The organism is Lacrimispora brassicae (assembly GCF_054772055.1).
The window spans coordinates 57,672-115,342 of the sequence record NZ_BRYH01000003.1 but is presented as its reverse complement, the minus strand read 5'-3'; the positions used below and the strand labels follow the sequence as shown (position 1 = coordinate 115,342).

Genomic DNA, 57,671 nt, shown 5'->3' with positions numbered 1-57,671 from the left:
ACATGATCCGTTCCAGCTCATGCTCATGCATCTGGCCGTGAGCAAAGGTCACCGCTGCTTCCTGAACCAGGCCGGCGATGTGGTTTGCCACCTCGTCAATGTTGCTTACCCGGTTGTATACATAGTAAACCTGTCCTCCCCTGGAAAGTTCCCGGTGAATGGCCTCCCGGACCATTTCATCGTTATGCTCCATGACATAGGTCTGGATGGGCATACGGTCCACGGGAGGCTCCTCCAGCACGCTCATGTCCCGGATCCCCACCAGGCTCATATGGAGAGTCCTGGGAATGGGGGTTGCCGTTAAGGTCAGCACATCCACATTATCCTTTAGCTGCTTGATCTTTTCCTTATGAGCCACGCCGAAACGCTGTTCCTCATCAATGATAAGAAGCCCCAGATCTTTAAACTGCACATCCTTTGACAGGACCCGGTGGGTTCCGATCACAATGTCCACCGTGCCTCTCTTTAAATCCTCCAGGGTCTTTTTCATCTGGCCGGGAGTCCGGAAACGGGACATCAAGTCTACCCGGACAGGAAAATCCTTCATCCGCTGGGCAAAGGTGTTGTAATGCTGCTGGGCAAGAATGGTGGTCGGAACCAGGTAGACCACCTGCTTTCCATCCTGGACCGCCTTAAAAGCGGCTCTTAATGCGATCTCCGTCTTTCCGTATCCTACGTCTCCACAGATCAGACGATCCATGATCCTCCTGCTCTCCATGTCCGACTTGGCAGCCTCTATGGCATCCCACTGGTCCTCGGTTTCCTCATAAGGGAACATCTCTTCAAATTCCTTCTGCCAGACCGTGTCCTCTCCATACTGAAACCCGTGGGTCTGCTGTCTGGCAGCATAAAGCTGCACCAGCTCCTTGGCGATCTCTTTGACTGCGCCTTTTACCCTGGTCTTGGTCCTGTTCCACTGCTCCCCTCCCAGCCGGTTCAGCTTTGGCTTTTTCGCGTCGGCGCCGGCATATTTCTGGATTCCGTCAAGCCTTGTGGCAGGAAGATATAAGTTTCCGTTATCAGCATACTCCACCTTTAAGTAATCCTTGATAACTCCATCCTGCTGGATTTTTTCAATGCCCCTGTAAATCCCAAGGCCATGGTCCTCATGGACCACGTAATCGCCGATGGAAAGGTCGGAAAAGTTCTGGATCTTGGTCCCTTCATAGGAGGTCTTTTTTCTCTTCCTCTTCTTTTTCTCCACCCCGAACATATCGCCTTCCGTGATGACGATAAATTTTATCATGGAGTATTCAAATCCCCTGTGGAGATTTCCGAAGGTGACCAGAATTTCCCCTGGCTTTACCTCATGGTTCCCTCCTCCATCATCGGGACAGTAGGCCCGCAGATCATACTCCCTTAAATCCCCTGCCAGACGGCTGGCCCTGGTCCTGGAAGCGGATAACAGGATCACCCGGTACCCTTCCTTTTTCCATCTGGTCAGATCCTTTATTAATAACTCAAACCCATTTTGATAGGTATTTACATTTTTCACCTGAAAGCTGTAACGGTTCTTTACCGTAAACCCGGAAAGCTTCTGCTCCAGGCCGGTCAAATACACCGTAGTTTTTGTCTGGACCCTGGCCAGCATTTCTTTTGCTGAGAAAAGAAGTCCGGTCTGTCCCGGAAGAAGGTAACCGTTTTCCAGCCGGTGGATCATGCTTTCCCGAAACTCCATTTCCACTGTCTCCCCTTTTTCCCTAAGCCGCTCTGGCTCATCCAGGAATACCACGGAATTTTCTCCATGAAAATACTCCAGAAAAGACACGCTCTCCTGGCAGAAATAATGAATATAACCGTCCAGCCCATGCTGTCTCAGTCCATCCTTAAGCCCCTCTAAAAATTCGGAGATAATGGAACGGATCCTGGAAGACTCCTGGATCTTTGACTGGGCCCTTAAATCCTTTTCATATTTTTTGACTTCCTTTTCAAGAGCATTGATCCCTTCCTCGATCTGCGCCCCTGTCAGGGCCATTTCCGTGGCTGGATAGATCCGTATGCTGTCTAACTGCTCAATGGATCTCTGGCTCTCAATATCAAAGGTCCTGATGGAATCCACCTCGTCATCCCACAGCTCAATGCGCACAGGCAGCTCCTGGGTCAAAGGGAACACGTCAATGATCCCGCCTCTGATGGAGAACTGGCCCATGCCATCCACCTGTCCCATGCGCTCGTATCCCAGCTCAATAAGGCGCTTTTTCCATTTTTCCACATCAATGGTCTGGCCGCCTTCCACAGACATCACCTGCTCCTTTAAATACCGGAGAGGAAGAAGGTGGTCCATAAGCCCGTCAAAGGTGGTAACCACCCAGCCGGAGGATTTTTCCATTAAATGACGGAACACAGTCATGCGCTGTTTGGTCAGTAAATTTCCGTGAATATCCGCGCTGAAAAACAGAAGATCTCTTGCCGGATACAGCCAAACGTCAGGATCAAAGAACCGCAGATCCTCATAGATTTCCCTTGCCCTTGTATCATCATATGTGACTACCAGCCTTAAGCCTTCCTGCTTTGCCGCTTCATACATTAAGTGGACCTTCTGGGAATCCATGCAGCCGCTTGCCATAACAGGGCCGGCCTTTTTTAACAGGTCGCCGGAAAGATCCTCAAAATCCTTTAATTCCCTTAATGGTTTTTCAAATAGATCACTCATGAAATCTCCTTATTTTTTTCTGTTAAAATAATTCATTGCCGCTTCCGCTCCTTCTGTGACCATCATGATGGCAGCCTCTGCCGCATCCTTATAGGCCTGGGCCATGACCGCTTCCTGCTCCCTGGGGAAACGGCCCAGGACATAGTCCGCCAGATCCATTTCCTTTGGTTTTTCTCCCACGCCCACCCGGATCCTTAAAAATTCCTGGGTTCCCAGATGGCTTATGATGTTCTTTAAGCCGTTATGGCCTCCGGCGCTTCCCTTTGTCCGGATCCTTAGCTGGCCTTCCGCTAAATTGATATCATCGCATATGATGATGATGTGGTCAGACTCTACCTTATAAAAGTCTGCCATAGCCCGGATGCTTTCGCCGCTTAAATTCATAAAGGTCTGGGGTTTTGATAAAATGACCTTTTCCCATCCGATCCTTCCGGTTCCGCAAAATGCCCTGTGCTTTTTTTCCGTCACCCTGGTTCCCAGTTTGTCCGCCAGAATGTCCACAGCTTCAAATCCTACATTATGCCTGGTTTTATCATACTCCCTTGTGGGATTTCCTAATCCTGCGATAATATACATGATGCTTCTCCTTACTATTGTCTATATTAATTACAGTTCCGATTCATGACTTTTTAGATATTGCAAACGCCCGAAAAGCGTTAGATTTCCCCATATAGGGGGTCTAACGCTGCTTTTTATTTTAACAGTTCCCTATTAAGATGTAAAGGCATACACGCCCTTTTGTGCTTTTAAACAGTTGAAAAACAAAATTCTTTCAGTTATTGCTAAGAATAATTTTGTTTCGGAAGAGGATTTATCCCAGCCCATCACCTTCCGCTCCTATCCCAAATCAACCGCCTGCTTCATAGGGGGAGAAATAAGATCAACCGGAGGATTTAAAAATACATATAAAAAAGTTCATCCGAACCATGGATATCCCTTGTCATTTCCGTATCCATTATGATAGAATAAAATTGTTGCGCTTATATAAGTTCATAATCGGTTGAGCGTTTCTACCAACTACCATAATAGTTGACTATAAGGGTTAGAAGGAAAAAGGAGTGATGTTCATGAAGGATGTTTCAAAAAATTACGATGTAATCATCATCGGTGCAGGCCCCTCCAGTATTTTCTGTGCCTATGAGCTGATCGAGAAAAAACCGGACCTTAAGATCCTTATGATCGAAAAGGGCCGCCGGATTGAAAACCGGACCTGTCCCAAGAGGACGACAAAAACATGTGTAGGCTGCAAACCATGCTCCATCACCACAGGCTTTGCAGGAGCCGGAGCATTTTCCGACGGAAAATTATCCTTATCTCCCGATGTTGGCGGAAACCTTCCTGAAATACTTGGATATGATAAAACAGTGGAGCTGCTGAAGGAATCAGACAACATTTACTTGAAATTCGGCGCAGACACCAATGTTTACGGCATTGACAAGCAGAAGGAGATCCAGGAGATCCGACGTAAGGCCATCGGAGCCAACTTAAAGCTGATCGAATGTCCCATCCGCCATTTGGGAACAGAAGAAGGCTATAAAATCTACACCCGCCTTCAGGAGCACTTATTGGAGCAGGGGGTTGAAATGGCGTTTAATACGATGGTAAAGGATATCATCATCGAAGATAATAAAGCAAAAGGCGTTATCACCGACAAAGAAGAAGTCTGTTATGCGCCGGAAATCGTGTCTGCCATCGGCCGGGAAGGCTCCGACTGGTTCAGCCACATCTGTGAAAACCACGGGATCGAGACAAAAGTGGGGACCGTGGACATCGGTGTCCGGGTAGAGGTCCGGGATGAGGTTATGGAATTTTTAAATAAGAACCTTTATGAGGCCAAGCTTGTTTACCATACCCCCACCTTTGACGACAAGGTCCGTACCTTCTGTACCAACCCTTCCGGTGAGGTAGCCACAGAATACTATGAAAACGGATTGGCGGTTGTCAACGGCCATGCCTATAAATCCCAGGAATACAAGACAAACAACACCAACTTTGCCATCCTGGTATCCAAAAACTTTACAAAACCTTTTAAGACCCCTATTGAATACGGCAAGCAGATCGCCCAGCTTAGCAACATGCTCTGCGACGGCAAGATCCTGGTGCAGACCTTCGGAGACTTCCAGAGAGGCAGACGCACCACGGAAGAGCGCTTATGCCGCAACAATTTGATCCCCACCTTAAAGGATGCGGTCCCAGGAGATTTATCCCTTGTATTCCCTCACCGCATTATGGTTGACATAAAAGAAATGCTTCTTGCCCTGGACAAGGTGACTCCTGGTATTGCCAGCGATGAGACCCTGTTATACGGCGTAGAGGTGAAATTCTACTCCAACAAGGTGGTGGTCAACGCTGACTTTGAAACCAGCGTGGAAGGCCTTCGTGCCATCGGCGACGGCGCCTCCGTAACAAGAGGGCTTCAGCAGGCATCTGCCAATGGCTTAAGCGTGGCCAGAAGCATTCTGGCTACTATGAATTAAGACGTAAGATAAGAAAATTTCCACATAAGTATACATTAACCATATCGCAGATACACAAACACGGAAAGCTGCTGCCGGAATCCGGCCGCTCTAACCAGGAATCTGGAAGCCCCTGGATCTGATGCCAGGGATCCGGCTGCGTTAAAGCTAACAAAATCCCAGGAATGTTTATCCCAGGGATTTTGTTAGCTTTGCTCTTTCTGATGAATTATCTTCTATCATTTGTTTAGGGATCTCATACTCTCCAAGGCAGTCTAGCCTGATGTGATTTCTGTCCGTCAGATCGGAGATTTGTCCACTGGTTAGTAATTCCCCAGTTTCCTTCAGATTCCACCTCACGGTGGACGCCCTCGCCTTAGTAAATATTCATCATATATTTATCATATGGCATTTTAAAACCCATTATAAAATAAATCAAAGCACAGAGTGGCCAGAGGATTGTTATGAGAATTTTTAAAAGTCCGTGCAATATTGAATATTTTAACTTGCCTTTTGGGGGTATAATAATGTCTATTTTCATACACCTCTTTCCAACAGAATTTCCTTTAAAAAAATAATCAAAAATAAAGGTATATCCAAAATTTATGACAATAAAAATATTTATAAAATATGATAAAGGACCTCCTGTTATTATACTCAATACCATTATTACGAACATTATAATAAATCCACATACATAAAAATCTATAATTGCTGCAGCCAATCTTCTCACAATCTTAAAACTCCTTTTCATAAAATTTTTTTACTATTAAAGTTTTTTCTTTTAAATCACATTAACACTCAATTTTTTTCTTTTGTTCTTCATAAAAACTATTTTCCAGAACAAGCATTTCTCCGTTCGGATAACATATCCATTAGCCTTAGAAGCTCACTAACATTTAAATCAAGACTTATTCCACCTCCTATAGACATATAAGAATCAAGACCTATTAATTTGAATTTAATATCCTCATCAACATCCACACTTGCTTCATACTTATCTAATCCTAATTTCAACTCTAAATCTCTTAAATTAAAAGGTGCGTAAGAAGGATTGTTTGAGGATGCCTCAATTCCCATTTTATAAGTATTAGCATACATTAATCCTACATAGAATACTTCTTTATCAACTGGCGTTAATGATTCATAATACTCTTTAATTATTTTATATTCTGCCTTAGCTGAAATATTGCCTACAGTTACACTTCCTCCAAAACCCATTCCAGATTCCATTTTAGCATCAAAAACCCTGTCTAAAGTAGTTAATGCTTCTTTACCCAATTGTTTCACATCAGCCAAAGCCTCATTCCATGCCTGCTTTGTGGCTTCTTTACTACTATTATACACATTTACAAAATGATCTGTAATTACTTTATTAACATCTTTCTGACTAAAGTGCCCCGTAGGATCAGTGTAATTTAAAGGACTGCTCTTCACATAATTATACCGATTCAAGCTTAATGGGTCAAGCACATTTCCCAAATAACGGTCTTCACTATAGAAGCTTCCCAGTGTCGTATCATAGTATCTTGCCCTTAAATATTGACTTTCCAGATTCGGATTATAACTTACTGTTATCATTAGTGAGGAAGATTATAATAGCCTTATGGAGGCCTTATACCTTAATTCAACGCCAGGCATGAGGGGGAAAATTATTGAGGGTATGAACACACCACTTGAAGAGTGTATATCAGATAATGAGGTGGAATGGTAATGTATTCAATTGTTTACACCAAAAAGGTGACAAATGATATCCCAATGATAAAAGCAGCCAAATTAGAAAAAAAGCAAAGGATTTAATTGATATTATCAGAAATAATCCATACCAAAAGCCGCCATCTTATGAAAAACTGCAGGGAGATCTACAGGGAGCGTATTCCCTGAGAGTTAATATAAAGCACAGCTTTTATATGAAGTGTATGAGGATGCAAGAACAGTAAAGATCATCAGTCTTTAATCACACTATGAATTTTGATAAAAAAATAAATCATTGGGCTAGATACCTCAATGATTTTTTGTGCATTTTTATTTACTTATAAAATGCCACTAAACTCTTGAAAAATAAAGATAAAAACAATTTTAAAAATATAAATACATGTAAAATTATATTTTTTATATTACATGTATTCTACTATTATATGGAAATAATCTCAATCCAATTCTTAAAACAAAAATTGCCAAAGCCCCCTAAAATATGGGCTTTTAGACGGTTTTAGGGGGCTTTTTATTTATAGATGGAAATTTAATTCTTGGTATGCTTTATCCTTTCTATCTTGTTCTATTCCTATATAGCGGAAAGTATCGGTCGCAGTGGTATGACCATATATCTGCATTATCAACGTTATATCCTTTTATATATGTATAAGAAAACAGACAGACAGGGAGCACCTGCCAGTGCTCCCTGTCTGTCTGTTTTCTTATTTCCGGGTTTATGACAAAGGCCTGTCAGCTCGTGGTAATCATACCAGCCCCAGCTTCTTCATGGCATAAACCACTCCGTCATCTTCCACGTTTTTTGTATAAAAGGTTGCATAAGGCTCCAGCTCCACGCTGTGATGTCCCATAAGGATGCAGTTTTTGGCATATTCAAACATGGACAGGTCATTGGTACTGTCACCGAACACATAGACATCCTCCAGGGCAATGCCGTAATGTTCTGACAGCAGCTCAATAGCCGTTGCCTTGGAATATTCTGAGGGAACGCATTCATAAAATCCGCTGCCCCGGTCAATGATCGCAAAATCCAGTCCCAGGGCCCGGGAAAAGCCTTTTAAATCACTTTTTTCATCTGAAAAGACACAGAATTTATCAAAGTCATAGCAATCTTCCTCCCAGCCATAGGGAGACAGATTCCCTTCCTGTTCTACGATTTCTTTCAGTTTCTCCAACTGAGGAAAGCGGGAGGTTCCCTTTCTGAAATAGCAGCTTTCCGTTCCCTCTAAAACCCCATCCAGACCATATTCCTGAATGATGCCCTTGATCTCCATCCCCCGCTCATGAGGGATGGCCGCAGAGAAAAGGACCTGGTCCCCCACAACGATACGGGTGCCGCATCCACAGCAGTAGCCATCCACCTCAATGAGCTTTTCAATGGGTCCGATAAGACAATGAGTCCGTCCGGAGTTAATGAATACCAGATGGCCCTTTTCCCGCGCCCGTTCAACTGCCAGCTTGGCACTCTCCGGCACGTTCCGGTTCACCTCGGAAAAAAGCGTACCGTCAATGTCGAAAAAAAGGGCCTTTCTTCCTTCACTCATCGGTCACCCCGAAAGCATATGGTTCCTGTGGTTTCATCCATGCTTTCCACAATCGCCAGGGACTCCACCTGGATTCCTTCCGCCCTTAAACGGTCCCCTCCGGGCTGGAAGCCCTTTTCGATCACGATCCCTGCACCCACCAGCTTTGCGCCGGAATCCTTTACAATTGCAGCCAGACCCTCCAGAGCTTTTCCGTTGGCCAGAAAATCATCGATGAGCAATACCTTGTCTCCGGCTCCCAGAAATTCCTTGGAAACCATGATGTCATAGGTCCTTCCGTGGGTAAAGGATTCCACCGAGGTAGTGTATACGTCGCCTGCTATGTTCTTTGTCTTGGATTTCTTTGCAAATACTACCGGTACATTGAAGTACTGGGCCACGATACAGGCAATGCCGATGCCGGAAGCCTCAATTGTCAGGATCTTGTTGACTTCATAATCAGTAAAGCGTCTCTTAAACTCTTTCCCGATCTCCACGAACAGCTTGATATCCATCTGGTGATTTAAAAAACTGTCCACTTTCAGCACGTCACCGGACTTGATCTTTCCATCTTTCCGTATTCTGTCCTTTAAAAGCTGCATAAAGGTTCCTCCTCTTTATAGAATCCGCAGTGTGGCCGGTGAATCTGTAAGGCTTCACCGGCTCACGGGCATTTGCCCTATGAAACAGGGCAGAAGAAAATTTTCTTATGCCCCATTTCGCACTGCTCGTTGCTTTCGTGAATTTTATTTAACAACCGCATTTTCTGTAAGGAAATCGATTACCTTGTTGTTCATAATATAATCATCTACATCAAACTGGCCTGCAGTCTCGATCATCTTTTCAACGCTTTCATAGCCCATCTGGTCTGCAACTTCCTTGCGGTCCTCATCGGTGATCACAATTCCCTCTTTTTCTGCAATGGCGTTGACTACCAGTCTCTGCTCTACGGTGGCCTCTGCCTGGGTCTTTACGATTCCCTTAAAGTCTTCTTCTCCCATTCCGGAAAATGCTCCTACAAAGGTTTTAAAATCCATGCCGTAAGATGCTGCCTGGTTTGTATATCTGGCAATCAGGTTGTTGAAATTGGCATCAATGGCTTCCTGTTTTGGTTCCACTTTAGAGGCATTTAAAATGGCCGTGTAAATGTCGCTCTTCACCTTCTGGTCTGCTTCATCGCTCTTATTCTTTAAAAGCGTCTGCATCTTGTCTTCCTTGTATTCATCCACTGTCTTAAAGGATGTATTCTCCTGAACAAAGGCATCGTTTAATTCCGGAACCTGCTCTTCCTTAACTGAATTGACAGTCACATCAAATACCACAGCTTTTCCTGCCAGGTCTGCACTCTGGTAATTTTCCGGGAAGGTAAGGTTTATGGACTTCTTGTCCCCCTTTTTGGCTCCTATAAGTCCCTCCTCAAAGCCTTCGATAAACTGGCCGGAGCCGATGGTTAAGTCAAAGCCCTGGGCAGTGCCGCCGTCAAACGCAACGCCATCCTTTGTGCCTACATAGTCAATATTGACCACGTCACCATTCTGGACAGCCCGGTCCACCTCTGCATCCTTTGCATTGGCGGATAAATCACTCTGAACCGCCTGGTTCACTTCGTCATCGGTCACCTCCACAGGATCCTTGGTCACTTCAATCCCCTTGTAATTTCCCAGGGTGACAGTTCCGTTATCCATTCCCGTCAGATCCTCCACAGCCACAGTTTCCTGTGCCGCTGATTCTGTTGCTTCTGTCACTTCCGTCTCTGCCGGCTTTGCCGCAGGCTTTTTGCCACATCCGGAAATAAGGGCGGCTGCAACCATACCGCACATACAAATTTTAAAAATTTTCTTCATAATACAATCCTTTTTCTTTCTATTTTTAATAGTTAATCATAAAACTGCTTCCAGTCAGTTATACCATATCGGACAAGGTAAAAAAAGCTTTTTCCCGAAATTAACAAAAATTTCAAAATTCCTTAATGGTTTGGCTCATACCCATGAAATCCATAAATGGCATGGCCAACGGTACCATTATTTATAAAACCCACGGAATGCCTTGTATGTATTGTATACATCAAGCTTGGCAGAAAGCTCAAAGGGAGAATGCATGGAAAGAATGGGAACTCCCAAATCCACTACATCCACATCCATATGAGCCACATATTTGGCAATGGTGCCGCCGCCGCCCTGATCCACGGCCCCAAGCTCTCCGATCTGCCAGTAAACGCCTTCCTGCTCCATCATGGCAATGATCTTTGCCATCAGCTCTGCACTGGCATCGTTGGAACCTGATTTTCCACGGACTCCGGTGTACTTGGTGAGAACGCAGCCCTTGTTTAAAAAGCAGGAATTACGCTCCTCGTATACCTGGGCAAAGGTGGGATCATAAGCCGCATTGACATCAGAGGACAGACAGATGGAATTTCTAAGCACTTTTCTTACATCAACACGGGCCATGGCAGCCAGATCCTCTATGTAATGAAGTACAAAGTCGGAATCTAAGCCGGTATTTCCCCCGGAACCTACTTCCTCTTTATCCGCAAGAACGGTGACCGTAGTATACTCCGGCATGCTGGCATCAATCTCCGCCATCAGGGCCGTATAGGCGCATACCCTGTCATCCTGTCCGTAAGCACCGATCATGCTCCGGTCCAGCCCTACGTCACAGGCCTTCTGGGCAGGTACCATCTCAATCTCCGCCCGGAAGAAGTCTGCCTCCGTGATCCCGTAGCGCTCGTTAAGCAGCTTTAAGGCCAGCAGTTTCACAGGGTCTTTAAGCTCCGCCTCGTCAATAAATGGAATGGATCCGATGAGCACATTAAGCTCTTCTCCTTTTAACCCATCTCTTAATTTTCTTTCATTGTGTTCTCCTGACAGATGGGGAAGCAGATCGGTCACGCAGAATACGGGATCGCCTTCCTTTTCCCCGATGTTTACTTCCACAATCTCACCGTTTTTCTTTACCACCACTCCGTGAATGGCTAAGGGAACGGTTCCCCACTGGTATTTGTGGATTCCGCCGTAATAATGGGTCTTAAAATAGGCCAGGTCGTTCTTTTCATAAACAGGGTTGGGCTTTAAATCAAGCCTTGGAGAATCGATATGGGCACTGTTGATTCGCACCCCCTGCTCCAGTCCCGCCTTGCCGAAGGTGGTTGCAATGATGGACTTGCCCCGGTTCACAAAGTATACCTTATCGCCTGCTTTATAGCTCTTACCTTCTTCAAAGGGACGGTATCCCTGCATCTCAAGCATTGCCGCAGCTTCTCTGACACATTCCCGCTCAGTCTTTCCGTTATCCAGGAACCTTTTATAGCCCTCACAGAACAGCTCCGCTTCTTCACGCTGAGAAGGCGCTTCCTTTGCAATATGCGGAAATTTGAATGTCAGTTCATCCTGTAGCTGTTGTCCTTTTGTTTTTTCCATTGTTATAATTCCTCCATTTTTTTCTTAAGGGCTTTTGCCCAAAGTGGTTCTGCTGCTGGTCAACAGATTTCTTCGCTGTCAAGGACCAGAGTAAACGGTCCGTCATTTAAAAGTTCTACCTTCATATCGGCTCCAAAGCTTCCATGCTCTACCTTGTTTCCATAGGATTTTAACCGCTCCACCACGTATTCATAAAGGCGGTTTGCAAGCTGGGGGCCTCCCGCCTTCACAAAGCTTGGGCGGTTGCCTTTTTTACAGTCCGCATAAAGGGTAAACTGGCTGACCACCAGAATCTCCCCTCCCACATCCTTTAAGGAAAGGTTGGTCTTTCCGTTTTCATCGGGAAAGATCCTCAGTTTGCATATTTTATCAACCATTTTACCGGCAATGGCTTCCGTATCCGTATCAGACACTCCCAGAAGGAGCAGGAAGCCTTTTTTAATGGCGCCGATCTGCTCTTCATAAACGGTGACCTTTGCATGGGCGACCCGCTGCAAAACAATCTTCATATCCATTCTCCTGTCTATTTTAATACAAGTCTTAAGTATTCCAAAAGGCTCTCAGTGGCGGCTTTCCGGTAAACGATCTCTCTGGCAATCACCGGGTAATCCGTTATAATATTATCAACTCCAAGCATCTTCATCCGCTCCATCTCGCTTTTGCTGTTCACGGTCCAGGCATGGACTGCTTTTCCTTTTTCATGGGCAGCCTCTACCAGCCGTTCGCTTACAAAACTGGAACGCAGGCTGATAAAGTCGATATCATCGCTGGAATAATAATCTCCATAGGCGGCTGAAATAATATATCCGGTGCGGATCTCAGGGTCCAGCTCCTTGATCCTGGCCAGATAGGAAAACCGGACAGAGGTCACCACGCACTGTTCTTTCATCTGGTGTTTCCCAATTAATTCCGCCACCTTATCCGGCAGCCCGCTGCTGCTTCCTAAGTCCTTGATCTCAATGTTTATGTTAATCCGCCCCTTGCAGAACTCCATGACCTCTTCTAAAGACGGGATCCGCTCGCCCGTGTAATCGGCGGAAAACCATGTTCCCACATCCAGCTTCTGCAATTCCTCAAAGGTATAGAAACTGATGGGGCGGTTTATTCCTGACACTCTTTTTAAGCTGCCATCATGGCCCAGGACCACCACTCCGTCCTTTGTTTCCTGAACATCGATCTCAACAAAATCCGCCAGGTCATCCAAGGCTTTTGCCATGGCTGCCAAGGTGTTTTCAGGGGCCTCCCTGGAGCTGCCCCGGTGGGCGGTGATCTGTATCACGCTGAGCATATCAGCCGTAATTGCAGAACCGTTCCGCACCACTCCAAAAAGAGAAAGCAGGCTGAATGCAGCCGCTGCTGCCATAAACAGGGCTGCCAGCCTCCCGTCTCCGTACCTGCCTCCGGGATAATCGCTGATCCTGCGCTTTTTTACAAGCCTGCTGGTGAAGGTGAAATACTGGACACTTAAAGCCCCGTAGTTTCCTACGGTCAGGAACATGCTGGTCAAAAATATCAGCACCAGCTCGATCCGGTCACATGCCGCAGGAAGGATGGCCAGAGCCAGGCTGTTGTCCGTAAACAGGGTCACTCCTACGGCGGCAATCAGCACACAGAAGGCGTAAACCAGCCAAAGTCCTGCCACTGCAGCCGCATAATAAACGGACAGCAGGACCACCACTTTAAAGATCCGGCGCCTTAACAGCCACAGGCTTCTGAAATAGCCATCCCGGAAATTTTTCTGCTCCACCATACAGGCGTGGAAGGAATAGACTCCCGGAATGACAACCGCAAGCAGGAGCATCAGAAAGAGCCCGGCGGACAGCCTTCCCACAGGCTTTTTTAAAACCTCTGATATGACAAAATTCAGAGGCTTTACATGAGTCAGCATCTGGTATATGAGATACAGGTTCACAAGCACGTAATCTGCCAGAATCAGAAGCCCTAACCGCCAGTTCTTCCTGCGCACCTCAAGAACCAGCTTAAAAAAGCCTCCTGCCAGGATTTCCCAGGGTTTCAGCTTCCTGGAGTAAAAGGCTCCCTCATACAAGGTCAGAAGGCAGCCGGTCTCCAGGGTAAGGATCAGAATCCCCACCACCGCCATTACGGCCAACATAAGGACCGTCCAGGGCTTTAACAGGAAATAGCCGATGTTGGCCGCAGTCAGATAGCTGTATCCGGCCATCCGCAGCGCAAATAAAAGGCCTTTGTTTAAGAGCAGCAGATACAGGGTGGTGGTGACCAGCCGAAACAGCAATTCAAAAACAAACGCATTTTTTTGATTGAACTTTATGAGCTTCCAGGTGTCTTTTGTTAATGTACTCATAGGATAACCTTCTTTTTCCGGAGAGAACTAAGAAAAACACGCATTGCGAGTTTTTCTTAGTTGCCGCGGCATTCGCCGAATGAATATGCAGACATATTCGTTCGGCTCATTGTTCGCGCAAAAAGCAGCCTCAGCGAGGGGAACCGTTGAGGCTGCATCTTTTAAGTGTAATCTTCCTCATCCATCATGTTCTCTCCTGCTGTCTCCCGCTGCTGCGCCTCACTTAATTCCAGAATTGCCTGGTTTAAGGAAAACATCTTCCCATCCAGCATATTCACCACATCAGCACAAGCCTTCAGCTCCTGCTGCAAATACGCCGGAGCATTTCCTTCAAACTTATAATATATCTTATGCTCCAGGCTTGCCCAGAAATCCATGGCGACTGTCCTGATCTGAATCTCCACTTTTGTGTCCACCGGCCCATCCGTCAGGTAGATGGGAATGGTTATCACCATATGATAGCTTTTATAACCGTTTGGTTTTGGATACTTAATATAATCCTTTACATAAAGAACCGTAACATCGCTTTGCTTTGTTATCATCTCCGCAATCTGGTAAATATCCGATGTAAAAGAACAGATAATCCGTATCCCTGCAATATCATTTAACTTTTCCACCATGTTGTCGATCGTCACGTCATAGCCGTACCGTTTCAGCTTTTTTACAATGCTGTCCGGAGTCTTAAGCCTTGACTTGATGTGTTCAATGGGGTTGTAATTGTAGATATGCACAAACTCATTATTAAGTATCTCAATTTTCGTACTGATTTCCTTTAATGCCGAGTCATACAAAAACATCACAGATTTCCACTGATCGACCTGGTTAAATGATTTGGGAATATTCATTCCACATTCCCCCTCTCTCTCGCATCCGTATTCCCAGCTAAGAAAAAAACGCTTTAAGAGTTTTTCTTAGCTGCCGCGGCATTCGCCCAATGAATATGCAGCATATTCCTTCGGCTCATTGCCCCCGCAAGTCAGTGAGACAGGGGCAGCCCATCCCACGGCGGCCCCTGCTCCTTAAGAATAGTATATCATGAAAGCAATGAACCAAGGACCGCTAAAGCGGCATTTGGCAAATGCCACAAGATAATGAACGCTTGCATTCATTATACCATAGAAACCTGGCATTTTATATCCCTTTTCCCGACTTTCTAAAATTTCAAACCCTTTAAGAGGCCAGAAAGCCCTGTAAATACAGAACCTTCCTCCTTGTAATCAAAGACCTCCACATTGGCCTCCTCTTCCTCCTGGACAGCCTTCATGCTTAAGCTTATCTTGTTATCCGCAATGGATAGGATCTTGACCTTAACCGTCTGTCCCTCCTTTAACACCACACCGGGATGCTTGATCCTCTGGCTGCTGATCTGTGAAATGTGAAGAAGGCCGGAAAGTCCGTTTTCCAGATTAATAAACGCGCCGTAATCCTTTAAGCTGTCCACCGTACCTTCCATGACAGACCCTGGCTGGCACTTTGCGATCTTTTTGCTTGTTTCTTCCTTCTGCTTCATGAGGGCAGGCTCCCTACCTGAAAGCACCAGCTTCTTATTTTCCTCGTCAGCGGTGATGACCGTGACGTCGATGGTCTTTCCATTATATTCCTCTAAGTCCTCTACATATTCTCCCGCCAGCTTGGAAGCCGGTATAAATCCCCGGATCCCCTCCAGATAGGCAACTGCTCCGCCCTTTACGATCTCAGCAATTTTAACCTTGACAATGGTGCGGTCATTTAGCATGGAACCAAGCTTTTCCCAGGCCAACTGGTCATTGGCCAGCTTTCTGGACAAAACGATATTCCCTTCCCCGTCGTCGGTGCTTATGACCGCAGCCGTAATCTCGTCTCCAGGCTGGATTTCCCTTAACAGGTTAAATTCCGGATCATTGCTTAAATTCTCCTTACTGATGATGCCTTCCGCATAATATTTCAAATCCAGAATGACCATGTCCTCGTTTACACTGATAACGGTTCCGGTAAGAACATCTCCCTCTTTTACTTTTTTAAAGGACGCTTCCAGCTCAGCGGCGTAAGTCTCCATGGTTTCCATTACTTCTACGGTTCCGTCTGCTGCTTTCATCTCTTCGCTCATTGAAATCTCCTCCACTCATAAAATACTGTGTTCTGCATAAAATCTAACTATATATTTATCACATCCCGCCTGATATTTCTATAGTTTTATTAGTAAAAATATGTTATATTTGTATTATAGGAACAAAAACATTCCTTAATATGAAATATTTTCCACTAAAGGAGCATTCCTTCAGTCGCTGATAGAGAAAGGACAAGAATCATGAACGACATAATGGACCTGCATACCCACACAGTAGCCAGCGGACATGCATACAACACTTTATATGAAATGGCCAGATCTGCCTCTGAAAAGGGCCTTGCCCTTCTGGGCTCTACGGACCACGCACCAAAAATGCCAGGGACATGCCACGAGTTTTATTTTATAAATTTTAAGGTGATCCCCCGTAATATCTATGGAGTGAACATCCTCATGGGCGTTGAACTAAATATTATGGATTACACGGGACGGGTGGATTTAAGAAAAGGGCTTTTGGAAAAAATGGACTACTCCATTGCCAGCCTCCATGAACCATGCTACAAAAACGGAACTTCTGCCGAAAATACAAGGGCCTACGTGGGGGCCATTGAAAATCCCCTGATCCACATCATCGGCCACCCTGATGACAGCCGTTTCCCCGTGGATTACGACACCATTGTTTCCGCTGCCGCTGAAAACCACACCCTTTTGGAGGTTAATTCCAGCTCCCTTCATCCATTAAGCGCCAGAATCAATGCCGATGAAAACTACCGGACCATGCTGGAGCTGTGCAAGCGCTACCGGGCCTCCGTCATCATTGACAGCGATGCCCACACGGAAGCTGATGTGGGAAACCATATAAGAGCCTGGGAGCTTATTAAAGAAGTGAATTTCCCGGAAGAGCTTATTGTAAACAGTTCCTTTCAAAAGCTTCTTCCTTATATTCCTAAGCTGGAGGCTTATTTATGATCAACTTCCTGAACCTGGAATATTTTCTGGCGGTTGCAGAGGAGCTTAATATCACCCGTGCCGCCAAGCGGCTGTACATCTCCCAGCAGTCCTTAAGCAGCCACATTTCCAATCTGGAAAAGGAGTTTGATGTGCAGCTTTTCAACCGCACCATGCCCCTTACCCTGACCTATGCGGGCCGCGCCTTAAAGGTACGGGCAAAGCAGATGCTGGACCTAAAGGATGAAACCTACCGGGAGCTGGCCGATATCAAGGATTTTACCACCGGACAGCTTTCCATCGGAATCTCCCATACCAGGGGCCGCTTCCTTCTCCCTGCCATCCTTCCCGCCTACAAGGAAAAATTCCCTAACATTGAGATCCATCTTGTGGAAGGAAACTCTTCTGAATTAAGCACTGCCCTGATCCATGGAACCATTGATCTGATGATCGACCTTCTTCCTTTTAAAGCCGAGCATGTGGAAACCGTCCCCATCTGTGATGAGGAGATCCTGCTGGTGGTTCCTGACCAGATCCTGGACCGGTATTTTCCGGGACAGCAGGAAGAGATGATAAACGTGCTGGGAGAAAATGCGGACGTGGAGCTTTTAAAGGACTGTCCCTACCTTCTCATCAACAAGGGAAACCGGGTGCGCACCATTGCCGATGAAATTTTTGAGGAAGCCCAGCTCACCCCTTCCGTCCTGCTGGAGACAGAAAACATTGAAACAGTGCTTGCCCTTGCAGCCAAAGGCATGGGAATCACCTTTTATCCTAAGATGTTCATGTCCGGAAGCGGAAGCACCGGCGATGCCGCAATGAAAAAAACGGGACTTCATTACTTTTCCTTAAATTACAGGCGCAGTCACGGCGTTCTGGCATTCGGCCGCCACAAAGGCAGATATTTATCCCGGGCCACGGAGGAATTCATACGGATCGCAAGGGAAAACATATAGACAATTTGTTACTGTTCAGACATTCCACTCATCATTTGACGGATAAATTTTTTTTAGAAGGACACCTGGGAATGCTGCCAAATATTAACTATGGATTGACAAAAAGCCGGAAATCCTATATTATTAAATAGTAACAATTACTAATATAATTATTATTTATAGAAAAGGAGCGGCCATGAAAACATTAAAGTATAGCCGTCAACGGGAATCCATTAAAGCCTGTTTAATGGCAAGGCACGACCATCCCACTGCCGATGCCCTATACACATTGATCCGCCAACAATATCCCAATATCAGCCTAGGAACTGTCTACCGCAACTTAAACCTTCTGGTTGAGCTGGGGGAAATCAAAAAGCTGACATGTGGCGATGGCGCAGACCGCTTCGATGCGGACACCTCCCCCCACTACCATTTTGTATGCAAAAGATGCGGAAAGGTCAGTGACCTGCCACTGGAGCATTTGAATGGCATCAACCAACTTGCTCAGGAGCAGACAGACGGCACGGTGGACAGTCACACCATTTATTTCTACGGCACCTGCAAAGACTGTTTTGAAAATAATTATCGATAACACTTGACACCAGGATAAAGATGTGCTAAATTAATATCAGTAATCATTACTATTATTGATTGCCATTAAACATACAAAAATAATTATAAAATAAAAAGGAGACATGAGATCATGAAGAAATGGGTTTGTACTGTATGCGGTTACGTTCACGAAGGGGAGACAGCTCCAGAGTTCTGTCCAGTCTGTAAGGCTGGTTCTGAAAAATTTAAGTTACAGGATGAAAACATGTCCTGGGCTTGCGAACATGAAATCGGTGTCGCACAGGGTTCTCCGGAAGACATTATGATGGATTTAAGAGCTAACTTTGAAGGTGAATGTACCGAAGTAGGCATGTATCTTGCAATGTCAAGAGCTGCTCACAGAGAAGGCTATCCTGAGATCGGTTTATACTATGAGAAGGCTGCTTTGGAAGAGGCTGAACATGCTTCAAAATTTGCAGAGTTATTAGGCGAATGCGTAACTTCCAGCACAAAGAAAAACCTGGAATTAAGGGTTGCTGCTGAAAATGGTGCAACTGCCGGTAAATTTGACCTTGCAAAACGTGCAAAAGCATTAAACTTAGATGCAATCCATGACACCGTACATGAAATGGCTAAGGATGAAGCCCGTCACGGCAAAGCATTCAAGGGCTTATTGGAAAGATATTTCGGTTAATACATCTTTGGGGAGCGGCAGAAGGAATCTTCCGCTCCCTGTTTGCAAAGTACAGATCATTCACAATTCAAATCAGGAGGGTTTATACGATGTCCAAATACGCAGGAACAAAAACAGAACAGAACTTAAAAGATGCTTTTGCAGGCGAGTCCATGGCAAGGAACAAGTATACATATTATGCGTCTGCTGCTAAAAAGGCCGGCTATGAGCAAATGGCTTCCCTGTACTTAGAAACAGCCGACCAGGAAAAGGAACATGCCAAGATGTGGTTCAAGGAATTGCATGGCATTGGTTCTGTGGAAGAGAATTTAGAGGATGCCGCTGCCGGTGAAAACTACGAGTGGACCGATATGTATAAGAGAATGGCTGAGGATGCCAGGGCAGAAGGTTTTCAGGAACTGGCTCTTAAATTTGAATTCGTAGGAAAAGTAGAAGCTGCTCATGAAAAACGTTACTTAAAGCTCCTTGACAGCGTAAAGAACGATAAAACCTTTAAGGGAGATGCTCCTCTTGGCTGGAAGTGCCGCAACTGCGGTTATATCCATGAAGGACCGGATGCTCCGGAAGTCTGTCCAACCTGTGCTCATCCTAAGGCTTATTTTGAAAGAAAAGTGGAAAATTATTAATACAATCTGTTACGTCAGTCAGGGCGGGACCAATAGGTTCCGCCCCTTTAAAATACCTTGGATTTTTCCGGGGCTCATGCTATACTTTTAAGGTAGTAAATGAATGACCGGTTTGAGGGCAAAAATATGATTAAAATCGCTATTGTAGAAGATGAAACAGAATATGTGGAAACGCTGAAAAACTACCTTGCCCGGTACGAAACAGACCATTCCGCCAGCTTTCAGGTACAGGCTTTTACCGACGGCCTTGATATCGTATCCGATTATACTGCCAGCTATGATATCATATTGCTGGATATTCAGATGAAATATTTAAACGGTATGAAGGCGGCGCAAAAGATCAGGGAGCTGGATGAGGATGTGATCTTCATCTTTATTACCTCCTCCGCTCAGTTTGCCGTGGAGGGGTATATGGTGGATGCCCTTGGTTATATATTAAAACCGGTTCCTTATCTGTCCTTTTCACAAATATTAAATAAAGCCGTCCGCAGGATCTTAAAAAGACAGGCAATACACTATATGAATGTCGATACGGATGGAGGCACCATGAGGCTTAGCACAGACTCCGTCCATTATATCGAAAGCCAGCTTCACCATGTCCTCATCCATACGGACAAGGGGGATTTTGTAGCTTCCGGGCCCATGAAACGTATGGAAGAGGCTTTAAAGACCTTTGGCTTTGCCAAGTGCCACAATGCCTACCTTGTCAATCTAAAGCATGTGACAGGCTGCCTGCCGGGTGATGTGCTGCTTCTTTCCGGCGAACAAATTCCCATAAGCAGGGGCCGGAAAAAATCATTTATGGAATGCCTGGCTGATTATATGGGAGGATAAACCGATGAACTTTGGCGAACTGATGAATACCCCCCGTCCCTTTACCGCACTGGCCGAATGGTGCGCCTGCATCAGCTACATCCTTATGCTTCGCAGACGGCTTAAGGGACCGGGTCTGGCCGCTTCTTTTGCAGTCATGCTGGGCCTGTTTTTCCTTCTCCACTTAATCGCCGGCGTCCTTCCCCTGTATTTGTGGTTTCCAGGGATGATCACTGCCATTCTTCTGATGTATTTTTCCATCTATGCTTCCTGCCGGATCTCTCCCTGTGATACGGGATTCCTTTGTGTCCGGGCCTTTGTTCTGGCGGAGTTTGCGGCCTCCTTTCAGTGGCAGATGTATGTATGGTGGGCTCTCAGCTCCGGACGGGTGAGCAGGACCTTATCCGTTTTAATCATGGCAGTTTCCTATGGCTGCCTTTATACAGGATATTATTTTCTGGAAAAAGAGCACATTTCAAAGGATGAAGGAATGGAAGTGGAACGGAAGGAACTTCTTGGCGCTGTTTCCATTGCCCTTGGGGCTTTTCTTATGAGCAATATCAGCTTTGTCATGCCAAATACCCCTTTTTCCAGCGCTGCCAGCTCCCTGCTCTATGTAAGAACCCTGGTGGATTTCGGAGGGCTTCTAATGCTTTTTGCACAGCAAAACAGGAGAAAGGAGCTGCGGGTCCGGGGGGAAAACCATGCCATGAACGTGGTCTTACAGCGCCAGTACGACCAGTACCGCATGGCCATTGATAACATGGAACTGTTAAGGCGTGAATTCCATGACCTAAAGCATTACATGATCGCCATCCGGGCGGAAAAGGATCCTGAAAAAAGGGAACAATACCTATCGGAAATGGAAAAGGCCATTCTCACCCAGGAAGCCCTGGCCAACACGGGAAACCAGGTACTTGATGTGGTGCTGACCACCAAAAGCACCTATTGTGCCCAAAACAAAATCACCTTTACCTTCATGGCCGACGGAAAGCTGATCTCCTTCCTTCACGTGAAAGACATCTGCTCCATCTTTGGGAATGCCCTGGATAATGCCATTGAATGCGTTTCCCAGTTTGAGGATCCTGAAAAAAGGCTGACCACCCTTTCCATATACAAACGAAACCGTTTTTTAATGATCCAATGTGAAAATTATTCCGAAAACCACCTTTCCATGACTTCCAACAGCCTTCCCCCTACCACAAAGGGTAATAAGCTGTATCATGGATACGGCTTAAAGAGCATTCAGGCCGCGGCTCAGAAATACGGCGGTTCCATGACCATTTCTTCCAGTGATAACTGGTTCCGCCTTCAGGTTCTTATTCCCCTCCAGGAAGAAATGCCGGGATGGTGAATATAAGGCGGAAAAGAACGAAGAATTACTGCAGCCCGGCCCATAACAGGAGCAGGAGGGAGAATCATGAATTTCTCCCTCCTGCTCCTTTATTCCTGTTTTTATCAACCATTTCCTGCATTTTCATACAAAACTCATCCAGATCCATTTCTCCGGCAATGTATTTTTGAAACAAGACCCCCAAATCCGCCACATATTCCATGGAATTCTTTGGCATGAATCTGGCCTGCATTCTGGTGGTTTTTAAATAATCCCGCATTTCCTTATAGCCTGCAATATCGAAATTCTCTTCCCATATTACATCCTCTCTTGCAGGCATCCGGTTCATCTTCTTTGCATAGCTGATGCTGCCTTCCCGGCTGGCTGCATAGGCCAGGAATTTCCGGGCCGCCTCCTTATGAAGGGAAGCCTTATTGAGGACATACTGCCAGGTGGCAATGTAGGTGGTCCTGCCTCCCAGATCAGGCAGAGGTGTCAAATGGATCTTATTCTCTCCGTAAACTCCTGAATCCACAAAAGTGTTCATGGTGCCGCTGCACAAAAAGACCATTCCGTACTTTCCGTCTATAAATTTCTGTTCCAACTGTTCATACTGGTCCAATAGCTGATCAATGGGGGAATGTCCCTTTTCCACACAGTTTTTTAAAAATTCCATGGCCTCCCTTGTCTTAGGGTTGCTCCAGTCGTAATAATTTCCGCCGAACAGATTGATGAATTCTCCGATTTCATTATACACGTAGGTCTTCTCCCACGCCCCACCGTAAGCATAGCAGCCTTCTCCGTAATCCATGGATAAAAACTTATTTAAGCGCTCCTGCGTGGTGACATCCGCTAACCCCGCCTTCTTTAAATATTCATCGTTAACCCACAGCATCAGAATGTCCATCATATAGGGCACAGAATAAATCTGATCCCCATCCATTGCCATTTCCATTAAATATTCCTGAGGGAAATGAGAGACCACCTGATCATTCATCACATCATCCTGAAGAGACTCCAAATAGCCTGCCTGCTTGAATTCACTGATCATTTCGTCGTTTACGCTGATCACATCAACTGATGTGTCTCCTGCTGCCAGCAGGGAAGAGATCCTGGCATGTCTGGAATCTGCATTGATGGGGCATTCCACCGTATGGATCCTCATATTTAATGCCTTTTCCGCTTCCTCAAGAAAGGCTTCAAACTCCTTCTTTCCTGCATCGATATGCATGATGGTGATCTCATCCTGGTATGCCTCCCTGTCCGTCCCATGGGGAGCTTCCTGTGTTTCTCCCCGGTCCCTTTCAGGCCCTGTCCGCCTGCAGCCCATGGAGAAACAGACTGCCATAAAGGCAGCCATAAAAAAGGCAGCACAGCGGTGCTTGGAATACTTTTTTTTTGGATCCTGAGTTTTCATAGCCTTTCTCCATTTTTATTTCTGCACAGGGTAAGTTTCCAATGCTTCTCCTTATCTGGGCCACCGGTCTTCTTTCTTCATAAGCTCCGGAAATGGCTCATGAGGCAGGGTCTGGTACCAGTAAGCAACACTTGCCACATCATCCTGCCGCTCAAAATTTCCCTTATGGCAGGTTCCGATCTGCTGAATGGTCACCCGGAGATCCTCTTCAAAAAGAATGGGGTCCATGATGTGCCACCGGTAAAATCCCCTTTGAGGCATGGTATCATCGTTATGGTAAAAATTATGTACACCCTCGTCATGACTGGAATAGTAAGGATATCCCATAAATGGCGTACAATACGTATTTTCCACGGTTTTTCCGTTTACCTGAGCCCCATAGCTCCATGCCCCGCCGAAATAATCCTCGGTTCCCGTTCCGCAGATCGTGGGATATTCCTGATCTCCATCCAGATAGAATTTCACTTCTCCCTCTCCCCACCAGTAACGTTCCAGGGTTGTCAAAGCCATGTATGTACCTACATAATGCCCTTTTCCTTTTACATTGTCAAGGACAGTATAATCCTTCTGCTTTTCAGTCAGGCGCTCCCTCCTCCACTGAGCGTGGAAGTACAGGGTATCCTGCGGCAGATCATCCACCAGGCAGTAATCCACCTGATAGAAAAAGGCAGGCACTTGGGCTCCATGCTGGTTTTCTATGGTGATCTTTGCTTTTTTGCGGAAGGGCATGGGGAAATAGCAGTTCATTCCCCTGGTGGGGTTGACCGTTACCGGCTGGGAATTGACCAGGCAGCCTCTTGCAAACCCGCAGCAGAAGAAATCTCCCAAAGGAGTTTCCACCGAAGGGGTTTCCTCTCCCTCCCAGTACATGCGCAGCACCAGATCCCGCAGGACATAGTAATCCAGCTCCGTCCGGTCCGTTACCGTGATCCAGATATGCTGAATGATCCCCGGCCCTTCCATCTCCGCCAGGGTGGTCACACTTCCCGGAGCAAGACCCCGGATGCAGGGAGAACCTTTCCTGGAGGGCCCCAAGGGGCTGGCGGCCATGCCGCCCCTTCCCTTTTCTCCGTATGGATTTTCTGCATTGATGGCTCGGCTCCTCCCATACTTTGCCTGGGAGAGCATACCAAGGCCCCCGAAAATTGATTGCATCATTGTATTCTCCTTTCCTGCAGGCTCACGCCTTTACGCCGCCTGCCATAATACCGTCCATAATCTGTTTTTCAAATACAGCAACAAATAAAATAATTGGAAGCAGGATGATCCAGCCCATGGCACTGACCAGATCCCAGGGCACTCCATACATATTATCCCGCAGGGGAAGCTGCACAATGGCAACGCTGAGCACCTGAATGCCGTTGGAATAATACAGGGGGGTAAAGAAATTGTTTAAACAGGTAATGAAATTGATGATGCACACCGTAGCTATGGCAGGCTTCATCAGGGGAAGAACCACATAAAACAGCCTCTGCCGGAAGTTTGCCCCGTCTATGGCAGCGGCTTCTTCCAAAGATTCCGGGATCTCCCCCACAAAATTCCTCAGGATCAGGACCGTAAACGGGATGATGGCGCTTACATACAAAAGGATCAATCCCTGATACGTATCAAATAAATGTACTTTCTGCATAAATTCATACAGAGGCCTGGCAGTGACCACTTCCGGTATCAGCATGGTGGCAACGATAAACCCAAAAGCCAGACTGATACCCCTGGAGCGGAACCTGGCAAAGGCATAAGCGCCCATGGCACAGAACAGGGTTCCTGCCACCAAAGTCACTCCGATGATCACAACCGTGTTGCCGATTTTAGACAGCAGCCCTACATTTTCCATCAAAAACCGGTAGCTGCTGAGTGTGGGATGATCCGGCACATAATCAATGGGCGTCTTAAACAGCTCTCCCGGCGGAGTTATAGAGGAAATGAATATCCAGTATACCGGGAACAGGATCAAAAACGCCACGACTGCGAACAGGATCCATCTGCCTGCTGCCACTCCTCCTCTGTATACCTTATACTTTTTATCAGTGTCCATCTTCATATCCCTTCCCTCCTAGTTCTCATATCTGTTCATAAACTTCAGGTTCATATAGCTGAATACAGCCATGACCAGGAACAGCAGAACTGCCAGCGCCGAAGCATATCCAACATTTAAGTTGGTAAAGGCCTCCATGGTGATCCGGTATGCGATCAGGGAGGTATCCTCTCCCGGACCGCCGGAGGTCATGGAATACACCAGGTCAAAGGCAGTCAGCCGCCACAGGGTGAAGGGAATGCATAGGGTCAGCACGTTTTTCATGATCAGGGGAAGCGTAATGTGCAGAAAGGACTGGACCCTGTTTGCACCGTCTACCCTGGCTGCTTCATAAATATCTCCTGAAATAAACTGCAGCCCTGACAGGATCAGTATCCCGAAAAAAGGAAGGTCCTTCCATAAGTCCATGGCAATGACTGCGGCCCTGGCCGTCCCTGTATTGATAAGCCAGTTCATCTGGAAGCCCGGAACAAACCAGCGTATAAAATCATTGACCAGGCCGTAATCATTGTTAAAAGCCCATTTGGCAGCCATACCGATCACAACAGCAGGCATTGCCCAGGGAATCAGCACTATAGTCCGTAAAAACCGGCGGCCCTTAAAGTTCATATTCAGGATCATTGCCAGGGCCACCCCCAGGATCACATGGAGGATCATGGAAATGAGAACGAACATCACTGTAAATTCCAGGGTGGTGATGACCTTTTCATCCTTAAATATGTTCAAATAATTGTTAACCCCTGCAAACTCATTGATTCCGCGTAATACCCGGATATCAAAAAAGCTGTTGATAAAGGTCCTTATAATCGGATAAATCGTGGTGAATCCGCGGATCATGAGCACCGGTAAAATCAGCACCCAGGCAATCCAGTTTTGTGATTTCTTGGAAATCATACAGGCTGCCTCCTTTCACTGCCTTTAAATTCTAAGGACAAAATACCTTTTGTCCTTACTTGTTATATGTTTCCACGTATTCCTGAGCCTTTTTACAGAACTCATCCACTGTGATCTCATCCTTCATGCAGGACTGGTAAATGGTTCCCATGGCTGAAATGAACTCCATGGTCTGAGGAAGCATGGGACGCCCCTTGACTACGCATTCGTTTGCGTATCTGGAATACATCTCCTTTGCAGGATCTGTATCCGGCACTATCTTTGCCGCTACATCCTTTCTTGCAGGATACCGGTCAAAGGCTTTATAGGAGGCTTCCATGCCTTCCTCACTTGCCATGTACTGAAGGAATTTGACGGCAGCTTCCTTATTTTTAGAAGCCTTGTTCAGCACATAGCTCCAGGAATCTGTAAACACATATCTGTTGTCAATGAACTTAGGAACCATGGCCATATGGATCTTGTCTGCGCCCAGCATGCCGGCCTTATTATAGTCGGCACCAAGGCCCCACATGAACAGGCAGCCGTATTTACCGTCATTAAATTTGGGATTCATCTGCTCATATTTATCTGCGATCTGATCAATAGGCGTATAGCCTTCCTTTACCATATCCTTTAAGAACTCAATGGCTTCCTTGTTGGCCGGATTGGTCCAGTCCAGATAATCCCCGCCGAACATGTTGACGAACTGGGCGATTTCATTAAAAACGTAGGTCTTCTCCCAGGAACCACCGTAGCCATATCTGCCGTTGCCGGAGGCCGCCTTCATGTAGGCCATAAAGTCCTCTTTCGTATCCAGGGAGGCGATTCCGGCCTCATCAAGGATCTTCTGATTTACCCAGAAGGCAAGATAACCGGAATATCCCGGCACTCCAACGATCTGCCCATCCTTGCCGGTGATCATGTCCTTTACGTATCCTTCCGGAAACTGTCCCCGGATATCACCTGTCATAACCGTATCGTTTAATCCTTCCAGCCACCCGGAGTTCTTAAAGGATGCGCTCATCTCGTCATTGATTTCCAGGATATCCACGCTGGCATCACCGGTAGAAAGGATGGTGGTGATCTTCTGCTGCCTTGTGTCCGAATCCGTAGGAGCGGCGATGACATTGAGCTTTAACCCGGTGGCCCCTTCCACCTTGGCCAGCCAGTCTGGGAAATCTGAATCCGTGGTGTTGATGGTATACAGGGTCAGATCGTATTCCCCGGCTTTCTTCTCCCCTGTCCCGCTGCCGGTCCCTTCTGTTTTTCCCGTTCCTCCGCTGCATCCGGACAGAAGTCCGCAGGTCATGGCTGCCACCATAGCCAGGCTTATTAACTGTTTCTTTCTCATAATGAATCCTCCTTCTCTTCTTTGAGCTTGTTCCCTCATTGGTAGGTTCAGGATAACAGAAACCGTATTTCTTCAAAATACAATTTATTTTGATTCGTTTATATTATTTTTGGGTACTATTGAATTGTTCTTTTGGCTTCTCTATAATGAAAATCAGCCGGGATTCCCGGAATACAATATGAAACTGTATATGAGACTGTATATGAGGATTGGTATTTATGAAAAAGGTTATAAAACGGTTATTGATGACATTTTCCCATTTTCAGGCCAAGCTGCTGCTTGCTTTCCTGCTGTGTACCTTCATCCCCTTAAGCGTCATCGGCTGTATTTCCTATGCCGTTTCCTACTCCATTGCCAGAGATAAGATCGTGGATTCAGCCATCCTTGCCGCCGACCAGCTTCATGTCCAGCTAAACAGCCGCATCCGGCAGGCAGAAAATGTGGCAGATACCATCCAGTATAATATGTACACCCTGGGAAAATCCTCAGGGCAGGAGCTTTCTGCAAGGCTTGAGGAGCTTACTTCCCTGCGCAACAACATCTCTCTTTACAAATCCACCTTTAACTTTTACCACATCTGCATCTTTTTAAAGGATGAGCAGCTTGGAAGCGGGGAAGGACTGTTTTTTTATCCCATCAGCGCCATTTCCGGCTACGGGCTGTCCTTTAAGGAATTGAATCATTTAGGCGCTTCCTCCCTTTGGTTTTACCAGCCCCAGGTAAAGCTTCCTCTTGTATTGGACCATGATGAGCCTCCCTCGGATGCGGTGATCTGCTGCAGGGCAATGGTCAATCAAGGCTCTAAGGAGCTGGAATATGCTTACTTTATCATGATGAGCACACAGGAATTTTCTGACATGCTCACCGCTTCCTTTTCCAATACGGAAATAAGCTGCTTTCTCTTCACTCCCGAGGGAACCTTGGCGGCAGGCTCTGAAAAGGAAATGGAAGGCCAGCTTTTAAACTCCGGCAGGGACTTAATATCCTCCCCGGACGGTAAGTCCTATTATGAGAAAAACGGAGACTGTTACTATGTCCTTCCCTTGGAAAACGGCTGGCATCAGATCACCGTGATCCCTCAGTCCTATATTGCAGGCGGAACCGCAGTCCTTTTGCGCACCATCCTCATGGCCTTGCTGCTGTCCCTGCCCCTTACGGCCCTTATCATACTGCTGATCTCCAGAAACTTGTCAAAACGGGTCATGCTCCTGTCAAAGGCCATGGAGGAATTCCGCCTCAGCGCAGATATGAAGGCACAAAAGCACTTCCCCCTGCCAAAGGATGAAAGCCTCTATGATGAGATCGACCACCTGGGCCTGGCCTTTGAACAGATGCAGGCCACCATCCGCCAAAACGTCCGCTCCATCCTGGATCTTTCCCTGAAGGAAGAACGGTTGAAATACCAGCTTCTCCAGTCCCAGATCAACCCTCATTTTCTCTACAATATCCTGGGGTCTGTGAATACATGCCAGTCCCTTGGAAGGCTGGATACCGCCAGCCGGATGATCACGGACTTAACCCGCTTTTACCGGCTTACCTTAAGTAAATCCGGCGACCGGATCACCATCAGGGATGAAATAGAAATTGCCACCCTTTACCTTAACATGGAAAAGCTTTGCCACAGCAGCGGGCTTTCCTGGGAAACCGACTTGGAAGACGGGATCGAAAACTTCCTCATCTGCAAATTCACCCTACAGCCCTTCCTGGAAAACAGCATCCTCCATGGGCTCTCCAACCGGACGCCTAACTTATTTATCCGCATCCAGGCCGTCTACGGAGACGACACGGTCATCATCCGGATCAAAGATAACGGAGCCGGAATACCGGAAGAAAAGCTTAATGAACTGAAACAGGATCTGGAGAGAAAAACCGTAAACTATGAAAAGCATTTCGGCATTTTAAATGTCAATGCCCGCATCTCCAGTGAGTTGTACGGCTGCGGACATATTGAAATAGACAGCAAGCCCTATCAGGGCACCTGCATCACCATCACGTTCGCGCAAATAGAAGGAGACTTAGAATGAAGAAGATCATGATTGTAGATGACAACTGTCTATCCGTGGAGGGAATCCAAAAGAACATTGACTGGGAGTCCCTGGATTCTTCCGTGATCCATATCCGGTTCGACGGGACGTCTGCCATCCAGGCCATGGAGGAAGATCCTGTTGACATTATCATCTCGGACATTGAAATGCCGGATTTAGACGGGATTTCAATGAGCAAACTTGCCATTGGCTTTAATCCATTTGTAAAAATCATTCTCATCAGCGCCTACGACCGGTTCGACTATGCCAGACGAGCTCTTCGGATCGGCGTTTATGACTACATTGAAAAGCCCATTGACTATTCCTATCTGGCGGAAAAGGTCCGGGGCGCCTGTGCTCTCATTGACCAGGAAAAAAAGAACATGGAGCTTTTGAATCAAAGCCGTCCCCTTATGACGGAAAAGTTCTTCCGGGACCTGATTCATTATTCAGGAAAAGAGGCCGCTTATCATCTGGCTTCCTATATGGAATACTTAAATCTGGAACTGGATTATAAGTTCTTTGCCGTGATCCTGTTAAACGTTGAAAATGCCTCTGAACGAAAAGCCCATATGGGTGTGGCCCAGTATGAAATCCTGCTGTACAACATACGGGACACCTTAAGCAGGTATTGCCGGATCTTTGATTTCCATTATGTGCTAAAAGACTTTGACGGCCTTACCCTGATCCTGTGCCAGAACAGCTCAAACCCGGATCACTTTCTCCAGTCAGTCCACAAGATCGCCTCCTATGTGGCAGAGGAATATCAAAATGCCGATGTTTCATTAAACATCGGCATCGGCAATGTGGTCACTGATCTATGGAACGTGCACCTTTCCCATGAAAGCGCCGTTCACGCCCTGGAATACCGTTTCTTCTTTCCCCAGAAGAACGTTTTTAACGCCAGGGAAGCCCTGGGCAGGAATCTGACCCTGGAGCCATTTTCCGACACAGGGGAAGAGGAGCTGATCCGGCTCATCTGCCAAAAGGATTACCCTGCCCTGGAACAATGGATCAAGGAGTTCTCCTCTGACCTGCTGAAAAAATACCAGACCAAAAACCTGGTCTTTATCCGCATATACTCTCTTCTTGGAAGAATCCTGAAATTTTTATATGAATTGAACATTGACGCAGAAGAGCTGGAGACCAGCATCATCAAGGCCTACAGCAGCCTCGACACCTTTACCACCAGCGGCCAGTTCTTCTCCTGGCTGTACCGGATCTGCACCATGGCCTGCCACAAGCTGGACACCTCATTAAAGGCCTACCATGACACCCTGTGCAGCTCGGTTCTGTCCTATATAAAAAACAACTATGAAAGCAGTGATCTATGCCTTCACGACATTGCAAAATACGTAAACGTAAGCCCTGCTTACTTAAGCGCCCTGTTTAAGAAGAATACGGGCGTAAACATCAGCGACATTATTGCTTCCGCCCGCATTGACGCCGCCTGCCAGTACTTAAAAAATTCCGCCCTTTCCTTAAAGGAGATCAGTGAAAAATGCGGGTATGCCAACCAGTATTATTTCAGCACCAGCTTTAAAAGAAAGCTTGGAATATCCCCCTCGGCCTACCGGGAGGCCGAAACCCTGGACCAGAACCGGTCTTAACCATAAAAACTCAGGCAGCCAGTATGAATGAAGCTCAAACTGATTACCTGAGTTTTTAAATATATCTATTTTCCGTCGTTCTTAAAAATGATCTTAAAGATGGGGAAGAACACCCAGAATGAAATTGCGGAATTGATCAGCATGGTGATCACGTCTGCAACGGTCTCTCCTCTTCCTCCCAGCTTTAAACCGTTCATGAACAGGTGGTAGACCGGAGCCTTATAAAGGCCCTGAAGGGCTGCCGCCCCTATGGTAATGATGATATAGGCGATCACGTACCACATGGCCGCCTTTGCTGCGCTGTTATTCGCCTTAAAGGTGACATTCCTTTGAAGGAAGAAGTTGATGACCTGGGCAATTCCCATGGTGATTTCCACCGCCAGAAAATACGCAAGTCCTCCCCCTCCCCCTTGGGAAAGGGTGCCTGCCCCATAGTTGAATATATAATAGGGCGTACCATCCAGATTGGAACCCACATGCCATATCTGGAAATTCGTGTCCACCAGAGAGGTCATCCCCAGCATGTTCCGGAAAACCGGCATCAGAATCATCTGCAATACCGTAACTCCATTGGACACGAGGAAAAATACTAAAAATTGTGCTAAGGTCGGATGGTTCCCGGCAAAGGTCTTCCATCCGGCTTTTATGCCTGACAGCATGTGCTCCCTCCCTTCTATTTTCCGGAGAGCTTCTTTTCATAAGCTCTGTTGGCTTTTGCGTTGGCAAAGTATCCGCCGATGATCTGCTTCATTCCCCGGAAGAAATGGCCGTTCACCGCCAGAACCATGCCTTCCGCCATTTCCATGGAGACCGCTCCTCCGGTCATCTTGGCGATCCCTCGAAAAGGCATGTTATAAATGAACAGGAGGTTTAAGTCCGGTTTTCCCTTTGCTTCACTTCTGTCCTTCAGGGCCGTAAGGATCCGCCAGACCAGTCTGGCCAGGGGGCTCTTGGCGTAATACATCTGACAGAGAGCATCGTTTAATCCCAATTCTCCGGACCATTTTTCGTCAGGGACCGGGTGCCCTAAAAGGGCTTCAAATTCTGTCTCAGGCACCTGCCTGATCTTTCCCGAATAGTAGGATTTAAGCCTATCCGGCTCATAAGGCCAATCTTTCGTGGTCCCTTCCCGGGTCACGGTCTGGTGCAGCCTTATATCCGTCACATTTGACCCCACGAATATGGAATAAACGCCGTCTTCCACCTCAAAACGGTCAGTTGCTCTGTTCCAGTACCGGAAGGTCTTATCATCAAAGGGGAGGGTCACTATCCTGCTTTCCCCTGCCTTTAAAAATACCTTTTTAAAGCTCTTCAGTTCTTTCTCCGGGCGGAATATTCTGCCCTTAGGGCCTCCCACATAAAGCTGGACAACTTCCTTTCCGTCAACCTTTCCCGTGTTGGTAAGGGTGAAGCAGACCTCATGTTCCAAAACCTCCATACTGCCGTAGGAAAATGTGGTATAGGACAGTCCGTAACCAAAGGGATACTGCACCCTGACCTTTCCGGTGTCATAATACCGGTAGCCCACATAAAGGCTCTCCCGATACTCTGAGCAGCGCTCCGTTCCGGGAAAATATTGGAAAGCAGGAGTGTCCTCATACACCAGGGGGTAAGTCTCGCTTAAGCGGCCGGAAGGATTTACTTCCCCGGTAATCACCCGAAGCATGGCAGAGGGACCGGCTTCCCCGCTTAAATATCCGTGGAGAAGGGATTTGCAGCATTCCTGCCACGGCATTTCTACGGCAGAGCCTGCGCTTAGGATCCCCACGATCCTGGGATTTGCCTCGGCCAGAGCCGTAAGCAGATCAATCTGATTCCGGGGGATCCTCATATGGCTCCGGTCCATCCCTTCGGTTTCGCTGATCTCATCAAGGCCAAAGCAGTAAAGCACCACATCGGCTTTAGCGGCCAGATCAATGGCCTCCTGTTTTAAGGCGGCGTCATCCGTTCCCCTTCGGGAATAACCTCTGGCACAGCCTGCAACGCTTAGGGGATAAGCCCATATCATCTCTTCCATGCTTTCCAGCCGGAGGGGATTGACCAGGGAGGATCCTGCCCCCTGATAGCGGGGGGTAAAGGCAAAGTCACCGATCAGCGCCACCCTGCAGCCTGATTTTAAGGGAAGCATCTCATCCTCATTTTTTAACAGAACAATGCTTTCCTCCGAGGCCTTCCCTGCCAGCCTGTGATGTTCTTCCTGATCAAAGGAGCTACGCCTGTTTTTCCGGTCTCCATTAAGGGCAAACACCGCCTCCAGCAGGTCAGCTACACAGGCATCCAGCGCCTCCATGGAAAGGCTGCCGTTTTCCACCGCCGCCATCAGTTCTCTGGCTGAATGAAGGCCGGGAGCTGGCATCTCTAAGTTGGAGCCTGCCACTACCCCCTTCCCATGATCGTTGGAGCCGCCCCAGTCGGTGATGACGATGCCGTCAAACCCCCACTCTCCCCGCAGAATATCCTTAAGGAGATGCTCATTCTCATTGGCATAGACCCCGTTGACCTCATTGTAGCTGGTCATAATGGATTTTGCCCCGCCTTCTTTTACCGCTATTTCAAAGCCTTCCAGATAAATCTCTCTTAAGGTCCTCTCATCCACCACGGAATTCATGGCCATGCGGCGCTGCTCCTGGTTGTTGACTGCAAAATGTTTGGGACAAGCATATACTCCCTGACTCTGGATCCCCTTAATATAGGCTGCCGCCAGTTTTCCCGACAGATAAGGGTCTTCAGAAAAATACTCGAAGTTTCTTCCGCAGAGAGGGCTTCTCTTAATATTAAGTCCAGGGCCCAAAAGGACGTTCACTCCCAGGGCATTGGCTTCCTCACCTAAGGCCTCTCCGATCTCCCGGCAAAGGTCTTCATCCCAGCTATTGGCCACAGAAGCCGCCGTAGGGAAGCAGGTGGCCGGAAGGGAGGCATTTAAGCCCAGATGATCCCCTTCCTTTGCCTGTTTCCGGATTCCGTGAGGGCCGTCGGAGCAGAATATGGATGGGATTCCCAGACGGTCAATGTTCCGGGACTGCCACACATTTTTTCCGCTTAAAATGGCCGCCTTTTCTTCTATTGTCATCTTTTCTATCAAATGAGTATATTTCATTTCAATTCCCGTTTCTTTTTATAGGCATTGAGTATTCTTATCTCCAGAACAACAAATCCTGCTGCCAGGATCACATCTAATCCAATGGCTGCGATCTGCCATGGAAGCAGTCCGCTCTTTGCGTTATTTCCTTCATAGGCGCGGCTGTTTACCACCGTGTACATGATATTCTTACATGCCTTTCTCATGGCCAGAAGGCTTGTGGCGCTGGAAGTATCCTTTACATGGTTGGTTTCCGTATCATAGGCAACCAGCATGGCGTCGTTTCCGTTCCTGATCTCCTGGTCTGCATTCTGATATCCATACCCTCCGAAATAGTCTGTGAGCACAAAGCCTCTAAAGCCCCATTCATCCCGAAGCACCTTGTTAAGCAGTGCATCGGAAGCGCCTGCATATTCGGTTCCAATAAAGTTAAATGCGGACATTACCGCTTTGGCTTTGCCCTCTTTTACTGCGATTTCAAAGGGCTTTAAGTAAATCTCACGGATGGCCTGTTCCCCAGACCAGGTGCAGAGCATGTTGTTCCGGTTGGTTTCCTGATCATTGAGGGCGTAATGCTTGATATAGGCATATACTCCATGGCGTTCCGCACCTATAATAGCGCTGGCTGCCATTTTACCTGACAGGACCCCATCTTCGGAATAATACTCAAAATTTCTTCCTGCAAAAGCGGAACGGTGGGTGTTCATTGCCGGTGCATACCAGCCGGACACCTTCATCTCGTCTGCCATTTTGCCGATGCTTTCCCCAAATTCCTCTGCAATATTACGGTTCCAGGTGCTTGCAATCATCACAGCGGACGGGAAGCCAATGGATCCGGTCCCAGTAAAGTTATTGTTGATGGAAGCCGGTCCGTCACAATCCACGGTCCCTACCTTATCCACGCTCTTTGCCCCAGAGGTCTGATATCCTCCGATGGCGATCATGGTGTCCATTTCCGTCACGGTCAACTGGTCAAGAAGCTTCTCCCACTGGGGATCGTCATAATCCATACCCCGCATGGAGGCAAGACTCAGCCCATTGCGGGCGCCGGTCACCGGCATCACGTCCTCTGCCCGGTTGTCAGCCGCCGGATCGTAGTTGCTGTTATTCACAAAGGCAGCCTTATAGGCTTCCGGCATGGTCAGGCTTTCAGGCCTTGCCGTGGCCTTTTCATAATTTGCAAATCCGTCTGCACGGGATAAATAGGTCAGTCCTCCGTCAGCATCGGCAAACCGGTTTTCAGCGGCAGCCTTATCGGAAGAACGGGGATTTGTTTCATCATAAACGGTTTCCCCGGATACGGTATAAGTCTGTTCTTTGATTATGCTGTGGGAATCAAACCTGATGGAGATCCCGTAATCACCGGCTTCCAGGACATAGGCGCCTTTTCCGGCTCCGTCATAGGATGCCATGTCTTCCGCCTGGAAGGAGACCTTAACGGTCTGGGACTGGCCCGGCTCCAGAATATCCGTCTTATCAAATGCGATCAGGTTTGCAGAAGCCTTTTCAATTCCACCGTTGGTATAGGGGGGATTGTAATAAACCTCAACCACATCCTTGCCTGCCTTGTCTCCCGTATTGGTAACGGTCACATCAAAGGAAATGGTACCGTCTGTCTCCGTGATTCCACCCATTTCCTGGGAGAAAGAGGTATAGGACAGGCCATATCCAAAGGGATAAAGGACGGTTTTATTATAATCGATCAGTCCTTCTTCTGCGGCAGTTTCATAGAAACGGTATCCTACATAAATGCCGTCAACATAGTTAATAAGACTGGGATAGGTGGCCTCTCCCTTAAAGGCCTTACCTGCAAATTCGTTCATGTTATCGTAAACAAAGCTTCCAAAATTGTTGTAGTGAGGGGTTGCGGTCAGGTCCGCCGCAAAAGTATCGCTTGTTTTGCCAGAGGGGTTAACTGTACCGCTTACGATCTCACCCAGGGCCTCAAAGCCGGACTGGCCGGTACCAGGGCACCAGATGGCACTTTTGATCTGGCTGTATTCATTGATAAAGCCAAGCTCCATGGCATTTGCCCCATTGTATACCAAAACCACATTGTCGAAATTGGAGCATACCAGATCAACCAGGTCCTTTTCCGTCCTGCTTAACTGAAGATAATGCCCGCCAGGTTCAAAATCCTTATATCCTGTGGAATTATCCGTATAGGTCACTGCGCTGACATCCGTAGGAAGATCGGCTCCCTCCCCTCCTACACGGGTGATCACCACCATAGCCGTATTAGAAAATTCCTTTGTACCTGCCATCAGTTCACTGGTGTAGGATTCCTTTACAGGCTCTGGAAGGGTCCAGTCCTGTTCCCACATCCCCACCTTCGGACGGTCGGCCCGGTATGCGGTGTAGAAATCAGTAAGTCCTGCATTCAGTTTAAAGCCTGCATGTTCAAGCCCCTGAAGAAGGGACACTGTTTCATATGCGTCGGAAAGGGAACCTGAACCGGTACCGCCGTAGCAGGGGTTGGTGGAAGCCCATCCAAACACGTTTAAATTGGAATCAGTTTTTAAAGGAAGCAGATTTTCCTCATTCTTTAAAAGCACGATCCCTTCTTCCGCAATCCTGGTACAAAGCTCTGTGGCTTTGTCTGAAGTCTCTTTTGAAATGGTTCCGCTGCCGGTGGCAAGGGAAATCAGGCTGGACATGGGACCCCAGCAGATCATGTTTCCCACAATAACCACAGAAAGCACAATGGCCATAAGCCCCTGGCGCCGGATCAGATACTTTGTGGCAGCCTTCCTGTTTCTGCATACAACCATTGCAACAGCCGCAACTGCAATGGCAATGGCCAATCCAATTAAGTACGGTACGCAAAGATTGACGATTTTTAATACATCATCCACGTTGATTTGTAACATTTCTTTCATCCTCCTCCATTAAAATCACCACAAGCTTTGTGGTATGTGCCTCACTTTAACACATTATGGACTTAGGAAGCGGCTTTTTGCATAACCGGTATTATTTTCTGCATAATTGGCAGGCGGCTTGTCCTTTTTAGCAGGGAATTTCCTGCCGTCATGATGGAAAAAGAAATAGAGGCGGTTGTAAAAAGAAGGCATGATAACTATAAGAAGGATCCGGGAGAAAATCCTGCTTTTTAGATTTTCTTCCGGATCCCTGAATGCATAAAAACATCGGAATATTTATTCCTTGAGCCAATATTCAGAACCGGAGTCCGTGCGGCATAAAAAACCGTATTCGATTAGCAGCCGTCTGATATATGGGAAATCATGATATAATTCCTTTAAAGAGTCGTTAATCTCACTTTCGCTGTAACGGGTTCTCGGTAAAAACCTGCCGGATATTTCACGCAGGACCACTATTTTGGCCTTTTCCCTTGAAGGGAATTGCTTGATTGCCCCATTCTTATCAAAATACCTGGTCAGGATCTTCGTTCTTTCCTCCACCGTAACATCATACCTGTCATCCATCATTGTTGCTGTTTTATGGGCGTCATAAAACTCTGTCTTATCATTTTCTGCTTTCATGGCTGCCTCCCTTTTATTAAATATTTCCATTGCTGCTAAAAATAACTTTGATTGTTTTTCCTGTTCATGAAGCTTATAACGGTAATTCCTCACAGTGGAACAGGATATACCTTTTTGCGCGGCTATTTCTTTATCAGATAAGCCTTCTATCATTAAAGATAATATGGAGTGCTGTATCTTTGATAAGCCTAAAAACCCAGGGTTCATATTCATTAAATAATCCAGCATTGATTCATGTCTTTCCTCAACATGAACCTTTGCCATTTTGTTTGCATCATAGAAATGGCCGCTATGAGGATATATCTCCCCCTTGGTATACTGCTGGCTGCAAATCAAACAATAAACGGAATCATCGTCTTCGTAATATCCATTCATTAATTCATCAGGAGCAGCCTGCCACAGGGATTTTCTGTTAAATGAATTTTTCATGATTTTCTCCACTTCATACATTTTACAATGCATATCTGTTCCTTTTCTTAATTTAACAATCATGCATTGAGATATCGGGGTCTTTATGTCCTCTGTGTTCCAATTGGATTGGGTGGAAATTATAGATTGCATTAAAATTTCCACATGATAATAAAGCGTTTTTTTTCATTGCATCTACAATTTAAAATATCACTTATAATGGATATTATATAGTAATATTTAAAAAATGTCTATGTATAAGCAAACATTTTTATGTTTTGTTTGTTTTTTATTGTTATGTGACACAATCAGAGATTATGTATTTTATTACCTTTAATCCGCCTCATCCGGAAGGCTATCACCAACTGCTTATAAGAAATATCATGAAATCAAATGCCCTCAAACAGGCAGGGAACCCATAGAACGTCTAAAAAATACTTGCCTAATAAATACATAAAAAAAATGCGCCTTGAAATGGCTTATTATGGCCAATCAAGGTGCATTTCTTTCTGTTTCAATCCATTCCTGTCTCGTATGGGCCAGCCCTCCCTTTACGGCTGCAAAACAAACGCTTGGGATTCCCATGGATAAGAGTATGCTGCAGTCTGTGGTGCCGGGCCTGTTTTCGGCGTCTTTCCTGTGTGCTTGTAAATGGATGGCCAAGTTCTTATACCTTTTCCCCCACCACCGCCATCCCCCCGTTCTTTAAGAACTCAGAGGGCGTCACATTGGTATACTTTTTAAACACACTGCAAAAATGTTTGTACTCCCCAAACCCCAGCTCATCCGATATTTCATAGATGCGCATAGTCCCCTCGTTCAGCATATTCATGGCTTTCTTGATTCTATACTGGTTCAGCAGATCTACAAATGTGGTGTTAAGTTCTGCCTTTAACTTCCTGCTAAGATAGCTGGAGCTGACACCCAGGCTCTCTGCCACATGGTTGATGCTCAGCTTCTCATGATAATGCTGCTTTATAAGCTCATATGTCTTTTTCACATATGGATCTATGCTGTTTCGGGCGCTGTCAAATATCTTCCACTCGTCGTAAACCGTCAGCATCCTATCCTGTGATATCTTCTCTATCTTCTCATACTTGCTGGCATAGGCAATCTTTTGTTTTATCTTATCCAGTGCTTCCCTCAATTCATCCTCGTCCACAGGTTTTAACAGATAATCCATGACTCCCATATGGATGGCCTGGCGAGCCAGCTCAAATTCCGAATAGCTGGTAAGAACCAGGCTGTAGAAATGCCTCTCCTTCAGAGCCTTCTCCACCATCTTAAGGCCGTTCATCTTGGGCATCTTAATATCCGTAAGCACGATATCTGGCTGCTCCCTGCAGATGGTTTCCAGCCCCTCTGCCCCGTCCTTAGCCGTACCTGCGATGACACACCCCATATCCAGCCAGTTAAGAGCAAAGGTAAGCCCCTTCCTGATGATTTCCTCATCTTCCACAATCACTACTTTTAGTAACATTACAGATTCCCCCAATCTGTTTTCTGAAATGTGCGAATGTAAATCCATCTGTGTACGCTAATCATTTTTATTTTCATCACAGAGAACCCTGAGAGTCACCACGGTTCCCTTATTAACCCTGCTTTCTATACTGACTCCGTATCCGTTTCCGCAGACCAAACGGATTCGTTTATTGACATTATAGATACCGATGTGGTCCATCTGGTTCTGGTGATATTCCAGGTTTGACTGAAGCTCTTTTAAAAGTCCTTCAGGGATGCCCACCCCGTCATCCGATATGATGACCGAAAGCACACCATCCTGTATCCTGGTACGGATGGATATCTCCAGGCAGTCCCGGTCCTCCCCAAACCCGTACTTGATGGAATTCTCTACTATGGGCTGCATCGCCATACGGGGAATGGAAGCCTGGCTGCTCTCTTCCTCCAGCTCCACACTGTACTTAAGCCTTTCCCCATACCGGTAAAGCATTACCTGCAGATACCGGTTAATGAAATCCATCTCCTCTTTCACAGTTACCACATCTTTGCCGTTCTGGATGCTGTAGCGCAGCATCCTGGACAAACAGACTAACATCTTCTCTGCCTCCCCGGGCCTGAATTTTATCATATACCGGATGGATTCCAGGGTATTGAAGAGGAAATGAGGGTTGAACTGGGACTCCAGAATCTGGACCGTAGCCAGCATGTTTTCCCTGGCCAGCTCCTGGTGGCGCACCAGCAGATGGCGTATACTGCCTATCATGGTGTTAAAGGAATGGCCAATCCGCTCAAATTCATCACCGGAGGCGATATTTAAGGATACAGCCAGGTCCCCCTTCTCCACCCGATCCAGGGCTCCTATGAGGTCATATATGATCTCTGTCTTTTTGTCCGCCACCTTACCGGCGCTGCGGTAAATGGCCATTGCCACTACCAAAGCCAGGAACCCCACCAGCATCAGGGACATGATGCACAGTTGTACAAAAGAAGTACAGTCGTAGACCACCTGTACCGCGGCCTCCCCTCCCAGCACGGATTGTCTGGCCGTATAATACCATCTTTTTCCAAAACACACCAGGTTCCTGCCATCACGGAATTCCTTCACCAGTTTTCCCCTGTCGTCCTGGAATCGTGAAGCCCCGGCTGTAAATACACGGTTGAACTTATTGACCATCAGCACCGGCTGTTCCATATTTCCAAGATTCTCCTTAAAGGCATCAGCCTTCAGCACAAAACCACTGTACCCCTGAAGCTTTCCATCCTTAACCACAGTTTCAAACATGAGCCATGCAGGAAGAGCCCTGCCATCTATCACTGTGTTGTCATAGATAAATATGCAGTCCTTCTTGCTGTACTTCTGATCAATGGTATTCCACGGCAGATAATTCCCTATATACTGTACCACATTAGTCTGGCTGTCCGTAGAGAACACCACGTTCCGGTCCTCATCAAAAAGATAGTAATTCCCCCTGTAATCCTGGCCGTTTAAGAAGCGATAGATGCCGGACACTGCCTCCGTCTTATAGGAAGACTGCCCCTTAAAGAACTTCATATCAAGTTCCTGGGCCATCTTCTTATTCTCATCCACATAGCTGGTGATGACCCCTTCAAATTCCCCGGAAAAATGCGCCATCATGGTCTTGCTTTTCCTTATGATCTGCTGGGATCCCAGGGCTGTGAACACCAGAAGAAGCACCACCAGTGATATAAAACAAGGTACAAGCGCATGGAAAATCAAACTTTTCCGGATCTCATCCCTGAAACATGTTTGTTTTCTTTTCTCCATATGCCTGCACCTTTTAAACTGTATTTTCTGTAGTTATAGCTGCGCCGGAAAACTATTTCTGCAATTTACATGCTTAGTTTATCATAAGACCCTTACATTGTCACGTCCTTGTTGCCGGACACCTTGAAGAAGATAAGCAGGGATACAACAGTGGTTGCAGTCAGTATAGTGGCCAGAGCCGCCGCTGTACCGTAGCTGGCACGGATGACTTCGTTGTATATGGCGACCGACATGGTCCTGGTGCCTGCATTGTAGAGCATGACAGAAGAACTCAGCTCGTTAATCAGGGTAATCCAGCTTAGGATAGCGCCGGATGCAACTCCGGGCAGCATCATTTTGGCTGTCACCTTGACAAAGGACATGGAAGGTGAATCTCCCAGGCTGATGGCAGCTTCCTCCATACTTGGACTAATCTGGTATAGGATGGCAGAGCTGGAACGCAGGGTATATGCCTGCCTGCGAATGACCAGGGATATGATCATAATGATGGCAGAGCCTGCCAGCATCATCGGCGGATGATTAAATGCAATCAACAGAGTAATACCAAGTACGGAACCCGGAACAATATATGGGAACATGGCAATGGTGTCAATCATGTTGGTCAGACAGTTTTTGCGCCTCACTGCCAGGTAGGCAATGAGCATACCCAGGACAACGATGATCACAATGGCGGCCAGACAGTAAAGATATGTATTCTTAATGGACTGGACTGCGGTGGAGAATACCTTGCGGTAGCTCTCTAAGGAGAAGCCGTCCACGAATACCTGCATCTTAGTTGCCCTGAAGGAAGTATAGACCACCATGCACTGCGGGATAATTGAGGTTGCTGCCAGAAGGTAGATATACAGGTGAATCAGGAATCCCTTGATGCCATGGACATCCTTTGGCTGGATTGGCCTCATGGAGCTCATGGCAAAGGACTTGGTATTCACATACCACTTCTGTACCAGGAATATAGTGGCTGTCACCACCACCATAATGGTAGCCATACAGGCTGCAAAGTTAGCGGAACCACCTGTCTCCCCCACAAATTCTGAGTAGACCAGGGTGGGCATGACACGGTAGCCCTCACCGATTAGGGCCGGTGTGCCAAAGTCCGCCATACAGTTCATGAATACCAGCAGGGCAGCGGCAATCAGGGTAGGAGTCACCAGCGGCATGATGACGGTAAAAATCTTCCGAAGTCCGCCGCATCCCAGACTTTCAGCCGCCTCAGACAGAGCCACGTCAATCTTTTTAAAAGCGCCCGACACATACATGTAGATAAATGGATACAGCTTTAAGGCAAATACCAGAAGCATACCGCCAAAACCATAGATGGACGGCATATGGATACCCATACCTTTTAGGAACTGGGTCACGGTACCGCTTCTTCCCAGGAGAAGTATCCAGGAATAAGCGCCGATAAAGTTAGGGCTCATCATGGAGATGATGAAGAAGATCTCCAGAATCCCTTTTCCCTTTATCTTGTAAAATGACATAAAGTAAGCCAGAGGTGCGCCCAGGACAATTGCCACCAGAGTCACGCTGATGGTCAGCTTAAATGAGTTAAGCAGTGCGCTCTTATAATATTTTTTCGAGAAAAATCTGGCATAATTTTCCATAGTCCAGATACCAGTCTCCGTATCCTTAAAACCGCTTAGGAAAAGGCTTATCAGCGGATACAAAAGGAATATGGCAAACAGTGTGATGATGATAACAGTCACAATGTTCCAGAAATCCCATCTGATTTTTTTAATCGTCATATTTCTTCACATCCTTTATCAGACTCTGTTCCAGGTCTTCGGTAAACACGTTGATTTTGTTGGGGTTAGGCCTTAACCGAATCTTCTCTCCCACACCGAATATGCGGTCCACATGGCCCAGATCCTGGGAATACTCAATACTGGGCTGGTTCTCCAGAACCATGCCGTCGGCAAAATGAAGAAAATAGTTGGTGTACTTACCCAGGAAGGTCCTGCTGATGATCTCACACTCCATTCCCTCTTCATTTAGGGAAAATTCCTCAGGACGAATAGATATTACTGCCTTCTGCCCTTCTGTAACCGTGTCCACAAGGTTAGGCATGGACACCTGGTATCCATTGCTAAACACCACTGCAGGAACTTCTCCCTGCTTCTTTATGGTACCGAAGAACAGGTTGGAATGTCCGATGAAGGTGGATACAAATGCATTATAAGGCCTGGCATAGATGTCCTGGGGGGAACCAATCTGCTGGATGATCCCCAGCTTCATGACTGCAATCCGGTCTGATATGGCCAGGGCTTCCTCCTGGTCATGGGTTACATAAACAGTGGTGATACCCACCTGCTTCTGCACATCACGGATGGCGCTTCGCATCTCAATACGAAGTTTTGCATCCAGGTTGGACAGCGGCTCATCCATGAGAAGCACCTGGGGATGGATGACGATTGCCCTGGCCAGAGCCACCCTCTGCTGCTGTCCTCCTGACAGACGCTCCGGCAGACGATCCTGGTATTCGTCAATCTTAACCACTTTAAGGATTTCATCAATCCTGTCCTTCATCTGCTCCTTTGGCACCTTGCGGATCTTCAGGCCGTATTCCACATTCTGCCTGACCGTCAGATGTGGAAAGATGGCATAGCTCTGGAACACCATACCGATATTCCTCTTCTGGGCAGGAATGTCATTTATGACCTTTTCATCAAACTTTATAGTTCCCCCTTCAATGCTGTTAAAGCCCGCTATCATGCGCAGCAGCGTTGTCTTACCACAGCCAGAGGGCCCCAGAAGTGTAAAAAACTCTCCATTTTTAATAAAGGCGGATAAGTCCGGTATGATGGTCAGGTCCCCATATTTTTTCACTACATTGTCGATTCCGATTGAAACACTCATACGTTTCCCCTCAATTCCTCTAAAATGAAGGGGGGTGACATATGAAGCCACGCCCCCGGTGTATATATTCCAGTACCGCCGGTATCCCTTATCCGTTACGGCCTACTCTGTAAACATCTCTTTGAACTCGTTCAGCCACTCAGACTTATGAGCTGCTGTATCTGTCTCATCATCCTGAATTACCTTGATCTGATTCATCGGAACCATGGCCTCTCCTGCCTCCACATCCTTGCGTATGGTCCTTCTGTACTGGGTATTGTTCATGAATTCCTGTACTTCCTTGCTGGTAAGCCAGTCTATGAATTTTTGAGCATTTTTCTCATTCTGGCATCCTTTGATGATATACACGCCATCGCCCCGGAAGATAACACCCTCATTCATATAAACAGTCTTCACAGGAGACCCAGCGCCTACATACTGTGCGGAGCCCTGTTCAAAGGTAAGGCCTACGGTGTATTCTCCATCTGCAACGCCCTTATACACTGCAGAGGAACCGCCTAAAAGCTTGCCGTCCAACTGCGTGCAGAACTGTTTTACATAATCCCAGCCATTATCCGGGTTGTTGCCGCCCATGGCATAGAGCATATTTACCAGATGCTCAAAAGAGGAAGAGGATGCTGCCGGGTCTGCAAATGCAATCTTGCCCTTTAACTCAGGATTAAGCAGGTCTTCGTATCCCTCAATTTTGATATCTCCGATCAGGTCTGTGTTTACCATGATAACAGACGGAATGGTATCAAAACGTGTCATATTGCCCTCTGTGTTCTTGTACTCATCATAGAAAGCGTCCTCATGGACAGTTATGTAATCTGCAAAATATTCACTCTTATTCTTTACAGTACCTATGGTTCCTGACCAGAGAATATCTGCCTGTGGATTGTCTGCCTCTGTTTGGATTCTCTTTAATGCGTCCCCTGTCCCCATAGCCAGACACTCTGCATCAATACCGGTATCCTCCTCAAACATAGCCAGCATGGAGTCGATCATGGACTCGGTAAGAGGGCTGTATATAATCAGCTTCTCCTTTGAAGAAGCTGCTGCGCCCTCCTCTTTCTTAGCCTCTGTGCCTGCTTCATCCCCTGCCTCTGCCTTGGGCACCTGTGTGTCCGCATTTTTCTCCGGTGCTGAACCGGAACTTAAAGAACATCCTGCCAGGCTTGCCGCTGCTGCCACTGCACATAACACTGAAATTATTCTTTTTTTCATTTCCCTTATCCTCCTTTAGTTGTACTGTTTTGTCTATGTTTCCGGAACAGCAGGGTGGATGGCGGGGATAAACTTCCAGACACGCTCCAGCCTGCGGGCTCCAGCACTACATACAAATCAGATTACCAGGGCCCCATACACCTTTGTTTCTGTGGTGCTATATCCCAGCGGAAATCCGGTTACCGTACAGACATTCAGCAGTGTATGATCCGCATGTATGAGAACCTCTTCCTTCTTCATATCCATTGCTTTGATTTTCTGGGACTAAAATATTTGTAAGATTATTATATTCTCTCACTTCTTGCCAAACAATCCAAAATTCCGGCAAACTGTCTAATATTCTGAACATGTATCACATTTTAATGTGAAATATATATAATTACCAATACCATATGCCTTTGATTTAATAACAGAGAAAGAAAGCGAAGCACCGCCAGAGGCGGCTTGCTCTTAACGCGGTTCACGGTCTGTGCTACCTCTCCTGGTCAAGTTACCCCAAAATTAACAACACAGCATATACACCTTAAAATAAGATCAAAACGACAAATCGGAATTGGTAAGTTCTTGACAAATTGGGCGCATATTAAAGTTTTGAACAAAAATAAAGGGACCTTTGCCCCATAGCCAATCAGCTATTTTGCAAAAATCCCTTTGTAAAAGCAACTATATATTCTTACACAACCTTATTCTTAATAGCTCCGATCTCCTCGATCAGGCATTCCACTTCATCTCCTGCTGCCAGAAACTTGGGCGGTTCAAACCCCATTCCAACGCCCTTAGGTGTACCGGTGGAAATGATGGTCCCTGCCCTGAGGGTCAGGCCCTTGGACAGCTCGCTGACAATATGGTCGATGTTAAATATCATAAGACGGGTGTTGCTGTCCTGTCTTAACTCTCCGTTTACCTTGGACTGAATGCTAAGCTCCGGCGGATAGGAAATGGAACTGGCTGTCAGAATACAGGGGCCCATAGGGGTAAACCCGTCAAGGCTCTTGCCAAAATACCACTGCTTGTGAGCATTCTGTACGTTGCGGGCACTGACGTCATTGATAATGGTGTAACCGAAAATATAATCCTTTACCTGTTCCGGGGCCACATCCTTTGCATCCTTTCCAATGATGACTCCCAGCTCTGCTTCATAATCCAGGCTGTCCACCATATCGCTGTGGCTTAAGATCTCCCCGTATGGGTTCACCGCCTCATTCACTCTCTTGGAAAAATAAACGGCATTAGGGCGCTTGCCGTCAAAATCTTCATTTTTATAATGGGCAGACTCCTCGGCATGTTCCATGTAATTAAGCCCCAGACAGATGATGTCCTGCTCCGGTGTCCGGATGGGCGCCAAAAGCCCGACCTCTTTCATCATAGCAGCTCCGACGATGTTGCTCTTGTAAGGGTCCAGGCCAGAAGCATGCTCCAGAAGATCAAGCTCAGACTGGCTCAGCCCCTTGATAACCTCCAGCATTTCCTTATACTCCATACCAAATGCCCTGAGAGGAAAGACCCACATCTCGTCCTTACTCACTACGCCGATATCTTTTCTCCGGTCAACCTCGTATGTAACTAATTTCATAACATCCTCCTTTTACATGAACCATAGCTCTTCCTTTGTGGTGGAAATTGCATCCGCGCCTGCGCTAAAAGCCGCCATAATATCCTTTTTGTCTGATATCAGCCCGCCTGCAATAATAGGAATATCCGTATAGGCCCGAATCTCTTTAAGTACCTTGGGCATGACCCCGGGCATGATCTCAACCAGATCCGGATGATAGGTGTCAATCTGCTTTTTTGTCGTACTCATGGCAAGGGAATCAATGATAAAGGTTCTCTGCACCCCAACCAATCCCAGCTCAACCGCCCGTTTAATAAGAAGAGGCTTTGTGCTGATGATCCCATCTGCATAAGTATTCTGCTTAATAAAATCTACAGCAATTTCCCTGGAGCTTAAGCCCTGCGCCAAATCCGCATGGACAATGGCATATTTCCCATGGTCCTTTATCTGCTTCACAATGCTGCTGATGTTGCAGATATTGCCATACAGAATGAACACTACCTGGCATTCCGATTCAAAGCATCTCTTTAATCCATTATCATCCTTAACCGCTGCAATCACCGGAGATGCCTCCAGTAGTTCAATCGCCTTCATTAATATTCCTCCGCACCCACAAAATATGGATCTCGTTCTACTTTATCAATCCTTTTCCCCACCGTCAAGGCAATTTTTGCCCTTTCTGGGTTTTCCTTTGAAAGTAAAGCATATTTTAACGTTCTTTTTTCCATACAAGATAGCAGGAGCTGCGGTCTCCTGAAACGGGCGCCTCACTCCTGCTATCTTTTATCTACAGTTCTTTGCTCTGTACCCACCGCTTACAGACTTCCGGAAAGTTGCTGATGACTCCGTCGCAGCCCCATTCATAGACCTGCTCCAGTGCGGCCATGTCGTTAACTGTCCACACATTCACCTGGATTCCGTATTCCCTGCAGTTGTCCACAGCTTCTTTTGTCAATCCTTTTACTCCCGGGTGGTAGCATTCAAAATGATACCGGTCACAGTAATATCCTGCATTTCCCAGGCCCTGGTGGTCAAGGAGGGCGCCACACCGGATTTGGGGAGCCAGCTCCTTTAACCGGCTGATGGAAGTATGGTTAAAGGAAGAAAAGATGACCTTTTCCTCAAGCCCGTATCTTCGCACCAGCTCCAGAGTCTTTTCTTCCAGGCCCTCATAATAATATACGCCTGTCTTGATCTCAATATTAGTGATAAGCTCCTGATTCTTTGCCCATATGCAGTATTCTTCAAAGGCCGGAACAGGCTCAAATCCATGGATCCCTCCGCAGACAGCATCCCCATTGAATTTCCTCAGTTCCTCATAAGTGAGATCTTTCACAAGACCGGTGCCGTCCGTCGTCCTGTCAATGCTTTCATCGTGGATCACCACCACCGTTCCATCCTTTGTAAGCTGTACATCCAGCTCGATCCCGTCACAGCCTGTCTCTGCCGCCTTCCGAAATGCCAGCATGGTATTTTCCGGATACCTTCCGCTGTAACCTCTGTGTGCGAATACCTTCATGCAACCCCCTCTTTCTTTTTCTTTCTGCAAGCAATGAGCCAGGGCAGGTATAACCCCATTCCTGCATCGGGCCAGTGCTGCAAAGACCAAATACCCGGCAGCAAGCTGAGAGTATTTGACGCTTTCTCCAAAATCTCTTTCCAGTATATCATTTCCCGGATAAATTATCCACAAGTTCCCCTATTTTTATATAAAACAGCCTCGTGAATCTGCAGGCTGCCTAAAGGACTCAGACAGCCTGCAACAATTACGAGGCTATTTTATGTAAATTATTAAACCTTTTCAACGTTCCTTGTGGCAACGATGGGAACGCCGGTTCCTGCACAGTCAGGAATAATCACATCTCCAATGAAAACAGGTGCAGATACTTCCATTTTCCGGATCTCCTCCATGCAGGCAAAAATCTTGTTCTTTGGGATATCCTGCTTTGTCTTTACCGGTACCATTGCCAGGCCGCCGTCTATGACACGGACTGAAGAAGTCACTACCCTGGTAGGGCTTAAAACCTCTTTTCTGCCGTATTCCTCTCCGCGGCTGCAGGAATTTCCTGTCACCTCCACCTGGTCCCCTTCCATCCGCACCGTCAACGGGCAGCCCAAAGGGCAGCGGATACAGATCAGTTCTCTTGCCTCCATATCATTCCACCTCCGTACAGACAACAATTCTCTTAAGCTCCGGATATTCCTTAAAGCTGTCTTTCTTTAATACCACCTGTTCCATCTCACCGGGAGCCAGGATCTTTTTCTTTTTGTGGGAAATCCTTACATCGTCATAATAAACGCTGATAAAGCGGTCCTTATATACATCGGCCACCCGGAAACGGACCGTGACCTTATCCTTCATGTTTTCCACATCAATCATCTGAGGCACCGTATAGCGTACCCCGTTTTGAGCTGCCAGTTCCACGGTATGAGCCGCTTCTTTTTCCATATCCTCTTTCACGTATGCGGCAGCACCTGCTCCTGCCAGGGCGGCTTCCTCGGATACATAATCCACCAGGTCATGAACATGAAGCACATTTCCGCAGGCAAAGATGCCTGAACTGCTGGTTTCCAGCCGGTCGCCCACAACAGGGCCTGAGGTCACCTGGTTCATTTGGACTCCCGCTCCCTTTGAAAGCTCATTTTCCGGGATCAGACCCACGGAAAGGAGAAGGGTATCGCAGCTATAATATTCCTCTGTGCCTGGAATGGGCTTTCTGTTTTCATCCACCTGGGCAAGGGTAACTCCTGTCACCCGTTCCTTTCCCTGGATATTTACTACCGTATGGCTGAGTTTTAAAGGAATTCCATAATCATCCAGACATTGGACGATATTCCTCTTTAATCCTCCGGAGTAGGGCATAAGCTCTGCCACCACCTTCACACTGGCCCCTTCCAGGGTCATGCGCCTTGCCATGATGAGGCCGATATCTCCGGAACCTAAGATCACCACTTCTTTTCCCACGCTGAAGCCTTCGATATTCATCAGTCTCTGTGCGGTGCCTGCGGAATAGATCCCTGCAGGACGAAAGCCCGGTATGTTAAGGGCACCTCTGGGGCGCTCCCTGCAGCCCATTGCCAGGATAATGGCCCTGGCCTTTATGGTTGTCAGTCCATCTTCCCTGTTGATGACTGTCACTTCTTTGTCTTCATTAATGGAAAGAACCATGGTATTTAATTTATACGGTATGTTTTCCGACTCCGCCATCTCAATATAACGGGCAGCATATTCCGGGCCTGTTAACTCTTCCTTAAAGGTGTGCAGGCCAAAGCCGTTATGGATGCACTGGTTTAAAATGCCCCCAAGACAGGATTCTCTTTCCAGGATCATTATATCCGTAATGCCTGCCTTCTTTGCCGCTACTGCCGCAGCAAGACCGGCCGGACCGCCGCCAATTATCACTATATCATGCTCTGTCATGTCGCTGTCCTCCTTATTTATGACCGGTCAATATGTTGGAGCCGGGCCTGTTTTTGCAGATATCTTCCATCTCTCTTCCGGTTTCCCTTGCCAGGATCTCCATGGTCCTGGGGGCGCAGAAGCCGGACTGACACCGTCCCATACCGGCGCGCACACGGCGCTTGATGCCGTCTAAGGAAACCGCTCCCAGGGTCCGGGTAATGGAATCCACGATCTCTCCCTCACTGACCCCTTCGCAGCGGCAGATGATGGTGCCGTACTGAGGATTCTTCTTAATCAGCTCCGCCCGTTCCTCAAAAGACAGCTTTTGAGGATCCAGAATCCCCTTCCGGGTTCCCTTAAAGTTCTCCTTATTGGAAGCCTCCGCTTTTTGGGCAACCAGGTCTGCGATATAAACGCCAATGGCCGGGGCGCTTGTAAGGCCCGGTGATTCTATGCCTGCCGCATCAAAAAAGCCGGGGGCACCGGAAGCCTCTCCCAGGATGAAGTCATCTCCGTCCTCATGGGCACGAAGACCTGAAAAGGAGGTGATGATCTGGCGGAAGGGGATGTTCTTTACTCCCCAGGCAGCCTTCTCCAAAATATCCGACAGCTCCTTTTCCGTTGTCCTGACCTCTTCCTTATCCTCTACATCGGTTGCCGTAGGTCCTATCAGCAGGTTGCCATGGACCGTAGGGGTCACCAGCACGCCCTTTCCCATTTTACCGGGAAGCTGAAAAACGGTATGGGACACATGGGTCCCTGCTTCCTTATCTAACAGGCAATAATCCCCTTTTCGTGCTGTGATGTGGATCTTCTCCTCACTCACCATGTTATGGAAAACGTCGGCATAGACCCCGGCAGCATTGACCACATAGGCTGCATGGATGATCCCCTCTCCGGTTTTTAAGTCATAGCCTTTTTCCGTCTTTTCAATTTCCTTTATCTCAGTATTAAATAAAAATTCCACCCCATTGTCACAGGCGTTCTCCGCCAATGCAATAGTCAGACCAAAGGGGCAGACGATTCCGCCGGTAGGCGCATATAATGCCGCCACAGCCGTCTCCGTCACATTAGGTTCCATGGCCCTTACCTCATCGCCGGATAGGATGGATAAACCGGGAACTCCGTTTTTTACGCCCTTTTCATAAAGCTCTTTAAGAGCAGGCATATCCTCTTCTGAAAAACAAAGCACCAGTGAGCCGTTTCGGATCAATGAAAAATCCAGTTCCTCAGAAAGCTCTCCCATCATGCGGTTGCCTTCTACATTGAATCTGGCCTTTAAGGACCCGGGCACCGCATCGTGCCCTGCGTGGACAATGGCGCTGTTGGACTTTGACGTGCCGGAACAGACATCCTCCTCCTTCTCAATGACGCAGATGCTTAAGTCATAACGGGCAAGTTCTCTTGCAACCGCACAGCCGATTACGCCGCCGCCGATGATCGCTGCATCGTAATTCATTTCCTTCATGTTGTTCTCCTCCATATCCGTAATGGTCACCCCTTTTTGGGAAAATCATATAAAAAAGAGTAAGGAAAATACACGGATCTCTCCGTATTATTCCCTTACTCTTTCATCTCAAAGGTTTTTTATTCGATTACCTTAATGCTAGCACAACCCTGACCGGATTGTCAAGATTTTTCTGCCGGGGCTTTCTATTCGCTGACTGCCATGACCGTATTCTCCTCCGCCAGCTTGGATAACAAAGCGCCCTTGTCAAAGCCGGGAGGATAAATAACCTCAAATTCCAGCTTGATCTCATCCTTTTTATTCTTGTTGATCTTCACGGAAGCGATCTCCACCTTTTCTCTTTCCAGAAACTCTTCCATGTTTTTCACTGCCCCGCTTTTTTGAGCTATGGTCATCCGCAGGCAGCCGCAGGAAGCCACCTGGGCAAAATAGGTGATCCTGTGGGTCAGCATCTGCATGACAATGATGAGCACCGCAGACAATATACCCACAATGTACTGGCCCGCCCCAAGAGCCAGCCCTACCCCGGCGGTTGCCCATATCCCGGCTGCCGTTGTCAATCCGTTTACCAGATTGTTCCGCACAAAAATAACGCCTGCACCTAAAAATCCTACTCCGCTGACCACCTGGGCCGCAATCCTGGCCCCGTCACTGGTGGGAATGTCCGGAAACCCATATTTGGAAACCACCATCATAAGAGATGAGCCAATGGCTACGATGGCATGGGTCCGGATACCAGCCGATTTATTCCGGTTTTTTCTCTCACTGCCGATCAAAAACCCTAAAAGACCGGCTGTTATGATGCGCAGCATATATTCCAACTGGATCATTACATATGATAAGGTAATTCCCCCAAACAATAAATATGTACCTTCCAAGTCCTGCCCCTCCACGTTCTACTTCTCGTCCTCTGACCAGCAAAGAGCACATTTTACCGCCCTCTTCCAGCCTTTTACCAGCTTTTTCCGGTATTCCAGTTCCATCCGGCTTTCAAATGCCTTAGAAGCCTTCCAGTTTTTCTTGATCTCTTCCTGGTCCTTCCAATATCCTACTGCAAGACCTGCCAGATAAGCAGCTCCAAGGGCAGTGGTCTCTATGCATTCGGGCCTGACGATCCTGGCATCTAACACGTCTGACTGGAACTGCAGCAGGAAGCTGTTGGCACACGCGCCTCCATCCACTCTAAGCTCCTTTAAATGAATGCCGGAATCCTGTTCCATGGCCTCAATTAAATCATATACCTGGTAAGCCATGGATTCCACCGTAGCCCGGATAAACTGCTCCTTGCTGGTTCCCCTTGTCACCCCCACAATGGTTCCCCTTGCATACTGATCCCAATAAGGTGCCCCCAGCCCTGCAAAAGCAGGAACCACATAGACTCCCCCCGTATCTTCCACTGCATTGCAGTATTCCTCTGTCTGGGGCGCAGAGCGGACCATGCGCATCTCATCCCTGAGCCACTGCACGGCTGCCCCTGCCACAAACACGCTTCCTTCCAGAGCATACTGAATCTTATCCTGTTCACTGGCCGCTATGGTGGTCAAAAGCCCGTGCTCTGACTTCACCGCCTTCTCTCCTGTATTCATGAGGAGAAAACAGCCGGTTCCATAGGTATTCTTCATCTCTCCCGCTTCAAAGCAGCACTGGCCGAACAACGCCGCCTGCTGGTCCCCTGCCGCTCCTGCAATGGGAATCTTTCCTCCCATAACATCGGAAGAGGTGTAGCCGTAAATGCAGCTTGAGGGCTTTACCTCCGGCAGCATGCACTTAGGGATGCGGAAATAGTTAAGAATCTCCTCATCCCAGCATTTCCTGTGAATGTCATAAAGCATGGTCCTGGAGGCATTGGTATAATCCGTCACATGGATACAGCCCTTGGTCAGATTCCAGATCAGCCAGGTATCCACGGTTCCAAACAGCAATTCCCCCCGTTCCGCCCGTTCTCTTGCCCCGGTTACATTGTCCAGAATCCATTCGATCTTGCTTCCTGAAAAATAGGCATCAGGGATGAGCCCTGTCCTGTCAATAATCTGTTCCTCCAGACCGTCCTGCTTTAACTTTTCGATCCGGTCTGCGGTCCTGCGGCACTGCCATACAATGGCATGGTAAACCGGTTCCCCTGTCTCTTTATCCCAGACCACCGTGGTTTCCCGCTGGTTTGTGATTCCAATGGCCGCAATGTCGCTGTAATGAGCCCCGATCTTCCCCATGGCCTCCATGGTTACAGAAAGCTGCGAAGACCATATCTCCATGGGGTCATGTTCCACCCACCCCGGCTGCGGAAAAATCTGAGTAAACTCTTTTTGTGCTGCACTGCAGATGTTCCCCTGTTCATCAAACAGGATGCACCTGGAACTTGTCGTGCCCTGATCTAAGGCAATGACATATCTTCCCATAATTCCTTCCCCTTCCAGTAATCGCCCCAGGATTTCATTCCTTGTTAAATATTTCTCAAGGAATAAAGAAAGAGCCATGGAAATGAACGGTTACCCGCATTCATCACCTGGCTCTGTCATCTCTTAGGCTATCTATATTATGTATACTTAATAGTACCATGTACCAAAAAGTATGTCAAGATTTAAGGGTATTATTTTCTTAATGAAGACTCTCTCTTATGGTCTTAAATGCCTGGATCACAAGCGTGGGAATCATTGCAAAAATAAAGATGGTAAGAAACTGCCTTACGGTCAAATCTGCCACATAAAAAAGGGTATGAAGCCCTGGTATGAACAGCACGGCTCCCAGAAGAACAGCCCCTGCCTCAAAGGCCATAATGCTCCATAAATTGCTTTTAAAGCCAATCTTTAAGATGGAATGGCCGCTTCTGCAGTTAAAGCCGTGGAACAGCCTTGCCAGGGTCAGGGTGGAAAATGCCATGGTGCTGGCAGCCGCCTCGCTTCCGGTCACCAGGCCGGTGTGATAGGAGGTCATGGTGCAGACCGCAATAAGAGCTCCCTGAAGCAGGATCTGAAAAACAAAACGCTTTGTTAAGATCCCCTCTTTGGGATTTCTTGGCTTTTGGGCCAAAAGGTCTGCTTCCGCCTTTTCCATGCCAATGGCAATGGCAGGAAGGGAGTCGGTCAAAAGGTTGATAAACAGCAGATGCACCGGCGCAAAGGGAATGGGAAGGGCCAAAAGTGATGTATACAATACACACAGGATCCCGGCCATATTTCCTGATAAAAGGAATTTAATGGCATTCCGGATGTTCCGGTAAACATTGCGGCCGTTGGCAACCGCCTTAATGATGGTTGCAAAGTTATCATCCGTAAGGATCATGGCAGCGGCATCTTTTGACACTTCTGTCCCCATTTTTCCCATAGCCACCCCAATGTCGGCCTGTTTTAAGGCAGGGGCATCGTTGACCCCGTCTCCTGTCATGGCAACGATATGGCCTTTTTTCTGCCAGGAGCGGACGATTCGTATTTTATGCTCCGGAGAGACCCGGGCGTAGACGCTGATATGCTCCAGTCTGCGGTTCAATTCCTCCTCCGTCATGTCATCAAGCTCCGGCCCGCTGACCGCCAGATCATCCTCCCCCAGAATGCCTATTTTCTCCGCAATGGCTGATGCGGTGATCTTATGGTCCCCTGTGATCATGACCGGGCGGATGCCTGCTCTCCTGGCGTTCAGCACCGCATTCCTTGTTTCCGGGCGGGGCGGATCCATCATTGCGGTCATTCCCAAAAAGGTACAGCCGGACTCCGACTTCTCTGTCAGCCTTTCATCTTCACCCATTTCCCGGCAGGCAAAGGTCAGAACCCTTAACCCCTGTTTGGAAAACTCCATATTCTGCTCCATCAGGGTCTGCCGGTCTCCCTCTCTTATGGGACGAACCCCTTCTCCTGTCCAGATATGGCTGATACGGGGAAGCAGCACATCCACCGCTCCCTTTATGAACAGAACACTCTTTCCTTCGATCCGGTGCATGGTGCTCATAAGCTTTCTCTGGGAATCAAAGGGGATTTCACCGGCCCTGGGATAATAGGATTTTAAGGTTTCCTCTTCCATGCCTGCCCGCTCCGCCATCTGTACCAAGGCGGCCTCCGTTGGATCTCCGATCAGCTTTCCTTCTATATAAGCGGAATCATTGTTTAAAACAGAATTATACAGCAAATATTTATGTACAGGGAGGTCCTTATTTAAGAGTTCCGGGGGATAAAGGCGGTTGTTTACGTAGATCTGCTGTACTGTCATGCGGTTTTGGGTCAGGGTTCCCGTCTTATCGGAACAGATGACTGAAACGCAGCCAAGGCTTTCCACTGCCTTTAGATCCTTTATGATGGCATTTTCCCCGGCCATTTTCTGTGTGCCCATTGCCTGCACAATGGTGACAATGGAGCTTAAGGCTTCCGGGATGGCCGCAACCGCCAGGGCTACGGCAAACATCAGGGAATCCAGAACCGGCATTCTCCGGTAAATGCTGAGGCCAAAGATCACTGCACAGACAATCAGAATACCTGCCGCCAGCCTGCTTCCGAACTGGTCCAGGCTCACCTGAAGAGGTGTCTTTTTTTCCCCGGTGTCATTCATGAGGGAAGCAATCCTGCCGATTTCCGTATCCATTCCCGTCCCCGTGACCAAGGCCTTGGCTCTGCCTGCCGCCACCAGGGAGCCGGAAAAAACCATGTTTGTCTGTTCTGCCAAAGGCACCTTTTCTTCCCTGATCCTCCCCGTCCGTTTCTCCACATTAATGGATTCTCCGGTGAGAGAGCTTTCATTGACCAGCAAGGAATAATTTTCCAGGATCCGGCTGTCTGCCGCCACCATATCCCCTGCTTCCAAAAGCAGAATATCTCCAGGCACGATCTCCGAAGACAGGATCTCCTGCTTCCTTCCTTCTCTTATGACCTTTGCAACCGGTGACGACAGGGCCATAAGGCTATCCAGGGACTTTTCCGCTTTCTGGTGTTCTACGGTCCCCAGCACCGCATTCAGCAGAAGCACCGCAAAGATCACCCCCGTGCTTTCCACATCACCGGATATCATTGAGATCACTGCTGCTATAATGAGGATGATGACCAGCAGGTCCTTAAACTGGTCAAGAAATATCTGGAAAGCGCTTTTGCGTTCCGCCTTCTTCAGCGTATTTGAACCATATATCTGCCTGCGCTTAAGGACTTCCCTGGAATCCAGCCCGTTTCTGCCTGCGTCAAGCTTTGCAAGGACTTCATCCTCTGATAAACGAAACCATTCTTCCATTATGACGCTCCTTCCCGTTTCTCATATTATGAAAACAAAAAGATGTTTTCATAATCGGATGGACGGCAGTAAAAAGCACTGCCTTTTATCAGAAATCTGAAAAGCGATTTCTGATAACCTATACTATGGTATGAGACAGGAAGGGAATTTTATTCTAAGACCAGAGCATAATCCGGGAACCGACTTTGGGACAGGCCCCAGCGTTTTCTCTTGCAGGGAGCCGTTTTTTTTATTATAATTCTATCAGTAGACATGAAAATCCAATGAACCCCATTAAATCATTCATAGAAAGGACATGATAACCATGGAAAAAATAACAAGCTTTACCATCAACCACTTAAAACTTCTTCCAGGCATCTATGTCTCCCGCAAGGACCAGGCCGGGGACTCTGTCATTACCACCTTTGATAT

47 protein-coding genes and 1 riboswitch (2 of these 48 cut by a window edge) are annotated in these 57,671 nt (G+C 47.2%); of the genes, 11 read left to right on the top strand and 36 right to left on the bottom strand.

The features are described 5' to 3' along the window. On the bottom strand, nucleotides 1-2,653 hold the 5' portion of the coding sequence (mfd, locus tag ACYVD3_RS01810; protein WP_460640798.1) for a transcription-repair coupling factor. The gene continues 896 nt to the left of window position 1, outside the view; only the first 2,653 of its 3,549 coding nucleotides appear in the window; it begins with the start codon at nucleotides 2,651-2,653; its stop codon lies beyond the left edge, outside the window. Nucleotides 2,654-2,662: 9 nt separating this feature from the next. Beyond that, nucleotides 2,663-3,229: an aminoacyl-tRNA hydrolase gene (pth, locus tag ACYVD3_RS01805; protein ID WP_460640797.1), complete on the bottom strand. Its 567-nt coding sequence runs from the start codon at nucleotides 3,227-3,229 to the stop codon at nucleotides 2,663-2,665. A 384-nt stretch (nucleotides 3,230-3,613) separates the two neighbouring features. Beyond that, nucleotides 3,614-3,709, top strand: a riboswitch (purine riboswitch). An 11-nt stretch (nucleotides 3,710-3,720) separates the two neighbouring features. Here pth and ACYVD3_RS01800 point away from each other — a divergent pair. Then, entirely contained in the window at nucleotides 3,721-5,130 is a 1,410-nt protein-coding gene (locus tag ACYVD3_RS01800) for an NAD(P)/FAD-dependent oxidoreductase (RefSeq protein ID WP_460640796.1), read from the top strand. A gap of 355 nt (nucleotides 5,131-5,485) precedes the next feature. On the opposite strand, the gene ACYVD3_RS01795 is transcribed toward ACYVD3_RS01800, so the two are convergent. The 10 genes from ACYVD3_RS01795 to ACYVD3_RS01750 form a co-directional block, all read right to left on the bottom strand. Then, on the bottom strand, nucleotides 5,486-5,842 hold the full coding sequence (locus ACYVD3_RS01795) for an RDD family protein (RefSeq protein ID WP_460640795.1): 357 nt from the start codon (nucleotides 5,840-5,842) through the stop codon (nucleotides 5,486-5,488). A gap of 98 nt (nucleotides 5,843-5,940) precedes the next feature. Continuing rightward, entirely contained in the window at nucleotides 5,941-6,690 is a 750-nt protein-coding gene (locus ACYVD3_RS01790; RefSeq protein ID WP_460640794.1) for an RHS repeat-associated core domain-containing protein, read from the bottom strand. An 878-nt stretch (nucleotides 6,691-7,568) separates the two neighbouring features. Further along, the gene (locus ACYVD3_RS01785) at nucleotides 7,569-8,366 is read right to left on the bottom strand and encodes an HAD-IIB family hydrolase (protein WP_460640793.1); all 798 of its coding nucleotides are present in this window, start codon (nucleotides 8,364-8,366) and stop codon (nucleotides 7,569-7,571) included. After that, on the bottom strand, nucleotides 8,363-8,947 hold the full coding sequence (locus ACYVD3_RS01780; RefSeq protein WP_460640792.1) for a xanthine phosphoribosyltransferase: 585 nt from the start codon (nucleotides 8,945-8,947) through the stop codon (nucleotides 8,363-8,365). The genes ACYVD3_RS01785 and ACYVD3_RS01780 overlap by 4 nt, the downstream gene beginning before the upstream one ends. A gap of 144 nt (nucleotides 8,948-9,091) precedes the next feature. Further along, nucleotides 9,092-10,189: a trigger factor gene (gene tig, locus ACYVD3_RS01775; protein ID WP_460640791.1), complete on the bottom strand. Its 1,098-nt coding sequence runs from the start codon at nucleotides 10,187-10,189 to the stop codon at nucleotides 9,092-9,094. A gap of 177 nt (nucleotides 10,190-10,366) precedes the next feature. After that, complete coding sequence (locus tag ACYVD3_RS01770; protein WP_460640790.1) at nucleotides 10,367-11,761, bottom strand: aminopeptidase; 1,395 nt, start codon at nucleotides 11,759-11,761, stop codon at nucleotides 10,367-10,369. A gap of 59 nt (nucleotides 11,762-11,820) precedes the next feature. Then, nucleotides 11,821-12,270 (bottom strand): D-aminoacyl-tRNA deacylase, encoded by a 450-nt coding sequence (gene dtd, locus ACYVD3_RS01765; RefSeq protein ID WP_460640789.1) that lies wholly within the window; start codon nucleotides 12,268-12,270, stop codon nucleotides 11,821-11,823. A gap of 14 nt (nucleotides 12,271-12,284) precedes the next feature. Beyond that, the gene (locus ACYVD3_RS01760; RefSeq protein ID WP_460640788.1) at nucleotides 12,285-14,084 is read right to left on the bottom strand and encodes a glycerophosphodiester phosphodiesterase family protein; all 1,800 of its coding nucleotides are present in this window, start codon (nucleotides 14,082-14,084) and stop codon (nucleotides 12,285-12,287) included. 161 nt (nucleotides 14,085-14,245) lie between these two features. Continuing rightward, complete coding sequence (locus ACYVD3_RS01755) at nucleotides 14,246-14,929, bottom strand: GTP pyrophosphokinase (protein ID WP_460640787.1); 684 nt, start codon at nucleotides 14,927-14,929, stop codon at nucleotides 14,246-14,248. A gap of 308 nt (nucleotides 14,930-15,237) precedes the next feature. Next, a complete protein-coding gene (locus ACYVD3_RS01750; protein ID WP_460640786.1) occupies nucleotides 15,238-16,170 on the bottom strand; it encodes a S1 RNA-binding domain-containing protein in 933 nt (310 codons plus the stop codon). A 201-nt stretch (nucleotides 16,171-16,371) separates the two neighbouring features. On the opposite strand from ACYVD3_RS01750, the gene ACYVD3_RS01745 reads away from it, so the two are divergent. The 7 genes from ACYVD3_RS01745 to ACYVD3_RS01715 all read left to right on the top strand — a co-directional run bounded on the left by ACYVD3_RS01745 (nucleotide 16,372) and on the right by ACYVD3_RS01715 (nucleotide 22,050). Beyond that, a complete protein-coding gene (locus ACYVD3_RS01745) occupies nucleotides 16,372-17,097 on the top strand; it encodes a phosphatase (protein ID WP_460640785.1) in 726 nt (241 codons plus the stop codon). Next, entirely contained in the window at nucleotides 17,094-18,032 is a 939-nt protein-coding gene (locus tag ACYVD3_RS01740) for a LysR family transcriptional regulator (RefSeq protein WP_460640784.1), read from the top strand. Before ACYVD3_RS01745 ends, ACYVD3_RS01740 begins: the two co-directional genes overlap by 4 nt. Before the next feature lie 175 nt (nucleotides 18,033-18,207). After that, a complete protein-coding gene (locus ACYVD3_RS01735) occupies nucleotides 18,208-18,603 on the top strand; it encodes a Fur family transcriptional regulator (RefSeq protein WP_460640783.1) in 396 nt (131 codons plus the stop codon). 111 nt (nucleotides 18,604-18,714) lie between these two features. Continuing rightward, nucleotides 18,715-19,257 (top strand): NADH peroxidase, encoded by a 543-nt coding sequence (locus tag ACYVD3_RS01730; protein WP_460640782.1) that lies wholly within the window; start codon nucleotides 18,715-18,717, stop codon nucleotides 19,255-19,257. Nucleotides 19,258-19,346: 89 nt separating this feature from the next. Then, nucleotides 19,347-19,883 (top strand): rubrerythrin, encoded by a 537-nt coding sequence (gene rbr / locus ACYVD3_RS01725; RefSeq protein WP_460640781.1) that lies wholly within the window; start codon nucleotides 19,347-19,349, stop codon nucleotides 19,881-19,883. A gap of 126 nt (nucleotides 19,884-20,009) precedes the next feature. Further along, nucleotides 20,010-20,717: a LytR/AlgR family response regulator transcription factor gene (locus ACYVD3_RS01720; protein WP_460640780.1), complete on the top strand. Its 708-nt coding sequence runs from the start codon at nucleotides 20,010-20,012 to the stop codon at nucleotides 20,715-20,717. 4 nt (nucleotides 20,718-20,721) lie between these two features. Beyond that, a complete protein-coding gene (locus ACYVD3_RS01715) occupies nucleotides 20,722-22,050 on the top strand; it encodes an ATP-binding protein (RefSeq protein ID WP_460640779.1) in 1,329 nt (442 codons plus the stop codon). A 64-nt stretch (nucleotides 22,051-22,114) separates the two neighbouring features. On the opposite strand, the gene ACYVD3_RS01710 is transcribed toward ACYVD3_RS01715, so the two are convergent. From ACYVD3_RS01710 to ACYVD3_RS01690, 5 genes are read right to left on the bottom strand one after another with little or no spacing between them, the layout of a single operon-like run. After that, nucleotides 22,115-23,446 (bottom strand): extracellular solute-binding protein, encoded by a 1,332-nt coding sequence (locus ACYVD3_RS01710; protein WP_460640778.1) that lies wholly within the window; start codon nucleotides 23,444-23,446, stop codon nucleotides 22,115-22,117. Between the two features lie 51 nt (nucleotides 23,447-23,497). After that, the gene (locus ACYVD3_RS01705; protein WP_460641030.1) at nucleotides 23,498-24,601 is read right to left on the bottom strand and encodes a glycoside hydrolase family 172 protein; all 1,104 of its coding nucleotides are present in this window, start codon (nucleotides 24,599-24,601) and stop codon (nucleotides 23,498-23,500) included. 25 nt (nucleotides 24,602-24,626) lie between these two features. Then, complete coding sequence (locus ACYVD3_RS01700; RefSeq protein WP_460641029.1) at nucleotides 24,627-25,481, bottom strand: carbohydrate ABC transporter permease; 855 nt, start codon at nucleotides 25,479-25,481, stop codon at nucleotides 24,627-24,629. An 18-nt stretch (nucleotides 25,482-25,499) separates the two neighbouring features. Then, nucleotides 25,500-26,375, bottom strand: coding sequence for a carbohydrate ABC transporter permease (locus ACYVD3_RS01695; protein WP_460640777.1), 876 nt, complete (start codon nucleotides 26,373-26,375; stop codon nucleotides 25,500-25,502). A 55-nt stretch (nucleotides 26,376-26,430) separates the two neighbouring features. After that, on the bottom strand, nucleotides 26,431-27,705 hold the full coding sequence (locus ACYVD3_RS01690) for an extracellular solute-binding protein (RefSeq protein WP_460640776.1): 1,275 nt from the start codon (nucleotides 27,703-27,705) through the stop codon (nucleotides 26,431-26,433). A gap of 218 nt (nucleotides 27,706-27,923) precedes the next feature. Here ACYVD3_RS01690 and ACYVD3_RS01685 point away from each other — a divergent pair, with 218 nt between their 5' ends. Together ACYVD3_RS01685 and ACYVD3_RS01680 are read left to right on the top strand one after the other, a co-directional pair. Continuing rightward, nucleotides 27,924-29,729: a sensor histidine kinase gene (locus ACYVD3_RS01685; RefSeq protein ID WP_460640775.1), complete on the top strand. Its 1,806-nt coding sequence runs from the start codon at nucleotides 27,924-27,926 to the stop codon at nucleotides 29,727-29,729. Then, the gene (locus tag ACYVD3_RS01680) at nucleotides 29,726-31,339 is read left to right on the top strand and encodes a helix-turn-helix domain-containing protein (RefSeq protein ID WP_460640774.1); all 1,614 of its coding nucleotides are present in this window, start codon (nucleotides 29,726-29,728) and stop codon (nucleotides 31,337-31,339) included. The genes ACYVD3_RS01685 and ACYVD3_RS01680 overlap by 4 nt, the downstream gene beginning before the upstream one ends. A gap of 65 nt (nucleotides 31,340-31,404) precedes the next feature. Here ACYVD3_RS01680 and ACYVD3_RS01675 read toward each other — a convergent pair whose 3' ends face one another. From ACYVD3_RS01675 to ACYVD3_RS01585, 19 genes are all read right to left on the bottom strand, one after another. Next, complete coding sequence (locus tag ACYVD3_RS01675; RefSeq protein ID WP_460640773.1) at nucleotides 31,405-31,998, bottom strand: hypothetical protein; 594 nt, start codon at nucleotides 31,996-31,998, stop codon at nucleotides 31,405-31,407. Between the two features lie 14 nt (nucleotides 31,999-32,012). Continuing rightward, entirely contained in the window at nucleotides 32,013-34,436 is a 2,424-nt protein-coding gene (locus ACYVD3_RS01670) for a glycoside hydrolase family 3 C-terminal domain-containing protein (RefSeq protein WP_460640772.1), read from the bottom strand. Beyond that, a complete protein-coding gene (locus ACYVD3_RS01665; RefSeq protein ID WP_460640771.1) occupies nucleotides 34,433-37,288 on the bottom strand; it encodes a glycoside hydrolase family 3 C-terminal domain-containing protein in 2,856 nt (951 codons plus the stop codon). Before ACYVD3_RS01665 ends, ACYVD3_RS01670 begins: the two co-directional genes overlap by 4 nt. Nucleotides 37,289-37,573: 285 nt before the next feature. After that, nucleotides 37,574-38,347 carry a DUF2087 domain-containing protein gene (locus ACYVD3_RS01660; RefSeq protein ID WP_460640770.1) on the bottom strand — a complete coding sequence of 258 codons (774 nt, stop codon included), beginning with the start codon at nucleotides 38,345-38,347 and terminating at the stop codon, nucleotides 37,574-37,576. A 646-nt stretch (nucleotides 38,348-38,993) separates the two neighbouring features. Then, the gene (locus tag ACYVD3_RS01655; protein WP_460640769.1) at nucleotides 38,994-39,806 is read right to left on the bottom strand and encodes a response regulator transcription factor; all 813 of its coding nucleotides are present in this window, start codon (nucleotides 39,804-39,806) and stop codon (nucleotides 38,994-38,996) included. A 57-nt stretch (nucleotides 39,807-39,863) separates the two neighbouring features. Beyond that, a complete protein-coding gene (locus ACYVD3_RS01650) occupies nucleotides 39,864-41,573 on the bottom strand; it encodes a sensor histidine kinase (protein ID WP_460640768.1) in 1,710 nt (569 codons plus the stop codon). A gap of 92 nt (nucleotides 41,574-41,665) precedes the next feature. Next, a complete protein-coding gene (locus tag ACYVD3_RS01645) occupies nucleotides 41,666-43,318 on the bottom strand; it encodes an ABC transporter permease (protein WP_460640767.1) in 1,653 nt (550 codons plus the stop codon). After that, nucleotides 43,308-44,429, bottom strand: coding sequence for an ABC transporter ATP-binding protein (locus ACYVD3_RS01640; RefSeq protein ID WP_460640766.1), 1,122 nt, complete (start codon nucleotides 44,427-44,429; stop codon nucleotides 43,308-43,310). Before ACYVD3_RS01640 ends, ACYVD3_RS01645 begins: the two co-directional genes overlap by 11 nt. 102 nt (nucleotides 44,430-44,531) lie before the next feature. Then, on the bottom strand, nucleotides 44,532-45,635 hold the full coding sequence (locus ACYVD3_RS01635; protein WP_460640765.1) for an ABC transporter substrate-binding protein: 1,104 nt from the start codon (nucleotides 45,633-45,635) through the stop codon (nucleotides 44,532-44,534). Nucleotides 45,636-45,752: 117 nt separating this feature from the next. After that, nucleotides 45,753-45,881, bottom strand: a complete 129-nt coding sequence (locus ACYVD3_RS01630; protein WP_460640764.1) for a hypothetical protein — start codon at nucleotides 45,879-45,881, stop codon at nucleotides 45,753-45,755. 427 nt (nucleotides 45,882-46,308) lie between these two features. After that, a complete protein-coding gene (locus ACYVD3_RS01625; protein ID WP_460640763.1) occupies nucleotides 46,309-47,208 on the bottom strand; it encodes a fumarylacetoacetate hydrolase family protein in 900 nt (299 codons plus the stop codon). A 12-nt stretch (nucleotides 47,209-47,220) separates the two neighbouring features. Continuing rightward, entirely contained in the window at nucleotides 47,221-47,781 is a 561-nt protein-coding gene (locus tag ACYVD3_RS01620) for a glycerol-3-phosphate responsive antiterminator (protein WP_460640762.1), read from the bottom strand. A 193-nt stretch (nucleotides 47,782-47,974) separates the two neighbouring features. Further along, entirely contained in the window at nucleotides 47,975-48,706 is a 732-nt protein-coding gene (locus ACYVD3_RS01615; RefSeq protein ID WP_460640761.1) for a glycerophosphodiester phosphodiesterase, read from the bottom strand. Nucleotides 48,707-48,978: 272 nt separating this feature from the next. Further along, nucleotides 48,979-49,341 (bottom strand): DUF1667 domain-containing protein, encoded by a 363-nt coding sequence (locus tag ACYVD3_RS01610; RefSeq protein WP_460640760.1) that lies wholly within the window; start codon nucleotides 49,339-49,341, stop codon nucleotides 48,979-48,981. A 1-nt stretch (nucleotide 49,342) separates the two neighbouring features. Continuing rightward, nucleotides 49,343-50,608, bottom strand: coding sequence for an NAD(P)/FAD-dependent oxidoreductase (locus ACYVD3_RS01605; protein ID WP_460640759.1), 1,266 nt, complete (start codon nucleotides 50,606-50,608; stop codon nucleotides 49,343-49,345). 13 nt (nucleotides 50,609-50,621) lie between these two features. Then, entirely contained in the window at nucleotides 50,622-52,058 is a 1,437-nt protein-coding gene (locus ACYVD3_RS01600) for an FAD-dependent oxidoreductase (protein ID WP_460640758.1), read from the bottom strand. Nucleotides 52,059-52,243: 185 nt separating this feature from the next. Continuing rightward, on the bottom strand, nucleotides 52,244-52,936 hold the full coding sequence (locus ACYVD3_RS01595) for an MgtC/SapB family protein (protein WP_460640757.1): 693 nt from the start codon (nucleotides 52,934-52,936) through the stop codon (nucleotides 52,244-52,246). An 18-nt stretch (nucleotides 52,937-52,954) separates the two neighbouring features. Further along, nucleotides 52,955-54,454, bottom strand: coding sequence for a glycerol kinase GlpK (glpK, locus tag ACYVD3_RS01590; RefSeq protein ID WP_460640756.1), 1,500 nt, complete (start codon nucleotides 54,452-54,454; stop codon nucleotides 52,955-52,957). 199 nt (nucleotides 54,455-54,653) lie between these two features. After that, nucleotides 54,654-57,260: a cation-translocating P-type ATPase gene (locus tag ACYVD3_RS01585; RefSeq protein ID WP_460640755.1), complete on the bottom strand. Its 2,607-nt coding sequence runs from the start codon at nucleotides 57,258-57,260 to the stop codon at nucleotides 54,654-54,656. A 304-nt stretch (nucleotides 57,261-57,564) separates the two neighbouring features. On the opposite strand from ACYVD3_RS01585, the gene ACYVD3_RS01580 reads away from it, so the two are divergent. Beyond that, nucleotides 57,565-57,671: the start of an S-ribosylhomocysteine lyase gene (locus ACYVD3_RS01580; protein ID WP_460640754.1), read on the top strand. It continues 376 nt past the right edge of the window; 107 of the gene's 483 nt are visible here — the first part of the coding sequence; its start codon is at nucleotides 57,565-57,567; the stop codon falls past the right edge of the window.

What these genes read in the sequence shown, in the direction of transcription:
- ACYVD3_RS01735 (WP_460640783.1), top strand. Translation starts at nt 18,208, where the DNA reads ATGAAAACATTAAAGTATAGCCGTCAACGGGAATCCATTAAAGCCTGT.
- ACYVD3_RS01635 (WP_460640765.1), bottom strand. Translation starts at nt 45,635, where the DNA reads ATGAAAAAAAGAATAATTTCAGTGTTATGTGCAGTGGCAGCAGCGGCA.
- ACYVD3_RS01790 (WP_460640794.1), bottom strand. Translation starts at nt 6,690, where the DNA reads ATGATAACAGTAAGTTATAATCCGAATCTGGAAAGTCAATATTTAAGG.
- ACYVD3_RS01645 (WP_460640767.1), bottom strand. Translation starts at nt 43,318, where the DNA reads ATGACGATTAAAAAAATCAGATGGGATTTCTGGAACATTGTGACTGTT.
- ACYVD3_RS01665 (WP_460640771.1), bottom strand. Translation starts at nt 37,288, where the DNA reads ATGTTACAAATCAACGTGGATGATGTATTAAAAATCGTCAATCTTTGC.
- ACYVD3_RS01585 (WP_460640755.1), bottom strand. Translation starts at nt 57,260, where the DNA reads ATGGAAGAATGGTTTCGTTTATCAGAGGATGAAGTCCTTGCAAAGCTT.
- ACYVD3_RS01650 (WP_460640768.1), bottom strand. Translation starts at nt 41,573, where the DNA reads ATGGAGAAAAGAAAACAAACATGTTTCAGGGATGAGATCCGGAAAAGT.
- ACYVD3_RS01680 (WP_460640774.1), top strand. Translation starts at nt 29,726, where the DNA reads ATGAAGAAGATCATGATTGTAGATGACAACTGTCTATCCGTGGAGGGA.
- pth (WP_460640797.1), bottom strand. Translation starts at nt 3,229, where the DNA reads ATGTATATTATCGCAGGATTAGGAAATCCCACAAGGGAGTATGATAAA.
- ACYVD3_RS01695 (WP_460640777.1), bottom strand. Translation starts at nt 26,375, where the DNA reads ATGATTTCCAAGAAATCACAAAACTGGATTGCCTGGGTGCTGATTTTA.
- ACYVD3_RS01730 (WP_460640782.1), top strand. Translation starts at nt 18,715, where the DNA reads ATGAAGAAATGGGTTTGTACTGTATGCGGTTACGTTCACGAAGGGGAG.
- ACYVD3_RS01755 (WP_460640787.1), bottom strand. Translation starts at nt 14,929, where the DNA reads ATGAATATTCCCAAATCATTTAACCAGGTCGATCAGTGGAAATCTGTG.
- ACYVD3_RS01745 (WP_460640785.1), top strand. Translation starts at nt 16,372, where the DNA reads ATGAACGACATAATGGACCTGCATACCCACACAGTAGCCAGCGGACAT.
- ACYVD3_RS01675 (WP_460640773.1), bottom strand. Translation starts at nt 31,998, where the DNA reads ATGCTGTCAGGCATAAAAGCCGGATGGAAGACCTTTGCCGGGAACCAT.
- ACYVD3_RS01760 (WP_460640788.1), bottom strand. Translation starts at nt 14,084, where the DNA reads ATGAGTACATTAACAAAAGACACCTGGAAGCTCATAAAGTTCAATCAA.
- ACYVD3_RS01750 (WP_460640786.1), bottom strand. Translation starts at nt 16,170, where the DNA reads ATGAGCGAAGAGATGAAAGCAGCAGACGGAACCGTAGAAGTAATGGAA.
- ACYVD3_RS01785 (WP_460640793.1), bottom strand. Translation starts at nt 8,366, where the DNA reads ATGAGTGAAGGAAGAAAGGCCCTTTTTTTCGACATTGACGGTACGCTT.
- ACYVD3_RS01690 (WP_460640776.1), bottom strand. Translation starts at nt 27,705, where the DNA reads ATGAGAAAGAAACAGTTAATAAGCCTGGCTATGGTGGCAGCCATGACC.
- rbr (WP_460640781.1), top strand. Translation starts at nt 19,347, where the DNA reads ATGTCCAAATACGCAGGAACAAAAACAGAACAGAACTTAAAAGATGCT.
- ACYVD3_RS01740 (WP_460640784.1), top strand. Translation starts at nt 17,094, where the DNA reads ATGATCAACTTCCTGAACCTGGAATATTTTCTGGCGGTTGCAGAGGAG.
- ACYVD3_RS01720 (WP_460640780.1), top strand. Translation starts at nt 20,010, where the DNA reads ATGATTAAAATCGCTATTGTAGAAGATGAAACAGAATATGTGGAAACG.
- ACYVD3_RS01630 (WP_460640764.1), bottom strand. Translation starts at nt 45,881, where the DNA reads ATGGATATGAAGAAGGAAGAGGTTCTCATACATGCGGATCATACACTG.
- ACYVD3_RS01660 (WP_460640770.1), bottom strand. Translation starts at nt 38,347, where the DNA reads ATGAAAAATTCATTTAACAGAAAATCCCTGTGGCAGGCTGCTCCTGAT.
- ACYVD3_RS01715 (WP_460640779.1), top strand. Translation starts at nt 20,722, where the DNA reads ATGAACTTTGGCGAACTGATGAATACCCCCCGTCCCTTTACCGCACTG.
- ACYVD3_RS01800 (WP_460640796.1), top strand. Translation starts at nt 3,721, where the DNA reads ATGAAGGATGTTTCAAAAAATTACGATGTAATCATCATCGGTGCAGGC.
- tig (WP_460640791.1), bottom strand. Translation starts at nt 10,189, where the DNA reads ATGAAGAAAATTTTTAAAATTTGTATGTGCGGTATGGTTGCAGCCGCC.
- ACYVD3_RS01700 (WP_460641029.1), bottom strand. Translation starts at nt 25,481, where the DNA reads ATGGACACTGATAAAAAGTATAAGGTATACAGAGGAGGAGTGGCAGCA.
- ACYVD3_RS01615 (WP_460640761.1), bottom strand. Translation starts at nt 48,706, where the DNA reads ATGAAGGTATTCGCACACAGAGGTTACAGCGGAAGGTATCCGGAAAAT.
- ACYVD3_RS01610 (WP_460640760.1), bottom strand. Translation starts at nt 49,341, where the DNA reads ATGGAGGCAAGAGAACTGATCTGTATCCGCTGCCCTTTGGGCTGCCCG.
- ACYVD3_RS01710 (WP_460640778.1), bottom strand. Translation starts at nt 23,446, where the DNA reads ATGAAAACTCAGGATCCAAAAAAAAAGTATTCCAAGCACCGCTGTGCT.
- ACYVD3_RS01625 (WP_460640763.1), bottom strand. Translation starts at nt 47,208, where the DNA reads ATGAAATTAGTTACATACGAGGTTGACCGGAGAAAAGATATCGGCGTA.
- dtd (WP_460640789.1), bottom strand. Translation starts at nt 12,270, where the DNA reads ATGAAGATTGTTTTGCAGCGGGTCGCCCATGCAAAGGTCACCGTTTAT.
- ACYVD3_RS01685 (WP_460640775.1), top strand. Translation starts at nt 27,924, where the DNA reads ATGAAAAAGGTTATAAAACGGTTATTGATGACATTTTCCCATTTTCAG.
- glpK (WP_460640756.1), bottom strand. Translation starts at nt 54,454, where the DNA reads ATGGGAAGATATGTCATTGCCTTAGATCAGGGCACGACAAGTTCCAGG.
- ACYVD3_RS01780 (WP_460640792.1), bottom strand. Translation starts at nt 8,947, where the DNA reads ATGCAGCTTTTAAAGGACAGAATACGGAAAGATGGAAAGATCAAGTCC.
- ACYVD3_RS01770 (WP_460640790.1), bottom strand. Translation starts at nt 11,761, where the DNA reads ATGGAAAAAACAAAAGGACAACAGCTACAGGATGAACTGACATTCAAA.
- ACYVD3_RS01655 (WP_460640769.1), bottom strand. Translation starts at nt 39,806, where the DNA reads ATGTTACTAAAAGTAGTGATTGTGGAAGATGAGGAAATCATCAGGAAG.
- ACYVD3_RS01705 (WP_460641030.1), bottom strand. Translation starts at nt 24,601, where the DNA reads ATGCAATCAATTTTCGGGGGCCTTGGTATGCTCTCCCAGGCAAAGTAT.
- ACYVD3_RS01640 (WP_460640766.1), bottom strand. Translation starts at nt 44,429, where the DNA reads ATGAGTGTTTCAATCGGAATCGACAATGTAGTGAAAAAATATGGGGAC.
- ACYVD3_RS01620 (WP_460640762.1), bottom strand. Translation starts at nt 47,781, where the DNA reads ATGAAGGCGATTGAACTACTGGAGGCATCTCCGGTGATTGCAGCGGTT.
- ACYVD3_RS01670 (WP_460640772.1), bottom strand. Translation starts at nt 34,436, where the DNA reads ATGAAATATACTCATTTGATAGAAAAGATGACAATAGAAGAAAAGGCG.
- ACYVD3_RS01600 (WP_460640758.1), bottom strand. Translation starts at nt 52,058, where the DNA reads ATGAAGGAAATGAATTACGATGCAGCGATCATCGGCGGCGGCGTAATC.
- ACYVD3_RS01605 (WP_460640759.1), bottom strand. Translation starts at nt 50,608, where the DNA reads ATGACAGAGCATGATATAGTGATAATTGGCGGCGGTCCGGCCGGTCTT.